The sequence below is a fragment of the Vibrio litoralis DSM 17657 genome, assembly GCF_000426765.1.
In the GTDB taxonomy this organism is placed as follows: domain Bacteria; phylum Pseudomonadota; class Gammaproteobacteria; order Enterobacterales; family Vibrionaceae; genus Vibrio; species Vibrio litoralis.
Map to the genome: position 1 here is coordinate 1 of NZ_AUFZ01000001.1, position 57,671 is coordinate 57,671.

The following is a 57,671-nucleotide window of genomic DNA, read 5'->3' on the forward strand; positions in this document are numbered from 1 at the left end:
TTGTATGGGAAATTAACTCTGCTTTTGGGTAATGTGAGACCCAGGCTTTAGCTGCAACTAAAGCTCTCTATGTAGTAGTTCGTTTGAACGCTGGCTCCTCTGTTGAGAGACCGATAACAAACATGAACGCTACATAGAACTCCAAGCATAAACCTCGAATAGTCGACTGGGTCTCGAACCCGCATTACGCAAGCATGAGTTAGCTTATTATGAATACAAATACACTTCAAAACATTAATGTCGGTGTTGATACTGGCAAATCACAATTAGACATATTCATTCGCCCTCTTGATATCTATTTCACTGTTACCAATGATGAAAAAGGTATTAAAGAAGCGATTAAAAAAATCAAAAAACATGCCCCACAACGTATCGTCATTGAAGCCACTGGGCGCTTAGAAATGCCATTTGTGCTTGAATGTGCTGAAGCAAAACTCCCTATAGTCCGAGCTAATCCCGTGCACATTAAACGCTTCGCCGGCGCCATTGGGCGTCGAGCAAAAAATGACAAACTGGATGCCGAGTTAATTGCTCACTTTGCTGAATCTATCAAGCCAGAAATTACTATTATAAAGGCTGAAAACATAAGATTAATGAGTGACTTAGTCGTCCGCAGAAATCAGTTATTATCGATGCAAACTATGGAAAAGAACCGGATACAAATCTTACCTAAATCACTGCATTCAACGATAAAACCGATGCTCATAGCGATGAAAAATCAAATCAAAAAAATCGAAGATAAACTGACTAAACTCATCGAAAATTGCCCCGAATATCAAGCTAAAAACATACTCTTACAAAGTGTCCCCGGTATAGGTAATATCGCAGCAGCATCAATCATCAGCAATATGCCTGAGTTAGGATACATCTCCAATAAACAAGCGGCTTCTCTTATCGGCGTTGCGCCGATAACCAAAGAAAGCGGGCGTTATAAAGGCAAGAGAACAATACAAGGTGGCAGGTCGCAAGTAAGGACCGTTCTTTACATGGCGATGATGTCAGCTATGCAATGTAACCCTATTTTCAAAGCCACTTACCAACGCCTTGTTGAAGCTGGAAAACCTAAAAAAGTAGCCATCATCGCTTGTGTTCGTAAGATGGTAGTCATATTAAATTCGATGATAAGAGATGGCTCCATGTGGGATGAAAATTTTGCTAAAAATTAGTTATTGACACCATAGTCGTTTGTTATGCTTTGTTTCCGATACAATTAAACAACTTTGATATACTCGTAAAGCTTAGACATAAACTCATCAGCATCTGCTTGGATACTCTCTAAGTTCCATGCATTGACTCTCTTATGAGTTGAGCTTAGTAACTCTGGAGAAACAAAGTAACCTTTAATATTCTTCGCTTCCGAAAATAGCCTAATAATACTAGGGTCATGCAACGATGCACCAACCACTACTACAACTTTGGAGTTCAAATCATCCAAAGCTGCACTCCACAAGTTTGGCCTTGTCTTATCAAACATAATTACTTCCGACTCTGAAAGTAAAAGAGAACTTGGAATATCAATTGTTCCATGAAGCTTTATTAATGCTCTATTTGAGATTTCACCATTTATTTCTTCAGCGTAAACATTTGAATTTAAGCCTAGAGATGATATTGCACTTTCAAACAGCATATCGTAATTGGTAGTAATAATATGATCGAATAATTCCACTGATTTGAGATGAGCTTCAGTAGGCTCGATTCCTTGTGGGAAGTTTATTACTGTTGAAATAGCTTCAACTAGATACTCACGCCCCATAACTGCAGATAAATCAGTAGCTATCCCAGCAAACGCAGAGCCAGTTGGATTTACAGAGTAATCTGGTTCAACGCTGTTCATCGACTTAATCAGACTTTGAGCAAATGCTGATGCTGATGGAAGGCCCGCGGCGAGTGATATACCCGCACCAGCAAAAAGGATTGCATTCCCAGACTTCACAGCTTCGACTAATTCAAATGGTAAACTTGTTAACTCAGATTTTACGTCATTGACTTCCCCTAGCCTCACTATTGACTTAGTTGCAAGAGGAACCCGTTCTTGTAATTTAACTTTTTGAAACTCATCCATAAGCAAACTTATAAATGCATCCGCAACTTTTGACGATAGGTCGTGAGCTAAATCAAATCCAGCCGTAAAATACCCGTATTTCCAGTCCTGCACCTCTTTTCTAAATGCATCTCTCCTTTTAGCATCTTCAGAATGACTATCAGCCCCATACTCAAGGTTTTTAAGAAATGATAGTACTGGTATGCCTAGTTCCTGAGCGTATTTTAGCTCTAAATGTGTAACAGATAATTCTAACTCTTTTTTTGGACCATCTTTAGGAACCCACCCATATGCGTTACCCAATATAAGGACGAAGATATCTGCCGAGTCTATCTTTGCTTCCAAAGTGTCCCATGAACCAAGGCCACTCGGGTTGATACCTTCAGCGTTGATAACATCAACGTTAAATGACTTAAGTCGTTCTACAACGGCAAAACGCTCATTTGGTAAATCCTTCATTGTACTACTAACGAAAACTCTTAATCGTCGGCTCATGTACTGCCTCTCATATTTGTAACTTATTTTTTTAGTACCGCTTAAAAGCCTAACGCCCGGCTCTGCGGCTAGAAATAGTGGAGGCGTAGACGGAGCTTTTGCCAGTCCGACAGCAGCCGTTTGTTAAGCGATTCATGTTGACTTCTTCAAAGCCCACTCGCTAGGGCCAGCAACAGCGAGCAGTGGAGCATGGGCCCTAATATCGATTCTTGATAGCAAACCGTACATTAAATCGTTCAAATTGTGATCATTTAGATAATGCGATACAAACATATCAAGGGTGTCTATTTTTCCACCAAGACTATATTTGGGTTTTATGTCCGGATGGCTTAAGAGTTTTTCAGTAAAAACATATTCTTTGAATACCGGCAAAATATTGTTTTCTTCAGATTCCCTTTTAGCCTCAGTTACCGCATTCTCTAACACAGCCTCATCAATTGATGCTTCCTTTTTCAGAATTACTACCGGGTCAATGCCTCTTAGCGCGTGACTAAGATAGTTGAAATACATGTCTTGCCACTGCATCCTGACGATGGCTTTTTGGATATCTTCACTCATGGCCTTAAACAATTCATCGAAATTTGTAGCCAGGTTAGAAAGAAGAGATATGGATTTATTGAGACTCTTTAAATCGGTTTTCTCACCAAGTTCCATTTCATTAATAACCGATATCATTTTTTCTAGTTGTGATGTTGCTTCTGTTGCAATAATCACCTGTCGCTGTTGGATCCTATTTTTTCGGAACTGAACATAAGCCAACACAAAAGCTGACGCAGTAGCTATTTGAGCAATGCCGTTAATTAAATCTAAAATTGTTATTTTTGAGCTAGAGCCATTTACATTCACAATTTCCGATATAACAATCGCGCCATATGTAATATACGCAGTGACTATCACAACGACACAAACCAGCCCCACTAGATCAAGTGATATAGGCCTTTTTAGATTTGGTTTTTCAAATAGCACGATGCTAGTTCCTTACTACCGCTTAACAGATAATTAGACTCCCTCTCCTCTGCTAAACTTAACTTGCTAAGAAGTTTTTATTGGGAGTCAAACAGTTATGAATAATTCTACTATTATTGGTATTGAGTTAGCAAAAGATCTGTTTCAAGTTTGTGTGTACACAAACAATAAAGTGCTTTCAAACAAAGTCGCTTAATACGCAAAAAATTTAATTATAACTGTATAAACACACAGAATGAGACAGAAAGGCGATTTACCTTTCAGAAGGATACTTAGTGTATTGAGAAAAATTCCAATCCTAACTAGGAATGAGCATAAATTAGTAACTCACATCAACCCTCCCCTCCCCCCCTCCCTTGGCTGTAAATCTTAATACCAAGTATTTTCCTCTGGTAAAGGGAGGGAGTTATTTGTGGGCGCTTGTTGTTTAGTGGTATCTGCGTAAAGAAAAAACATTCTAAATATTGAGCACGTGATTAGTAGATTCCTGCTCTCGCTTAGGCTCGGCTGGAATGACGCGCTAATAATGTGCGGTGAATCTTGGGTAGATACTGCAACTACAAGCGACAAAGACTAGCTCTTCCCCTTGGTAGATGAATCTACTTGGTGGTAGGTGTCAATATAAGGGGAAGCGGGGATGGGGTTGGTTACGCCCAACTACTTTAAGGCACAAATAAGTCATTAACATCAACCCTCCCCCGCCCTCCCTTGGCTATCAATCTTAATGCCAAGTGTTTTCCGTTGGTAAAGGGAGGGAGTTATTTGTGATCGCTTATTGTGTAATGGTATCTGCTTAAAGAAATACATTTCAAATATTCAGCGCGTGATAAGTAGACTCCTGCTCTTGCTTAGGCTCGGCTGGAATGACGCGCTAATAATGTGCGGTGAATCTTGGGTAGATACTGCAACTAAAATCGACAAAGACTAGCTCTTCCCCTTGGTAGATGATGTTACTTGGCAGCAGGAGTCGATATAAGGGGAAGCGGGGATGGGGTTGGTTACACCCAACTACTTTAAGGCATAAATATTTAAAAAAGGCAGCTGACCAATATGAATTGAACGCTGCCTTTTTGGTAGAAGAGCTTACTACTCTCCGTGATTTTTATTACGGTTTTTATTATAGGTAACGTGGCATTACTTATAGTAAACGATTTTGCAAACGTGTTTTCAATGCGCCATCAGCTAATCCTGCCGCATGCACTTCTAAATCATGCCAATCTTGATCAGTAAACGCTTGGTAGGCTTTATCAATCAAGTCTTGCTTCACATTATCCGACACAAACGCTGCTTCTAGTGCACATAGCGTGACATCTAATAGTTCGACACGATTAAATCCAAATACCGTTTCTGCAATGTGGTATTCCTTGGCGACATCGGTACCAAATAAGCCCGCATCATCAGTATTGACCGACAAACGCACGCCCTTTTCATATAAACGACGTAAAGGGTGATTATCGAGTTTTTGTTCAAACTCCGTGACCAGAATTCGATTACTGGTTGGAGCGACTTCTAAGGTAATGTTTTCTGCGATCAGTTGCTCAATCAAAGCGTCATCTTTAATGGCTGCAATACCATGACCAATGCGTTTTGCGCCAAATTTTAAAGCATCACGAATGCTTTCAGGGCCACGGATTTCCCCCGCATGATAAGACTTAGGCAATGGGATATTGTCCACCAGTTCATGAACGTAGATGAAATCTTCAAATTCACCCGCCATTTCGTTACCGGCAATGTTGAAACCTGTGACAACTTCACGCGGGTTTTTCGCGATAAAGTCTACACTCAAATCCAGATGCTCTAGGCTTAAATGGCGAACACCACAACCTTGCAGACGTGTTTCTGTACCGTACTCTTCTTTGACTTCATTAATCGCACGCTCAATGCCATTCATGAATTCGTGGTATTTATCTGCGTTCAACAACACTGTGCCATTTTCATCTTCTTCACAACATAAGTGGAAAGCAGATGTGATCATTTCACAGTAGATCATCCCTTGCTGCGCATTACGGCTCAGGTAGTCTTTCATGATCAAGTAATAGTCATCGGCATCACGAACGAGATCAGCAACAACATCATAAGCTTTTACGAACTCACCAAAGTCAGTTTCATCGTATTGATAACGGCCATTTGGGAATTCCGCTTTATCATAAGCGCCATCGGCATAGAGAAAATCATCAGGTAATGACACCCCATGTTTTTTAGCCAAGATCAAAGCCATTTCAGGCGTTACAGAACCTTCAATATGTTCATGTAAAATTACTTTAGGAAGCGTAGCAGTCATGATGTTATCTCTATTGATTAATCTATTTATCGCACCTTACCGTTCCATTTTATTAATGCAACGATAAAGTATGAAAATTTACGTACTGGTACACCGCAAACGTTTTCACTAGGTCACCTTATTAACCCGTCCTATTAACTGTACAGGTTAATCACTCGACGCTATACTTGTTCCGTTAACTGTACATGTGGAGGTTATTATGAAAATCGTGTCGTTTACTGAAGCTAGAAATAGTCTCAAAGCCGTTTTAGACGGTGTCGTTAATGATGCCGACACTACCATAATTACTCGCAGAGACTCTGAAGATGCCGTGGTTATGTCACTAGACTATTACAATAGCCTAATGGAAACCGTCCACTTACTTCGTTCCCCTAAAAACGCAGAGCATCTAGATCGCTCAATCGAACAATATCGTGCTGGAAAAACAACAGAACGAGAGTTAATTGATGAGTAGTCAGCAGCGTTTATTATCGTGGACTGACGATGCTTTGGGTGATTACGTGTACTGGCAATACCAAGACAAAAAAACACTAAAGCGCATAAATAAACTCATTAATGATGTAAAGCGCTCTCCATTTGAGGGCATAGGTAAACCTGAACCGTTGAAAGAGAACTTATCTGGTTTTTGGTCTCGCCGCATTGATGATACAAACAGACTTGTTTATGCCGTAGACGCTCAAGCTATTACGATAATTTCGTGTCGCTATCACTACTAGGTTTGGCTGTATCATAATTAAAAGTGTGGATTGCACTTTTCGTTGATATGTCCTTATAGTGTTTAAAATACTCTGCAATGTAATTTGTGCGTATATACCCAAGTGACTTCAAGATGCAGAATTCAGAGCTATCATCCAATCCTTTAGGCAAGGACGATTGGCGAAGGAATGTAAGCACCTTTCAAACCAATCTGACGCGGTATAAAGGGTTGGATGAAGCTCCCGAAGGGCAAGTTAAAACAAGCTTGATGCTGCGTTAAATTGAACAGAGATAGAATAACTATGATCATGTCCAATTTGCCTTGCCTCAAGCTTGTTTTATTCTTGCTGAATCTCGTATCTTGAAGTTACTTGGGTATAATTATATAAATGATAGATTTCACGTTGTATACGGAATTGAATGATGTTTGTAAAAAAAATGGAAGCCCCCAAAGATATGCAGATTGGTTCTATTTTTGAAACCAAAAAGCATGGCCCTGTTGTGGTGGTTGAATATTACAATACTCATACTGTCATTATAGCCTTTGAAAATACGGGCAATATTAGATCCACAACAGCAGCAAAACTTCGCAATGGGCAAATCATCGACCGCTCTGTGCCTGCACAATCCTCTATGGTCGGTAAGCAATATGAATCACAAAAGCATGGCCTATTAACGGTAAAGCAAGTTGATTCAGGTAATATTGTGGTGCTAGAAGATAAAAATGGCACTGAAATTAGACTAATACTTGCTGCGGTTCAAAAGTTGCGAGAACGAGCAGCAGAAGATGAAGACAGTAATACCAATGCAGAATTAGAATTCCCTACATCACTAAGTGCCTTAACAAAAAGAAATAAAAAGACTAAAGACGTAAACTCCCTTCTTAAGAAAATGCTGACCGACTATGGTAAGTAAATTCCTCTTTTTGCTTATGATTCCTCTCTAACCTATAACGTTGATCAATGTCACATTAAGTTGTTCATTTCGAAAGTCATACTAATTTAGCCTTAAATTGCGTGATCTGACTCACAAGGTCATTTTGACTTTGTGAAGTAGATCTATATTGATTCAGGGCAATTTCGCTAACATCCTCCCATCAAAACAATAAACCCTATAAGAGATAATAATTATGAAAAAGATTATGGTTGTATGCGGAAATGGTCTTGGTACTTCATTAATGATGGAGATGGCAGTAAAAGAAGTTGTTAAGAAAATTGGCTTTTCAGCAGAAGTAGAACACGAAGATTTATCCTCAGCGACATCCACTAAAGCCGATATTTGGGTAGCAGCAACAGATATTGCAACTCAATTAAAAGAAATGGGTAAAGAGAACGTTGTAAGCCTTTCAAATATCTTTGATAAAGAATCAATTGAAGAGCAATTAAAAGCATTCATCTGAGGTGTAATATAATGGAAAACTTTTTTGAATTTATGCTGGGCTTATTAAAAGAGCCAGCAATCATGGTCGGTTTAATTGCTTTTATTGGTTTGGTTGCTCAGAAGGCTGATGTTTCAACGGTTCTTAAGGGTACAATAAAAACCGTAATGGGCTTCCTGATTTTAGGGTTTGGTGCTGGAGCATTAGTTGGCGCTTTAAATAACTTTTCAGTCGTCTTTACGGAAGCATTTGGTGTTAGTGGTGTCATTCCAAATAACGAAGCTATTGTTGCTCTAGCACAAGAAGCTTTTGGATATGAGATGGCATTGATCATGTTTTTCTCTTTCATCGTCAACATTCTCCTCGCTAGATTTACGCCGTTAAAATATATTTTCTTAACGGGTCACCATACAATGTTTATGTCTATGCTAGTTGCGGTGATTTTATCTACCGCGGGTATCACTGGAACAATGTTGGTAGCTATAGGTTCAATTCTTGTTGGTTCGTTAATGGTGATCATGCCTGCACTTGCTCAAAAATACACAGAGAAAGTGATGGGAACTGACCAACTAGCAATGGGGCACTTCTCTACGTTCTCCTATTTAATATCTGGCTTCATTGGTAGCAAATTTGGTGATACTTCTAGAACGACTGAAGACATGAATGTACCAAAGAGCTTGATGTTCCTGCGTGACACTCCAGTAGCAGTAGCCGTAACAATGGCTATTTTCTTCTTGTTTGCTTCTCTTTTTGCCGGTGGCGATTTTGTTGAAACAGTATCTGGCGGTCAAAATTGGGTAGTATTTACTTTTATTCAGTCGCTTACTTTTGCAGGTGGTGTATACATTGTTCTGCAAGGTGTGAAGATGTTGATTGCTGAAATTGTTCCTGCATTTAAAGGGATATCTGACAAGTTAGTCCCTGGTGCAAAACCTGCACTAGACTGCCCAATGGTATTCCCAATGGCACCTAACGCAGTTCTAATTGGTTTCTTATCATCATTTGCAGCCGGCCTTGTCGCTATGGGTATCCAAGGCATGTTTGATTGGACAATTATTGTTGCGGGTGTCGTTCCTCACTTCTTTGTTGGTGGTGCTGCCGGAGTATATGGTAATGCGACAGGCGGTTTACGAGGCGCGATTTTAGGTTCCTTTACACAAGGATTATGTATTTCGTTCTTACCTATGCTTCTACTACCTGTATTAGGAAACATCGGTCTAGAAGCCACTACTTTTGCCGACTTTGACTTTGGTGTTGTTGGCTTAATTCTTGGATGGATTGTGTCATGAGCTTATTAAGTCTAATTAGCGATAACATCGTTATCTCAAATGAAGAAAACTTGAGCGTCAATGCTGCACTGGATATCACTTGTAGCAAACTTCTTGAGCAAGGAAGTATTGAAGCTACATACCTAGAGGCTATTAAACAAAAGCATCAGGAAATTGGCGCTTATTATGTATTGGCACCTAAAATTGCGATGCCACATGCTAGGCCGGAAGATGGTGTAAATGAAGCCTCTCTTCAAGTAACAGTATTTAAAAATGGTGCTGATTTTGAATCCGAGGACAATGGGCTGGTTTACTTTGCTGTAACACTTGCGGCAATGGACTCCGATAGCCACATACAAACAATAATGGCATTGTCTGAGTTATTCCAAAATGATGGTGATATTAACGCAATCATTTCAGCTAAGACGGTAGAGGAAGTTACTGAGATCTTGAAGAAATACTAATGCTTAGGTTGATAAAGTCTTTCCATATATTAAGAGTACTTTACTCCCCCAAAGAGCATAACTAAGCAGCAGTAGTAAAAAACTCAGGCCTAGAGATGAATTTTTCACTCTAAGCCTGAGTTTATTCGAACTATTTACATTGTAAAATCAGCGCTTAGATTGACGTTGTTCTGCTTTCTTCTGAAGCTTTAATTGACGCTTTTGCTCCATGAGCTTTACCGCATCGCCACCAACATGTTCTTCGCCACGTTGCTTTGCCAATTGAACTTGCTTCTCACGCTCGCGAAAGCGTTCAATTTGCTCATCAGAATGGGTACCAAAACATTTAGGGCAGCTTACGCCTTGCTCAAACTGCTCGCTTTGCTTGTCTTCATCCGTAATAGGTAAGCGACAGGCATTACAAAGCTCATATTCACTTTTTTCTAACTGATGGTTAACCGCTACTCGTCCGTCAAATACATAGCAATCGCCATTCCACAAGCTCTCTTCTTCTGGTACTTCTTCTAAATATTTTAGAATGCCACCTTCAAGGTGATACACCTCATCAAAGCCTTGTTCTTTTAGGTATGCTGTTGACTTTTCACAACGAATGCCACCAGTACAAAACATCGCCACTTTCTTATGCTTTTCCGGATCGAGATTGTCTTTTACATAATCAGGAAATTCTCGGAATGTCTCGGTATTAGGGTTAACCGCGCGCTCAAAGGTGCCTAACTCGATTTCATAATCATTACGCGTGTCTACGACAAACACTTCCGGATCAGCGATCAAATCATTCCAATCTTGCGGCTTCACGTAAGTTCCAACGACCTGTTTAGGATCGATCCCTTCAACGCCCATGGTGACAATTTCTTTCTTCAGCTTCACTTTAGAGCGATTGAAAGGCATTTCTTGGTGATAAGACTCTTTATAGTTAATGTCGGCTAAGCGATCATCTTGACCAAACCACGCCAGTAAAGCATCAATGCCCTCACGCGAGGCTGCCACCGTGCCATTAATCCCTTCATGAGCCAGTAATAACGTACCGCGAATGGCATGCTTTTCCATCAATTCTAATAATGGAGATTGCAGCGCTTGATGATCTTTGAGCTCGACAAATTTATACAGAGCACAGACAACAAATTGACTCATGGAATTCCTTACATAACAAAACAGATACAATTTGGCGCTATTGTACTTGAGAAAGATCACGACAAATACTTATAATTTATACGTCTATTGATTTAATTATGAGCAAAAACGGGAGAAATAGGGCTCAAAGGTAAATTCGTTGTCATGTGTTGTTATAAACGAGTTAATTTCATCAACTTAGCATCGTAATTATTTATAGATAGGCTAGAGTTAGTTGGTACACAACATTGAGAAAATAATTTTTTGAGATTTCCCCCTTTTATACTTAAAGTAATTGGAGTTGCAGTGAGGCGACAAGTGAGTGAAGCTCCATGAGCATAGCTCGTCTATGTGATTGAGGTGAATGAACGCCGTCAACAAAGCTGCAGCGTCAAGTATGATGGGTATAACATATCTCACACACTAAGGAGTGAATATGACTAAAACAAATTGGTTGAAACCATTCGCAGTAGCCTCTTTCTTTACACTTGCGCTTGCCGCTTGTGATAACAATACGGCAGATAAAGCTGAAGAAAAGGTCGATACTGCCGTCGAGCAGACTCAGCAAATGGCTGACGATGCAGGACAACAAATGGATGAAATGGCAACTGATGTACAAGAGTCAGCATCTGAAGCTTCTGATCAAATGGGTGAGCAACTAGACCAAGCAGGCGATGCAATGTCTGATCAAGCCGATGCGGCAGCCGCTAAAGTTGATGAAATGAGTAATGACATGTCAGATCATACCAATGATGCTCAAGATTCAATGGATGACATGGCAACTGACGCTGGTAACGCGATTGAAGATAAATGTGAAAACATTAAAGAAGGCGTTAACGCTGAAGATACGGATTGTTAATCACTATCAAGTGAATGTATCATTCTTATAAATAATCCCCTGGGATGAAAAAAGCCACTGTATGCTGTATTTAGCATCAGTGGCTTTTTAGTATATACCCTTCGTACTTGAAGCTGCAGCTTTGTTGTCGGCTTTCATTCGCCCCCCTATCTTTTTTATAAAGAAAGGCATAGACAAGCTACGCTCATGGGGCCTCATTCACTTGACGCCTCACTACAACTCCAATTACTTTGGGTAGAGTTAATCAGTATGTCTGTTATTGGAAAATTGTATCTTGATCGATTGCCACCAACATCAACCCTGCTCTTAAACCTGGCCTAACTTTAGGATTAGGAAACAGTACCCACTCTGTCGGCTGTTGCACTCGATAGGTGGTATCACCATCGACGGCTAATACTTCGCCTTGCTTGAAAGCAGTAAAATTTTTTACATCATCGCTAAATTTCATTATAAATGCGTCTGATAATTTGGTTAATTGTTGGCTGACTTGATACACCAGTATGTTGCGTCCTGATGACTCGGGGCAATCTTGAACGCCTTTGGTTATCAGATTGCGCAGCGCAGCATCAATTCTCGTGAACTGACTCAGGTCATTGGCTCCAAACGGTTTGGCTTTTCCTAGTTCTAAGGTGCAACTGTTTACGCCGCAATGGTGGCTAGAAAAGTAAGAAAACGTACCGCTTGGTGCTTGGTTAACTACTACAGCTTCGATATCGGCGCTTTCTAGCCAACTAAATAAAGCGCGACTAAACGTGTCTATTTTTTGAAAAGGCAACATGGCAAAACGCACATGATGAGATTCTCGAATGGCGGTATGTAAATCTAAATGCCATTTTTTACCCGTAGTCGGCGCGGCAAAAAACGCTTTAGTTAAAGATTCCAATTGTGCTGCTCGTTGCGTTTCTTCACAAGCATCATATTGATTATGCACTCCACTGAATAAGCGGTTCAAATCAATCTGCTGATAGCGTTCACCCTGGGCCATTGCACTAGGGTTACCAAGCAGCACCAACAAACGCACATTCAGAACTAAATCTCCGCTATTGAGATCGCTCAATATACTATCTAGCAACTCGATTGGCGCGGTTTCATTGCCATGTACGCCCGCTGAAATAACAATATGATCTTCACTTTCACGTTGATTGAGTGGCTCTAATAACAAAGCACCATGTGCTAACCATTTCCACGCAAAGCCGTTTGTTTCGCCTTCACATTGTTGTGGTATTTGTTGCGTTAATGTCAAAGCTAAGAAGTCTTGAATCATAACTAGCCTCTGGTTTGGAACGGATAAATACTACCAAGTGCGAGAATTTGCGTCAGTTCATCTAGTGCTTGACGGTTTTCATTCAACAATTGTGGGTCAGCTAGATCCGTTTCTAATAGTCGATCTCGATAAAAACGGTCTACCCAAGTATTTAAAGTATTGAACAGCTCATCATTCATTAGCACTTGTGGCGTCACCGCTTGCAGTTCTGCTTCGGTTAACACTACTCTTTGGCGCAAACATGCCGGCCCACCACCATTACGCATACTTTCGCGTAAATCGAACACTTTCACTTCATCAATCGGTCCGTTCGAACTCAGTAATTCCGTAAGGTAATTCCACACATTGGTGTTTTGGCGAGACTCTTCCGGCACCACCAGCATCATCTTACCGTTGGGTTTCGTTAATAACTGGCTATTAAAAAGATAGGTGTTGACAGCATCTTGTACCGACACTTGCTCGGTCGGCACTTCAATGGAAATAAAGTCGGTTTGTTGCAATGAGAGTTTTTGTCTAATTTCATCAAAAGCCGCTGTCTGATTCAAAAAAGCCTGATCATGATGAAATAGTACGTTGCCATTACTGACCGCGATAACATCATTATGAAAAACGCCTTGGTCGATAACTTCTGGGTTTTGTTGCACAAATACCGTTTGTTGTTCAGATAAACCATGTAGTCGAGCGACGGCTTGGCTGGCTTCTAAGGTTTGCCTTGCTGGGTAACGAGTCGGTTCAACTTGCCCACCGTAGGCTTGTCTGCCATAAACGAAAACTTCAACACCTTTCGCGCCGTATTCACTGCATAAGCGATTATGGTTAGCAGCGCCTTCATCGCCCATTACCGACTGTTGCGGTAGAGCTTCGTGATGAGCAAAGTATTGATCGTTATTAAACATGGCTCGAAGCGTGGCACTCGTCGTATCCGCTTCAATAGCACGGTGGAATTTATTATTGAGATTAGCGACGGTAAAATGTGCTCGACCATCCGATGTATCGGCAGACGGAGACATGGTAGCGGCATTGGCTGTCCACATCGAAGATGCAGAACTGACCGCAGATAACAATTTCGGCGCTTGTTTAGCAACACTGGCAAGCACTTGTTGATCGTTTCCGCTAAAACCAAGCTGTCTTAAAGTAGGAATATACGGACGCTCTTGCGGTGGTAACACGCCTTGCTTAAAGCCCATATCACTCAAAGCTTTCATTTTCAGCAAGCCTTGTTTGGCTGCCAACTTAGGGTTAGATACGGCATTTTGATTGTTGGTTGACGCCACATTACCAAATGACAAACCTGCATAATGGTGAGTTAGCCCCACTAAACCATCAAAATTGACTTCATACACTTTCATATCGACTCCCTTACCCAAACGTTAAACCGGGAGATAATTGCTCAGGTAACGCAATGTTGTCACTTTCAAGTGATGCCATTGGCCATGCACAATAATCCGCTGCGTAATAAGCACTAGGACGATGATTCCCCGATGCCCCCGTACCACCAAATGGCGCGGCACTTGAAGCGCCAGTTAACGGCTTGTTCCAGTTGACAATACCAGCCCGCGATTCAATTAATAATTGCTCATAATGATCTCGATTTGGCGAAATCAATCCCATCGATAAACCGTAACGAGTGTTATTGGCAATGTGCAGAGCTTGGTCGAAATCTTGATAGCGAATGATGGTCAGTAGCGGGCCGAAGTGTTCTTCATCGGCAATGCCCTCTACACCGGTAATTTCCATAATTCCCGGAGTCAACAGCGCCGCTTGGTCATCGACTTGAGTCATTTCTAGTAGTGAGGTGGCACCTTTCTCTAGTAGATCTTTTTGAGCCGCGAGTAATTGTTTCGCCGCGAGCAGAGAAATCACACTACCCATAAACGGCGCAGGTTCTGCATTCCACTCACCAACACCAATGTCTTTACTCACTTCAACTAAGCGCTTAATAAAGGCATCTCCTTGCGCACCTTCCTTCACCAATAAGCGACGTGCACAGGTACAACGTTGACCCGCGGAAATAAAGGCCGATTGAATCGTTAAATGCACCGCCGCATCCATATCTTCAATTTCTTCAACAATCAGCGCATTGTTGCCGCCCATTTCAAGGGCCAATACTTTCTCTGGCTGACCGGCCAATTGACGATGTAAGTGATAACCAGTATTCGCGCTACCAGTAAACAATAAACCGTCAGTACCGCTATGTGAGGCTAAGGCTTCACCAGTGGTTCTACCGCCTTGTACTAGGTTAATGACGCCATCAGGCAAGCCCGCTTTTACCCACAGTTTTAGGGTTTCTTCGGCGGTCCAAGGCGTCAGTTCACTTGGTTTAAACACAATGGTATTACCGGCTAATAAGGCTGGAACAATGTGTCCATTCGGCAAATGCCCCGGGAAGTTATAAGGACCAAATACAGCCAACACACCATGTGGACGATGGCGTAGTACCGCTTGTCCGTCTGGCATATCCGTCGATTTTTCACCAGTTCTTTCATGGTAGGCTTTCAGTGAAATGGCCACTTTGCCGACCATAGCGCCGACTTCGGTTAAGGTTTCCCAATGTGGCTTGCCGGTTTCTTGTGAGATCACTTCTGCCAGATGCTGTTTATTTTCAGCCAGTAATTGAGAAAAGGTTTCTAATAACTCAATACGTTTCTCAAGTGGTGTTCTCGCCCAACTAGGGAAAGCGGTTCGCGCGGCACTAATCGCCTGATCTACATCCTCGGCTGTTGCTTCTTGACCTTGCCAAATCACCGTATTATTCGCAGGATTGATTTTATCAAATGACTGACCTGTTGCGTTACACCACTGGCCGTTAATGAATAGATTTGGATGAGACATTACGAATTCTCCTTTGGAAATAAAGTAACAGCGCGGATCACATCACCCGCTTTTACGCCTAATGCTTCGGCGGCATGAGGGGGAATACAAATAGATTGGCCTTCAAATGACACTTGCCCCAGCACGGCTCGATAATTTAAGAAATCTTGATTGGCGAGTAAGTAAACGGGACTATCTTGCGATAGCGCCGGAGATTGAATAGAAACAGGCCACAGCTCACTGTCTCTGACCGCACGAATATCTTCAATTCTCGCCTCTAAGGTTGGGCCCGCATCGAAGATATCGACACACCCTTCATATTTCATCCCTTCACTATTTAATATAGCGGCTGCTGGTTCAGTTTGAGGGTGTACTTTGCCAACCACGTCTTGCGCTTCTTGAGTTAAGAACTCAACGTACATCGGGTGCTTCGGCATCAGTTCAGCAATAAAGGCTTTCTTGCCCATGCCAGATAGATGATCGGCTTCGGCAAAATCCATACTGAAAAAGTGTCGACCTAGGCTTTCCCAAAATGGTGAGCGTCCTTCCTCATCAGAATAGCCACGCATTTCAGCGATTAATTTGTCAGAAAATCGGTCTTGGAAACTCGCCATAAACAGAAAGCGAGCTTTAGATAATAGATAGCCATTTTGACTGTGACGGTAGTCAGGATCTAAGAAAAGTGTACACAGTTCGCTGTAACCGGTGTGATCATTACTTAGGAAAAGCGTTGGCATGCTACGATAAACACCCAACTTTTTGGAGGCATGTACTGTCGTGCCTACACGGTAGTTATACCAAGGTTCATCTAGGCCAATGGCCACTTCAATGCCACTCACCCCCACGACCTTGTTCAATTCGGTATCTTCTAAAACAAACAGGTAACCTTGCTCTTCAAGCTGAACATGTTGATGCCAGGTGTTAAGCATTCGTTCAATTCGTTGCTCAACTCGCTGTTCATTTTGTGGGAGTGACGTAAAACCGACTCCCGTTTTGCTGGCAAGCTCTACAATTGCGGCTCGGTCTTCCAATCTGACCGGTCGAATTATCATCATATCAATATCCTTTTACTGCCAAAATTCCATTTAAAAATACAATTATTTTATTGGTTGTAATTCCTACTTTTATTATCTCTGCGCTGGAACGCCTAATTAGTCACAAATGTCGCATAAAGAATCAAATTGCAAAATATACTATCTACAAAATCGTTATTTGCAGAATTTTAAACATATTTATAACATCTTTTATAAACAGAAGAACCAGCAAAACATGATCGAAAACACAGATCAAAACTTTATATTTTTAAGTATTAAAGAAAGAAGGAATGAATGCAGAAAGGAAAAGTAGATATTAATTTACAATAAATGAATAAGATTTCGTTTGATGGGATTTAAAGCCAAGCCTAGTAGAAAAACTTGCCTTATATTGAGAGTCACTCTGCGAAAAATAAAGCAAAGAAATCCCGATAAACAAGGCAAGTTACACGATGCTATGCACCAAAGCGTGTCGCTTCGAAACGATTTAAAAACTTATGCAGGAAAAAGCACACCATTAGAGTGATCACAATCGCTACACCGATACTACTCATTCGATATAAAGCGCTGAATATCAAATCACCATTGGGGCTTAAATACTGACCAAATAAGATCCCTAGTGTAGTCATTGCGCCAAAACCGGCACCAGATCCACTCGCCTCTTTGACATGAGCTTGGCTAAAAATCATCAGGCCAATCCAAAGAAGTGGCACCACGAAGATCAGCATATTTGACCAATCATATAAAATCACTTGCACTGCGATCCCAAAAGTCACACCAAGAATAGTGCCTATCGCCCGCTTACGCGCATAACCCAACATTCCATCCCAATTCATAGGGAATAACAGCAGTAAGCTGGTCGCTTGCGCTGACATTGAATCTTGTAAGTCGAGTACCTGGAAAACAATAAAAGACAAGGTTGCCATGATGGATCCTAGTAAGGCTTCATGACGCATGCGGTTAGTGTTTTTTTCGACCACAGGCCTTGCCGCTCGAGGTTCGACATCAGGCCACAAGTACATCATTAAATAAGCAATCATCAATGAGGTACAAGACGAAACAATATTATCTGAAATCAGCACTTCGATATTGGTGCTCGGAAAGCTAGCAAAGTGCAACATGATACTGAGGTTGATGACTCCGGTAGCACCAAATAAAAATAGGCTTCCCTTACTCATCGCCATAAAGCGGTAAAGAAACATCAAAAAGGCCATCAACGTCATCATAGCCGGATGATCGCCAAGCATGCCTGCGATCAATCCAACTTCAACGGCTGAAACACAAGCAGAAGCCAACACCTGACGCACCACATGCATATTGACCTGCGGAATCAAACCTAATAATAAAATCGGCGTAACGGTATAAAACACACCGTTTTGCCAACCGAATATTTTGCAGATCAAAAAGCCTAATGTTGCGCCCGTGGCGATACGTAAACACTGCCTAACATCATTGGCATTTAATGGATGGTGGCGAAGTAACAACATACTCACCCGCCCTTAGTAAACGTAGTGCAATAAACTAATGAATTTAATTTGCGCCTTAGCTAATAAAGCAAAGAAACCATTATTAGGAATCAATTGAACCGTAGAACGTGCCCCTGCTGCTGCGGGAAAGTCCAATGGATTTACCAGTTTCAAATGCAGACGTAAACGCTGCGCATCTCGCACCCAGCGGTCTGAAGACGTTGGAGAGGCTAATTGACCATTAGCATCAAACTGACCAGAACTTACCCCTGCATCAATGCTTTCTACTATGGCATCAAATAACTGCCCCGGACGACCATCAAAAGCCACCATCGCATGATCGCCTTGATGGGTGTAGGCAATGTTCTTTTCACGGAAATCGGCAATGACATCCACTTTCTGTGACACCAAAGCTAATGCAGGACTACCGGCACTTTTAAAACTGCCTTCCTGTAGGTGTAAGTTAGTGACTAGACCATCTTTCTCCGCTGTTACTTGGGTATAAGAAAGATTTAATTCCGCTTGCTTTAGGTGATTTTGAGCCTGCCGAATACTTAAATTATCTTCACCGCCAAGTCCACGACTGACTTTGATTTTTTGAAGCTCAGCTCTTGCTGCTAGCAAATCGGCGCGTGCCGAGCGTGCACTACTCACGGCTTGATCTCGTTCTTGCTGCGACACTCCGTAATTTTTCAATAAATTAACCATGCGGTTCGCTTCGCGGTTCCTCTGCTCACTGATGCTCTCTGCGGCATGAACATTCGCTTTCGCCGCCTCAAGTGCTGCATCTAATTCTTGGTTATTTTGTTTGGCTTGCTCTAGTGATAAGCGCGCTTCATCGACCGCTAACTGAAAAGGCGAAGCATCGATTTCAAATAGCACATCACCTTTGTTTACCGTCTGATTATTATGGACATGTACATTTTTTATGCGTCCACTGACTTGCGGGGCTACTTTGACAATCGACCTCGTCGCCATAGACTCCGTGGTCACTGGCATTTTTAAATCGGCAACTAAGAAATAAATGAATATGAAGGCAAAGCCAAACATGGCGATACGCACAAGGCGTGCAAATTGTTGATCTGGGGACATAACTCTCTCTAATTTATTAAATATTTTACTCTCGGGCTTTTAGCTGCTCTAACGCATTATGGCTAATATGCTCAACCACAAATTCAAATTCTTGCAATTGCTGCTCTGATAACCCTGATAATACTTTTTTACGGACATTGAAAATTCTGGTCTCCATCTGCTGCAAGATGGTTTCGCCTTCCTTAGTCAAACAGACTAAACGGGCTCGCTTATCATTTGGGCACGTCTTACGGACAATCAGTTGCTGTTGCTCTAGTTGGTTAAGCGTTCGCATCAATGAGGCCAGTTCTATTTCTAACCCTTCGGCTAAACATTTTTGACTAATGCAATCACCAAGTTGACGCAGCTTCCATAAAGCACTCCACCTAGGATGAGTCAGCCCTAGAGGACTTAGTTCAGCATCAGCAACCATTCGCCATAACCGAGTTAAACGACCTAATCGCTCTGCAAGAGGTAAGTTTTGAAGATGTTGTGTATCAGAAGAATTCATAGCGTCCATACCAAGTAAGGTAAAAGCAGTCAATTTAGTTAGCAGGCTAACCATTTAAGGATTGATATTATATATACTTAGCGGGCAAAGTAAATAGACACCAGAAATAAAGAACACAGATCATTAACAACCATTTAAATTATGATTATTAATTTATTGACATATCTCACATTTTGTTACACTTTGTATTGAGTTGTTTTTATATTGTGATCTTTATCTATACAGGGAGTTTCTATGAAGTTTTTCTCGCTGCTGTTCATCTTGATTGGCCTATGCCTTGCGATTGGTGGTGCATGGTTGGTGTCATTAGGTGGCAGTTTCTATTATTTATTCGCAGGACTTGCATTGCTTGCTTCTGGCCTGTGTGTTTGGCAACAAAAGCGCACGGCTTCTCACTATATTTACGCGATATTTCTACTGTTCACTACCTTATGGGCCCTATTAGAATCGGGGATTGATTGGTGGCCCTTAGCTACGCGCATGGGTTTACCATTATTACTGGCGATTCCATTATTAGTCACATTTAAGAAAGCAAACCGCCCTTCCACTCTTTCTCTTTTCGTTATTTGGGCTGTCAGTAGTGTGATTACCCTAGGCTCAATTTTTAATACCACACACGATATTGAAGGTAATTTATCCACTGAGATTGTAAGTTCAAACCCAGACATGGGCGGAATCAACGATGATGCGTGGACAAGCTATGGTCGAAGTAATTATGGCCAGCGTTACTCCCCCCTAGAGCAAATCACTCCCGAAAATGTTGCTCAACTTGAACCTGCATGGCAGATCCAAACCGGGGATGTAAAAGGACCAAATGACGTCGGTGAAACGACTTATCAAGCTACGCCTCTTAAAGTCGGCAATACCCTTTACCTCTGCACACCACATAACTGGCTTGTCGCATTAGATGCTGATACGGGTAAAAAACAATGGATTTTTGATGCCAAAGTGCCTGCTGAAAGTCAGCGTCAGCACCAAACGTGTCGTGGTGTATCTTACCTACCAGCGGAAGATCCATCGGCAAGTATGACGATAGCGACACAAGAACCAAATATGAGTACTCAGGATCTACCAAGTACTCAATGTGATGCCCAGTTATTCTTACCAACGTCAGATGCACGATTGATTGCCATCGATCCTAAAACTGGTGCTCGTTGTAATAACTTTGCGAAAGATGGCGTACTCGATCTCATGGCGAACATGCCATATAAACAAGATGGCTATTACTACTCGACCTCTCCTCCTATAGTGACTAACGGTGTGGTTGTGGTTGCAGGCGCAGTCAATGATAACTATGACATCAACTCACCATCTGGGGTGATCCGCGCATACGATGATAAAACCGGTAAGCTGATTTGGAATTGGGATTCCGCCAACCCGGATGACACAGCACCAATTGGTGAAGGTGAAACGTATTCAGTCAGCTCACCAAATAGTTGGTCGGTCGCCAGTTCCGATGAAAAGCTTGGCTTAATTTATTTCCCAATGGGGAACCGTACTCCGGATCAACTCGGTATGTATCGTAATGAGAGTGAAGAAAAATACTCAAGCTCTGTGGTTGCACTGGATGCCAAAACCGGACAAGCCAAATGGGTACAACAATTTGTTCACCATGACTTATGGGATATGGATACCCCTGCCCAACCAAGCTTAATCGACCTCAACACTAAAGATGGTGTACAACCTGGTTTGGTGGTTCCAACCAAGCAAGGTGATGTGTATGTATTAAACCGAGCCACTGGTGAACCGGTTCAACCAATCACAGAGAGACCTGCGCCACAAGGTGCAATGGAAGGTGATTTCACATCGAAGACTCAACCGGTTTCAGCGCTTAGTTTTAATCCACCCGCATTGACCGAATCAAACATGTGGGGCGCTACCTTAATTGACCAGATGATTTGTCGAATCCAATTCAAATCATTGCGTTATGAAGGTCGTTACACGCCACCATCAGAACAAGGTACCATTGTTTACCCGGGTAACTTTGGGGTATTCAATTGGGGCGGCATTGCGGTCGATCCTAAGCGTCAAGTAATGTTTGGTATGCCACTTAACCTCGCTTTCGTTTCTACCGTCGTCGATAAAAAAGCGTCTGGTTTCTCAGAAGAAGGCAGTAATACAGGTGAACATGGCGTCAACGCTAACCATGGCGCGCCGTATGCCGTAGAGCTAAAACCATTCTTATCTCCATTAGGTGTACCTTGTCAGCAACCACCTTGGGGCTATGTTGCCGGTGCAAATTTGGTAACAGGCAAAACGGCATGGCAGCACAAAAATGGAACCATCTATGATATGACCCCGCTACCACTTCCAATCAAAATGGGCGTACCGGGAATTGGCGGACCAATCATTACTGGTGGTGGCGTCGCGTTCTTAGGCGCATCGGTTGATAATTACCTTCGAGCTTACGATCTCACATCTGGTAAAGAACTGTGGAAAGGACGACTCCCTGCAGGCGGGCAAGCAACACCAATGACTTATCTAAATAGTAAAGGTGAGCAAATGGTTGTGATTGTTGCGGGTGGACACGGCTCAATCGGAACAAAACCGGGTGATTATGTGCTTGCCTATAAATTAGCAAATTAAGCTTGATTGCAACTCTTAGCAAACTAACTATTAAGCAACCTTCAGGTTGCTTAATTTTTATCCACACTTATCTCCATAATCATGAAACATGAATAAATTGATAGCTATTCTTCATTCGTTTCATATTTTTTGATTAATAGCCTAGAATTCACCAAAAAATCAGGTACCTTTGTAATATCGTCATGATTAAAGGATGTAATCAGCCGTGCAGGAACATTCATTTACACTGCTTCATAAGCCACTTGACCCCAAGCAAATTCCAAAAAAGATCTGGCGCCGATTTGCCTGGATGTGGCCCTGCGTACTTTTCATTTCGGCAATTGTCGGCTACTTCTTATATCAAAATTACACTCATAAGCTAGAAGTACGGATTCTACGTGGAGAGAGTAATTTCATTACAACTACCTCACAGCTGCTACAAAAAGAGATTCAGCAGCAGATGATGATCTTGCAAATGACATCAAAATCAAAAGCCCTTTCACGCTACTTTACGGCAACGACAGATGCAGAACGAGAGGCGTATCGACAACAAGTTGAAGCTTTATTTATCAACCTTGCGAATACGTTTCAAAGCCATGATCAGATCCGCCTAATAAGCCTAAATGGACAAGAGGTGGCAAAGGCTTTATATAATTCAAAATTTGAGCAAAGTATTGGTTCCAATGATTTACAAGACTTGTCGAATGCACATTACTTCAAAGCAATTCAAGCGATCCAACCAAATGAAGCCTACATCTCTAAAATGGAACTCAGCTTATACAAAGGCAAATTAGAAAAGCCTTATAAACCTATTTTAAGATTTGCTACCCCTGTACTAGATGATAATGGAAGTAAAGTTGGCATATTACTGATCAATTATCTCGCGCAAGACTTTCTCAACAGTTTTAGCAATAAATCTAAAAACGATATTACTAGCCATGCGATGCTCGCTGATAACCAAGGCTTTTGGTTAAACCATTACAACCCTCAATTAGAATGGGGACGCGATCTCAACCAATTAGAAAAAAACATAAAACAAAGTATCCCCAAGCATGGCAACAAATTCAAAACCAGAGTTCAGGTTCACTCCATACTGACGCGGGGTTATTTCGCTTTCAATCTATCGAACCATTTGATTTTGAAGATATCCATGTCTTCCCAGCAGTTAAGCGCTTAACAGTAACGCCAGAATCAATCAATAACTCCCACTGGAAACTCATACTATTTATCCCCAATGAATTAATACACAAATCATCGTTCTTTTATCAACCTTTAGGAATAGGATTAATCTTCAGTGGTTTGATTCTTATAGCGTTTATTTTATATTTATTAATTAACTTATATGAACAAAAACGTTATCAACGTGAGTACAACAAAAGAGCAAATTTAGAACTCACCGATCTCTATGAAAATGCCCCATGTGGGTATAATACGATTGATAAGCAAGGTTATATAAAGCGAGTTAACAACACCTTGGCTCAATGGCTTGGTTATAAAAAGTTAGAATTACTAAATCATCATTTTAGTGATTTTTTGACCGATAATAGCAAACTATTATTCAACAACTTAGTTGAGGATTTAGATACTAAAGAGCAAGTGGAAGGCATCACTTTAGAGTTAATCAGCAAAGATGGCCGTAGCTTTCACGTTTCTTTATCCGCGAGTGGTATTAAAGATCGCAATCGCTTAGTCGTCGCGAGAACGACGGTATTCAATATTTCTGACCGCGTGAAACTGGAAAAACGATTGGAGAAAATTGCCAACACAGATTCTCTTACCGGGATCCATAATCGCCGTTACTTTTTCGAACAAGCGGAAAAATTTTTTCCACCTCATACACCAGAATCTCACATGCTCTCTGCATTAATGTTTGATGTTGATTACTTTAAGAAGATTAATGACACGTATGGCCATAAAACAGGTGATCTTGTGCTGCAAAGTTTCACTCAAGCTATACAAGAACATACTGAGGAAGGTGACATTTTTGCAAGAATGGGAGGAGAAGAATTTGCCATTTTATGCCACTTAGATTCACCGCAAGCAACCATTGATAAAGCTGAGAAGCTACGTCAAGTTATTGAAGATCTCACTATCAAAATCAACGATAAAACGAGTCTTTCCATCACCGTTTCGATTGGCTGTTGCCATCAACGAGCCGATACAAGTGACATTGACCAACTTATGCATCAAGCCGATACCGCCCTGTATCAAGCGAAGATTGCGGGTAGAAATAGAGTTGCTTTACATTGATGAACTAAAAACCATTGTACCCACTCAGATATAAACAACCTGAATGGGTACAATGGTATGAAAGTATATTCGTTACCTACTTAAATTTTATTGAAAAAATAACGATCTGCATAAACAAACTTCACGCTATCTAACTGAGAAAGCGTCAGAGTTTCATGCTGTTTACGTTCCGCTTCCGTTAACTTTTCAAATGCTCGGTCATAGCTCTCTTTTGCTTTATCATATGCTGAACCCATACGATCTTGCCCTGCAAAGGTTAAATATAAGCTGAGATATTCTAAGCCTAACCTTTCATCAGTAAACTCATCATAACCTTCAGCAGAATGTCCTAATAATATATTTCCCATTGATGCCAAAGACAATAAATCACCTTGCTGCAATAACTGAACTCGCCATTGATAAGCGGTTTTATAATCATCATCTAGCTCATAATTTTGGATCAACTGTCTATAGGCAGGGATGTAGCCTTTATTCGCCGCTTTGATTAACCACTCATTCATCTCTTCAAAACGATTCGATTGAAAAAAATAAAAGCCTTCACCTTTTTGCAAGTTCAGCGCTTGTTCATACATAGCTAATGGTTGCTCAGCCTTTAAAGCTTGTTCAAAATACTTTTCGGCTTTTTCTTCATCACCACCATGCTCTTGGTTATAAAATTGATAAAGATAAAAATCAGCATCACTAGCTTCATTTTTTGCTAGCTCTAATAGCGATTCTAAATAACGTTGCTTCCATTTAGCTTGTTCACCACGACTCAATAACTCTTGATGGCTGTAAAGCGCAAACATTGCAGGTCTATAACCGCTTTTGGCCGCTCCTAGTAAATTTTGAACCGCCATAGGCTGATAACGTGATGATGGGTGGTAGGTTAATAAACTAATTGCATACAAATACTGGGCATTCACATTCCCCTCTTCTGCTGCATATAGAAGGTACTCTCTTGCTTCTTTATCTTTAAACTGAGCTCTCAGTAACTCACCTTTTTCAAAAGCCTCCTTTGGTGTCAGTTGATCAATATCGAATGGCTGCTGAGCGACCGCGCCGAAAGAACACAAGATTAAAAGTAGAATGCTGACACCTAATCTAACCGATATTAACACTTGAACCTCCAATAATAACGCCACCACAATCGACGGCATCCCCAATTCTCGCAGCAGGTTTGCCATCAATCATAACGGTCGAAGAACCGCCTTTTATCATCCTAGGATGGGTTGGATTTTTAGGTTTGTCGTGTGGTGCAAGTGGGTCACCTTGTCTCGCCACCGCTTTACCATCAATTTTGACGGTTGGTGATCCTGCAATAATTGGGGTCGCAGGAAAACCATCATGATCAGAGCCTAAATCTCCGATTAACGCTGCATTTGGCATATTATTTCCTTTTAATTTGATAGCTGATTTATCGAGAATCTCAGTAAAGAATTGCTTCAATGACTAAGAGTCTTCCGGATTAAGTTTTAGTTTTTTAATAATGGTTTAATCCAAATCAACTTTTAACCTGTAAAGTCAATTAATTAGAATTACTCTCCTACTATTTCGCCCAATTTTACACCTTTAAGCTGATAGCAAGAGTTATTATAAATCGTTAAATCATAAGCACTTTTTCCCCATACACAGAACACGTCACTATCTAACTCGAACTTAATATGGAAAGGATGGCTTTCAGATGCACCAATATAGTTATCAGGAAAATCAATAAATAGACTGCCTTCAGAACTATAAATAGATGAACATATAGCCCCGCCACCACAAGGATAACTAAAAATATAATCCTCATGATTAAAGTTCGGGCCTAATTTTTTAACCTCTAAGAAGTTTCTTTTAAATTCCACAGAGTAGCTATTATCATCAAGTTGCGGCGTAGCTCCAGCGCTAGCAAGACATAAGGTACTTATAGAAAAACCAAATAATGCTAATAACAGTTTCATTTTAAACTCTCTAATCTAGATTTTATTAATACCGACTTCATTTGGTCTGGAGATAAATGAGCTTTATTCAAACCATCTCCTGAATAATATGACTCCCCTCCTACAGCAATTCTATTTCTACTGATAACTTTACCTTTTTCTACTCCAGCAGATGCAAACTCTTTAGCCCAAGCGTACATGGCATCATCGACACTACCATTATCTTCTAAAAATCGAGCTATTTGAGGTCTTTTTATGCGAATTAAATAACGATTAAAAATATCATCTTGAATTTCTTTTTTGAAAAGAACATCGGTACTGATCTGTAAGTTATCCACTGCTTCTTTTAAAGTAGATGGGATCAATTGAAAGCGTCCAACAGCAAACATTTCTCTTGTAGATTGCTTAGATTGAACTTCTTTTATCGTTAAGTCCGTAATATTGGTATTAAAAAATGAACGTAATCCACCTTTGGTTCGATTATATGCCGAGTAATCGTTTTTAGATTCAACACTTCCTAATAATAGGCCGAAGTCACTATCAGCCCAGTTATAACTTTCCTTATTACTAATCCTCCACCCAGCAACAATAGCTTCATCTAGCCCCAAAATTGTTCCTTTACCTACTATGCCGTCAACTTGGCCCACTTGATAAGAACTATGTGTTTCGTGAGTTGCTTGATAGTTTTGTTGAAAAGCTTTCACTTGGCGTTCTGTTGTACTACCAAAATCTCCATCGGCTCCGTATTTCCCTAAATCAAAGCCCAGTTGTATTAACGCTTGTTGAATCAATTTAATTTCTGCGTCTTTATCGCCTTTTCGATAAGCGGTAGAAGAACCTGAAGCTAATTGATTTAACGTCGCTGAAGGTTTCAACAAGTCTGATTGTAAAATAGTTTCTACCTGTTCTTGGTTGTCAGTTTTCGCACTATCCGTCTTATTACTCAACACAGCAGAAGTACTAGAATTTGTCGCCAACGGACACGGCTTCACCGTACTCACACCTGCGGTTTCAGCGGCTATAAAAGATCTTGCTGCAATTGGTCGTGGTGGCTGCGGGGGAGCAACCGGTTCAATACCTTTAGGAAGCATTGCTGATTGAGCGCTGTATTTCGAAGCCGAACCTGCACTACCTCCCGAGTTGATATTCACACTCGCGCCAACTAAATGAACCCCTGCTGCATCAACTTTTACAAAGCTGCCACCGACTTTTAAAGTCACCTCTGATCCAGCCTCAACAACTAGCTTACCACCACTGGTTAAGCTCACTTCTTTTCCCGCTTCCATAACATGAATTGAGCCGACTTTTTGTTGTATTGAACCTACAATCTCTTGAGACAAATCACCTTTCACATAAGTTGCACTTTCACCCTCTACCGTCAAATTGTGATTGTTTTTGATTTGGGTGAATTGGTCATTTTCTACTGTTAGATGTTGGTCATTGTTTACGTCAGTGATGTGGTCATTGAGGGTTTCGGATTTAAAGTCTTTTTGCGCGTGAACATAGATTTGCTCTGATCCGGATTGATCTTCAAAACTGATTTCGTTAAACCCTTCACCTTGATGGCTTTCACTGCGCCATACAGTTTTGGTTTTGTTGTCAGGAAGTGTATAAGGCGGTAGGTTTTGGGCGTTAAAGGCACGACCTGTGACAATCGGTTGGTCTGGGTCGCCGTTTAAGAATGAGACAATGACTTCATGGCCGATTCTTGGAATGGCGATTTGTCCGTATTTACTACCCGCCCACCCTTGTGAGACTTGTACCCAGCATGAGCTGTGTTCATCACCGTTTGAATATCTATCCCATGGGAAATGCAGTTTCACGCGACCATATTCATCACAAAAGATTTCTTCACCCTCAGGGCCGACAACATAAGCTGTCATAGGGCCATCGACTTGTGGGAAAGTCATCTGTGGCATGCGCCAGGTTTTATCTGCGGGAATCGCTTCAAACTGATTGGCGTAAGTAGTCGGTTTACCGCCTGCGGACTCTTCAAGCGCTTGCGGTTGCTCGCCCTGATGAGTGCTCGCAATGACTAACCATTTTTTATTAAAGCCGTCATCAGTGTGTTCGCTTAATTCAAACTTAGCGCCAGTTTGCAGTTGTGGCTCATTACTTTTGCCTTTGGCGGTGTGAGCATAGCGACGCAAACTATCTAGGCGCAGTTGGTTGAACTCTTTGCCAATCGCATCATCTTTAAAACGCCCCGGCGCATCAAAGTGCTCATAGGTATCACGCTGGTAGTCTATATCACTGGCAACCGCTTGTTGGCTAAAGCTGTATTGTGGTTTTTTAAAGCTACTATCACCGCTGTGCGCTTCACTAACTTCAAACTGAGTGGTCTTGCTGAATTCTTTTATATATGGCGTTGAGCTGATACCGCTTGCCATGACGTTATAAGGCACCGGTGAGTCTAGTGAGGTAATGACTTGAGTATCATCGGTAAACAATACGTTGTGCTTACCCTTCGATTGTTCAATGTGATAAACCATGCCTTCTTCGGCGGCAAGACGGTTAATGAACTCAAGGTCAGTTTCTCGATATTGCATGCAGAACTCTCGTTGCTTTGGCGTGCGCGTTAATGCAAAAGCAAAGTCTTGAATGTCCATCTCTTTAAATAAGGTGGCGATAATGTCGGGCGCAGCAATCGATTGAAAAATGCGGCTGTTATGGCGCAAGGATAAACGCTCAATTTCAGGCACTAGGGTTAAAGAGTAAAAGGTATGGTGGTGACCGGTTTCACCTTGAGTAAAGTTACGCACAATGCCGTTGATACGCTGTACCACTTCACCATCGCGATGCATGACAAGCTCAGCGTTTTTATCCACCATGTCTAAGGCGGTTAAATCGGGACGGCGACTAGCAAGCTCAATCTGATAATGAAAGCCATGGCACCAAGTGCCATCAGCTTGCTGAATCGAAGAAAAGTTATCTTGCCCTTGATAGCTTCTCACTACTAACGATTCGTCACTGACGCCATCGACGCGAATACTAAATTGTAGCGTTGCCATGCCCTATCCTTTTAATGTTTAACGCTTTACCGGTTTGCTTTGTTCGCGAGAGAACAATCGAGTCACACCCAAAGCAAACAAGACGAAAAATAAACAGAAAAAGCTTGGCAGTTTTCTGCCAAGCTCGAGTACCTAATCTATAGCCAAAGTAATTGGAGTTGCAGTGAGGCGACAAGTGAATGAGGCCCCATGAGCATAGCTCGTCTATGACTTTCTTTATAAAAAGATAGGGGGGGTGAATGAACGCCGTCAACAAAGCTGCAACTTCAAGTACGAAGGATATATTAGGCTTCGATAGGCTTACGCCAATCATCACCACCTGAAGTACCCGCATTATTGTGGTCCCAAGTGATTTTGCGATAAGACATCGATACCGTGATGTTTTGTGTAAAGTCTTTCATTGCAGGATCTTGGCAATGTGGCATTTCACAGTTGATATCAATGATGGTTGCGCCTTCAAGTTTGCTGGTAAAGAAGTTCTCTTGTTTACCTTCGATAGACGTGCGGTACCATTTCAGTTCAACTTCATCCAACTTTTCGCCAGACGTTAATGCGTTGTACATCAGCGGAACGGCTTTGTTTAAAGCAACCGTGAATTTGAATGGTTTGTGAACACGTTGGCCTGAAGGTTGGCCAGATTGTGGATCGGTTGGAATAGTGACAGTGTGGTCAACATGTTGAACCAGCATCTCATCTTCATGACCTTCTACGTAAGAATCACCGATAGAATCAGCAGTACATGCGCCAGCAGTGATGTTGCCTTGAGTCGCGCCTTTGATTGATAAATAACATGGAGTTGGCATTACTAATATCCTTTTTCGTTGTTGTAAATGAATGAGGTCAAATATTTCCCTCGAATAACACCAACGGTATTAGCAATTAACATGCCAAATTAAAAGATAAGTAAAAACATGCAGTTAAAAACATACTCAGATAAATATCCGGCAAAAAACTGCCAACGACTCGGCAACTTCTTGCCTAGTTTACGGTTTCTTATTCACCTTTTTATTACCATTTTCCCACTCAAATATTGTTATTATTTCACCGTGTATCTAATTGCTAAATACATGGACTATTTTGCTACAAATTTTCTACGTGACTTGCCTCACTTCATAACATATTCATAAACCCTATGATTCTCCATGCTGTACCTACATAGAAAAATAATCATGCATAGGGAATTAACATGAAACTAAAAAAACTACTCTCCACCTGCTTATTTGCGAGCGCCGCTCTACTCAGTGTCAATGCGAATGCCTTCTGGGGAAGCGACGACGATGACACATTGAAACTTGGCTATCTAGTAAAGCAACCGGAAGAACCATGGTTCCAAACTGAATGGGCTTTTGCCGATAAAGCAGCCAAAGAATACAACTTTGAACTGATTAAAATGGCGGTTCCAGATGGCGAAAAAACACTGAACGCCATTGATACACTGGCGGCAAGTGGCGCAAAAGGTTTCGTAATTTGCACGCCCGATCCAAAACTTGGCTCTGCGATCATGGCCAAAGCCAAAAGCTATGGTCTTAAAGTCGTTACGGTTGATGACCAATTCCTAACAGCCAAAGGCCAACCAATGACTGATGTGCCGCTAGTGATGATGGCAGCGTCTCAAATTGGTCAACGTCAAGGTAACGAACTTTATAAAGAAATGGAAAAACGTGGCTGGAATGTAGATAGCACAGCAGTTATGGCTATCACAGCGGATGAACTAGATACTGCTCGCCGCCGTGTACATGGCGCAATGGATGCATTGAAAGCAGAAGGTTTCCCTGAAGCTCAAATCTACACCGTTCCAACCAAAACAAACGACATCCCTGGGGCACTTGATGCTGCGAACTCTCTTCTTGTTCAATACCCAGATGTTAAAAACTGGTTGATTGTCGGCATGAATGACAACACGGTACTCGGTGGCGTACGTGCAACAGAAGGCCAAGGCTTTACTGCTGATAACGTGATCGGTATTGGTATCAATGGTGTTGATGCGGTTAACGAACTTGCAAAAAGCACAGCAACCGGTTTCTACGGTTCACTACTACCTAGCCCTGATGTACACGGTTTCAAATCAACTGAAATGTTGTACGAATGGGTAACCAAAGACGTAGAACCACAAAAATTTGTTGAGGTTACTGACGCTGTCCTAATCACTCGCGATAACTTCAAAGAAGAACTGAAGAAAAAAGGTCTGTAATCGAGTGAGTTAATTACTGCGGTTCACTATGTAAAAACGTAGCAACCGTAACCAAAAGTAATTATCTAAAACGCAATGCACAAAACAACAAATGTGCTCAAGGCTTAGTCCTGTCCCAATAGGGCTAAGCCTTGCTAAGCGAGGTCATTATGTCGTCTCAACAAAATAATTTATCTCAACAAAGCCAGCCATCCCAACCGTATTTCGTCGAATTTGACAACATCTGCCAATACTTTCCGGGCGTTAAAGCACTGGATGGAATGAGCTTTGGTGTTAAAGAAGGTAGCGTACATGCGCTGATGGGCGAAAATGGCGCAGGCAAATCCACGCTATTAAAAGTTCTCAGTGGTATTAACCAACCAACCAAAGGTGAGCTAATCATCAATGGTGAAAAAGTAAAATTCGCTCACGAAACCGACTCATTAAATCACGGTATCGCCATTATTTATCAAGAACTTAACTTAATTCCAGAGTTAAGTGTGGCGGAAAACATTTTCCTAGGTCAACTGCCAACTAAGGGTGGCCGAGTTGATTATGCAAAACTCAATCAAATGGCAAAAGTGCAACTGGAACGCTTAGGGGAAAACATCGACCCTGCCGATGCAGTGAAGAACCTCTCTATCGGTCAATGGCAGATGGTTGAAATCGCCAAAGCACTAAGCCGTGATGCCAAGATCATCGCCTTTGATGAACCAACCAGTAGCCTTTCTCAACGTGAAATTGGCAACTTATTCAAAGTAATAGAAGAATTACGCGACCAAGGAAAGGTCATCTTTTATGTTTCACACCGCATGGAAGAAATATTCCGAATCTCAGATGCGTTAACCATTTTTAAAGATGGAACCCATGTCGAGACGTTTTACGATCTCAGCAAACTCACCAATGATCGCCTAGTCAGCTTGATGGTAGGCCGAGAATTGAAAGATATTTACAACTATCGTGAGCGTGAAATGGGTATCGAAGGACTCGCGGTCAAAGAAATGCTCGGCCCGGGCGTTTCTGAACCGATTTCATTTTCGATTCGTCGCGGCGAAATCTTAGGTTTATTTGGCCTTGTCGGTTCAGGTCGAACAGAACTCACTCGTTTAATGTTTGGCGCAGAGCCTAGACAGCAAGGTGATATCGCAGTTGATACCTACCCTGTCAAAGTAAACTCCCCTATTGATGCGATTAAAGCCGGCATTACTTACTGCCCTGAAGACCGCAAACTCAGCGGAATTCTGCCGATTTTATCGGTTCAAGAAAACATGAATGTAACGGCTCGACGTAACAACCTACACTTTGGCAGCTTAATCGACGAAAAGTGGGAACATAAAAACGCCGATGAAAAAGTCAAAAACTTAAAAGTGAAAACGCCCAATTTAGAGCAAAAAATTGGCAACTTATCGGGAGGAAACCAGCAAAAAATCATCCTAGGTCGCTGGCTTTCAACTCATATGAAAGTGCTGATTTTGGATGAACCGACTCGCGGAATCGACGTGGGTGCAAAATCTGAGATCTACGATCTTATCTTCACGTTAGCCGAATCTGGCGTCACGATCTTGATGATTTCAAGTGACTTACCAGAAGTACTTGGCGTAGCCGACCGATTAATAGTAATGAAAGATGGCAAGGTCAATGGCGAACTTAATCGTTCCGACTTCAATGAAGAAGCAGCCTTAAACCTTGCAATGCTCGAACAAAATACGCCTCAAGGCAAAAATGACGAGCCTACAGAATCACGATTAGTTCATGAGGGATAGACCATGACAACGATGAACCCAACAACCACCACTGACGATACAAAGAAAAAATCACGCTTCAAAATCAATCACTTCTGGGATCGATTTGGCATGCTGACCGTATTCGCCGGTCTATTTCTTCTTTGCGCACTCTTAGTGCCAAACTTTGCTTCAATGATCAACATGCGTGGTCTAGGGCTTGCCATTTCCATGAGCGGGATGATCGCGTGTGCGATGTTATTCTGTCTTGCCTGTGGTGATTTAGACCTTTCGGTCGCTTCAATTGTTGCTTGCTCTGGGGTAGTGACCGCGGTCGCCATTAATGCCACAGAAAGCGTGACACTCGGTATCGGCGCTGGCCTACTTTCAGGCGTAGCATTTGGTTTATTCAATGGTTTTATCATTGCTAAGCTAAAAGTAAATGCATTGATCACCACCCTCGCCACCATGCAGATAGCCCGTGGTCTTGGCTACATAATCTCCGATGGTAAAGCAGTCGGCATCACAGAAGAAGGCTTCTTTAGCCTAGGTAACGCGTCATTTTTAGGCCTGCCAGTACCAGTATGGCTAACCATTGCTACCTTCGCGGTATTCAGCTTCTTGTTGAACAAAACAGTCTATGGCCGTAACACATTGGCGATTGGTGGTAACGAAGAAGCGGCCCGTCTAGCCGGTGTTAACGTGACAAGAACCAAACTGATCATCTTCACCGTATCTGGCTTAATCAGTGCCCTTGCTGGTGTGATCCTTGCGGCGCGTATGACTAGTGGTCAACCGATGACATCAGTTGGCTTTGAGTTAACCGTAATCTCTGCCTGTGTTCTTGGTGGTGTATCACTGAAAGGTGGTATTGGTAAAATTTCTTATGTTATTGCCGGGGTATTAATCCTAGGTACAGTAGAAAATGCCATGAACCTACTCAACATCTCACCATTTGCTCAATACGTAGTACGCGGCAGCATCTTACTTGCCGCGGTTATCTTTGACCGTTATAAGCAAGCTAAATAGGCTTGCAATCCAAAGGTTATTTAGAAAAATAAGCCACAACAAAAAACCGCCAACATTTGATATTGGCGGTTTTTTTATAGCTTAAGTTCCAGCAATAATCATCGAATTAAAACTTCAATTTTTTATCTTCAATTTTAACACCTTGAGTCGGCATTCCTGTGTCGTAATCTCTCACAACTGGCGAATAACCATCATCGGGTCTTGGGCGGAAAGATCCCATCCAACGAGGCTGAGCACCTTTACGCCACGTGCGCATCGACCATTGATAAGTACGGAAAGGGTCTCGGATGAGATCCATATAATCCATTAGATCATCATGCATTTGATCGCGAATATCGACTAACTCTGGCGAATCAATTAAGTTATGCATTTCATTCATATCATTCACTCGGTCATAAAGCTCATCACTAGTAAACAAGTTAATCACCAATTTATACTGAGAGCTAATCCAACAACGGACAGGAATGAAACCACCAAAACTATCATGTTCAACTTCGTAGCGGTTAAATTCAACCATTACGCTACGTTGGCCGTTATCTGGTACATCCACGCTTAATAAATCACCACCGGGTAACATGTCAGGTTGTTCAATATCGGCCAGTTTCATCAACGTGGGCAAAATATCAATATGGCTCACAGGCGTATCAATTTGCGCAGTGAGTTCACTTGTTCGCTCTTTTGGAGGACGAATGATCAATGGAATATTAGTAATGTCATCATACATAGCCGCGCCTTTACTAATCAGTTTATGCGCACCCATCATTTCACCATGATCGGAAGTATAAACAATCCATGTATTTTCAATTTCACTTTGGTCCAGGTGCCGAATAACTCGACCAATTTCATCATCTACGAAATCATTACAAGCAAAATAAAGAGGATGGTAATAATGACCATCTTCTGTTATTGGAGCAGGCATTGCAGCAGACCAAAGCCTATGATGCTCTGGCTTATTCGTCAGATCGTCAAAAGCTTTCTCACCAAGATCATAGTAATAATTTTGATACTTTTTTAAATACTCAGGAGGACAAGTAAATGGATGATGAGGCTCATCATAAGACAGTACCATTAAAAATGGTTCCTTCTCATCCGGCTTTTTAGTACCCAGATAATCAATCGCACGATTACTAATTCGATGCGCCCAAGTAAAGGTCTCATCAATTTTATTATCTTCTAGATCCTCAATTGTATTAAGACCATTACGCCATAATGCAATTTGTCGGTCATCTAATTCAGCTAAATAATTAGCACCGTCATACCAATAGTCTTCATGCCATTCAGGTGGACAAAGCCCTGTTCCATAATAATCATGACCATCTAAATGCCATTTTCCTATATAGCATGTGTCATAACCTGCATCTTTAAAGTAACGCCCCATAGTGGATATATTTTTTCCAGGAGCAATATTATTAGTCCAAGGACCGGATTGATTAGAATAAATCCCAGTAAATAAACCCGCACGAGCGGGGGTGCAAACTGGTGAGCATGTATAAGCAGAGTTAAAGCGAACGCCATGTTCGGCTAACTTATCGATATTATTCGTATTTAATTCTTTGCCACTATAACAACCGACCATATTAGTAGCTTGAGTATCTGTCATTATTAAAATGATATTTGGTCTTTTCATTACAACACCTAAATTAATGATAAGAAAAAGGCCCATTTATATTTCAATAAATAGGCTTTTTGTTTCTAGCTTTCTTGTGATTTCAACTCAACGGAAGGGGTTGGTTCATCTGTCACTTTTTTATACATCGCATAAATTAAGTACATAACAGCAAGACCTGAAGCAGTTGCAGCTAAAACTTTAAGGACAGATCCTGTCGGTCCAGTTAAACCCAAAGGTGAAAAGACGGTGTAAAGCAATACAAATGCAACCACCAGTAACCAACCAGCCAACTTGCCATGTTTCCAAGTTGTAATATCTACTTCTTGTGCATTTACCTGTACATAAGGTTTTTCTAACGGCTTGATATAACGAACAATGGTCATAATAAGTAGCATTAACAATAAATTAATTCCAACTAAATTTAACCAGTGCAGCTTAATGAAACCAAGATCATCGCCTAATACAAAATGGGTAACATAAAAGAACACCATTCCAAATCCTAGGCCAATGTAGCCGGCCAAAGCAGGCGCTCGTTTTGATAAAATCCCCATCAATAACACAGCAAAAATTGGGACATTAATAACCGCCATAATAGTCCTCATCAGTGTGTACAAGCTATCAGAGGTGGCAATAAAAGGAGCAATAATGATACAAATAATAATGGTAGCAATACCAAAAATACGCCCTACTTTAACGGTCTGCATATCACTGGCATTTTTATTAATCAGTTGCTTATATATGTCGAGACTAATAATTGTAGATAAACTATTAACGCCACTATTAAATGAACTCAATACTGCGCCAAATAAGGCTGCACCGAAAAAACCAGTCAGCCAGGTCGGTAGTACTTCTCTCACTAAAATAGGGTAAGACATATCACGGTTTAATACGTCACTGGGAACACCATCAACCATTTTAAATGGAATATCGATCATTCCACGCTGGAACATATGCCAAGCGATAATACCGGGTAAAACCAACATTAAAATACCAATGATTTTTAAAGCAGCGGCGGCTAATACGCCCTTTTGCCCTTCTGCTAGATTTTTAGCAGCAAATGCTCTCTGCACAATGGCTTGATTTGTACACCAGAAAAATAAATTAATAATAATGACGCCTGAAATCATACCGTGCCACGGAATATTAGCATCAGCAGTTAAGCCTGCCGCTTGCATACGCTCAGGAGCCTCTGTAAGTAATACAGAAAAACCATCCGTCATACTACCTGAACCTAATTGATACAAACCGATAGCTGGAACCAACATTCCAGCTATCAGTAGCCCAATACCATTAATAGTATCGGATACAGCAACAGCTTTTAAACCACCGAATACTGCATATATACCACCAATGACACCGATAGCAATAACCATAATCCAAGTTGTCGTTGAATCTGTCGTTCCAAACAACTCACTGATATTAAATAATTTACCTAATGTGATCGCCCCTGCGTATAAAACAAAAGGCAAGAACCCGATCACAATGGCGTAAATAAAAATTACCGATGAAACAATGCGCATTCGCTTACCATATCTCAACTCTAAAAATTGAGGTACCGTCGCAATACCTGATTTTAAATATCGTGGTAAAAACACAAAAGCTAAAACGATAAGGGTCAATGCAGATGTTGTCTCCCACGCCATCACATTTGCACCATTGGCAAATGCATTCGCATTTAAGCCCGTAAGTTGTTCTGCTGAAATATTAGTAAGAAATAATGATCCGGCAATCACAATCCACGACAAACTACGTCCTGCTAAAAAATAGCCACTTTCACTATTCAGGTTATCCTTTTTGGTTTTAATGTATGCGATCACGGCTACTAGAGCGGTAAAAAATACAAAAGAAGCTAATGTAAACATTCGACCTCCGTTTCCTTTATTTATTGGTATAATTATTTGGCAAATATTTATTTTCGCCACTTAAGAGCAGTATTGTAGGAACATCAGAATATGTAATTTATAATCTACCTATCACTCTTACTTAATATTTATTCATAAAGGAATAAAAATGAATGGAACAAATGACAATTCACATGTAAAAAACGAAACCAAATTCAATATCCCCATAGTTATTGACAAAAGTGAGACATCAAGCGGTATTACTTTATTAGCTCTATGGAGCACAATGTCGGATAAAAGCTATAGAGTAGTTTGGCCAAAAGACCGCCTTCGACCTCTAATTGAGGAAAGTATTATTGCTCTATATACCAAACAAGGCCATGGTGAGGTCGTTCTAAACTCAGATAAAGTGATTCAATTAGAAGCAAGTACTGTCATGTTTTTACATCCTAAAGATATCAAAAGCTATCAATGCAAAGGTTTTATCTGGGAGGTATTTTTAATGGAATTTATTCCAAATGGCGCTATAAATCTTCCTTATCAACACTTAATAACACTATCCAACAATGAATTTTTTTATCAGGAAATGAATCAAATAATTGAATATTTCCAATCTAATCAGCCTGTTGAACGTCACTTTGCAACTGCAGCCTTAACCAAAACAATATACCATTGGCTAACCTTAGCAAAAGTAAGAGATCAAGATGAAAAACTCAATTTAGTACAAGAAGTTATCACTAAAATTCATTTAAATATCACTCAGAAATGGCAAGTAAAAGACATGGCAGAATCAGCTGGGTGCAGTGAGCAATATTTAAGGAAGCTTTTCCTTAAGTACACAAATCAAACGCCAAAGGAGTATTATTTAAATAGCCGTTTAAATACTTCAAGAGTGCTACTTAAGCATAAAGGCTATACCATCAATCAAACCGCCTCAGCACTTAATTTTTATGATGCTTTTCACTTTAGCAAAGCATTTAAAGAAAAGTTCGGATATCCACCATCAAAAATAATGAAAAAGTGAAACTCATAGAGCTCAGAAGATGACCGATTAATTGATCATAAAATACATATATCATTGATATAATAAGTATATATTTATAATACTAGATAGAGATAGCATTAGTGCAGCAATACACAATAAAGCAGATAAATAACGTTTCATCCATATCGATGAGTTATTAGTTAAATCAACATCCATTGATAGCTTAGGCGAACGAAAAACCGCAGAAAAATAGAAAGATATTGTTAAAATCACTAATATCATACCAGTATAAAGGACGATTTGATTTTGATTAGTATAACCCACTCTAATCACTAGTAAGCAATCAAGTAAGAGAACAAAAATCGTTCGATACCAAGATAAAGACGTCCGCTCAGCTTGTAAGCCTCCATCTAACTCTCTTTTTGCTGACATATTCATTTGACTAGATGGCATCAGAGGAACAAAATCAAATAAGCAACAAACACAACAACGATTATCATCACAACACTAATAACCGCCAATGTTCGAGTGTAGGCAAGTTCGGCATTAAGTCGCATTGCTTTTTCGTTATGAGACCAACGTTTATAAGCATAAAAAGCCAATAACGCGGAGAAGAGACTTAATAACAAAGCTAAGCTTTCACGATATATTTCTGGGGCAATATTAATAGCAAGTTGGTCAATCCCTATAGCGGCGGCAAGAAAAGCCAAAGCAGTTCTAATCCATGCTAAGAACGTCCGCTCGTTCGCTAAAGTAAAACGATAGTCCGGTGCTTGACCCGTTTTTCTCCACATAGTTTTCCCTCTCAGTATAATCATTCAATATAATGCTAAATTAAACATTCAAATTATTCCCATGATATTTGCCGGTGATTGGTGCTTATCAATAAAACTTTTCATTAACTTCATATAAGGCTCCGTGTGTTGAAAAAAATGCTTATAGCCTGAACACAAGTAATTATGGTGAGGGGAACCTAGAGGCGAGACTGAAAATCTATGCTTAGGGCAGCCTCCATGGCAAGCAAATTTATAGTCACATTGCTGGCAATCTACAGATAAAGCTTCGGATTTATCTTGGCCAAACCTTTTTGCGGCAGCAGAATTATTCATGTCTTTAATACTCATGTTATGAATATTTCCCAATTTATATTCAGGATACACAAAGTGGTCACACTGATACATGTCACCATTAGACTCCAAAGCAAAAGCATGACCACAAGTTGGAGCGGTAACACAGGAACCCGATGGGTACCCGCACCAAGTCGCCAACGTTGAATCAAACATATTGACGAAAATACGCCCGATGTCTTCCTTCACCCAAATATCAAAAATACGATTGAGAAATTCACCGTAGCGGCGACTAGGAACTGACCATGGTGTAATCACCGCTTGCGTCTCACCAGGATGAACTAATGTCAAAGTTTTAGATGCCATTTCTGTTACAGAGTTATTCCTCTCAACAAGAGGGATAAATTGTAGAAAGGTTGACCCTATTTGCTTCAGAAATTGATATACCCGCTCTGGATGTTGTGAATTAAGGTCATGAACAACGGTTAGTGTATTAAATTCAATTTTATGCTTTTTAAGGTAACCGATTCCCTTCATAACCTTTGTATGAGTAGCCTTATTTGAGCGAGTAACCCGATATACATCATGCAAGTCTTCTGGTCCGTCAATAGATATACCGACTAATACATTGTACTTTTTAAATAGCTCACACCATTGATCGTTAAGCAAAATACCATTGGTTTGAAAAGAATGAGTAACACTCCTACCTCTGGAATAATGTAAACAAAGCTCCATTGCTTGTTGAAAAAAATCAACCCCCATAAGAGTTGGTTCTCCTCCCTGCCAAGCAAATTGAATATCAAGACCAGATTGGGCATCGATGTATTGCTGAATATACAATTCAAGTGTTTTCCTGGTCATTTGCCAATGAGTATTATTTTCTGGATACAGTTTCTCTTTTTCTAGATAGAAACAATACTCACAATTTAAATTACAAATCGAACTTGTCGGTTTTGCCATCACATGGCAACCATAAACATTAGAAACAGACATGTGGACCTTAAAAGCAATGCGGCATTTAACCTTATAATTATTGTTAGTTTATATCTAAATAGACTTGATTACTGTGATCCCATCCCCACAATGTAAACGTTCCCACACCGGTGTAATTGAATAAATTAGGTAGTAGAAATAACCAACAAAACCTAGCTTCATACTTCCCTATTTAAACTGCTTTTAAATATCCGAATCATCATCTTGATACGCATCGACATTCGGTGCGACATCTTGCCCGCCTAGAGCCTGATACAAAGCGACTTGCGCGACAAATTGGTTATAACGATTTTCTAATAATGATGCTTTGGCATTGCGGGTGTTTTCTTGAGAATCGAGTAAATCCATGATGGTGATTGAACCGTATTTATAACGCGAAACGTAAATTTTCTCAGCTTGTTCCGCAGCATCGTATTGTTCTTGTAAGCGGTCTTGTTGATAGCTTAACTGCTCGCGAGCCGACAGTGCGTTTTCTACATCTTGAAACGCTGAATACAACACCTGGCGATAGCTGACTATTGACGCTTGATAATCTACATCGGCGATATCTTGGTTGTTTTGCATATCATTCCATTGCAAGAATGGCAGCGTTAAATCGGCACCTAGACTACCTATCGGGTTAGATAACAACTCTTTTAACTCTTGCGATGAGCCACCTAATGCGCCGGTAAGCGTTAAGGTAGGTAGATATTCCAAATCGGCAGAGTCTTTACTGGCGAGGCTAGATTTAATCTCATAAATCGCGGCTTTGACATCCGGCCTTCTGATCAATAAATCCGCAGGAACGCCCGATGATACTTGTGGCAGTGTAATATCTGGTAGCTGTTTGACGTTTTGTGTCATATCCATCGGCGGTTGGTTGAACAAAATCGCAAAGGCATTGTTTGCTTCCACCAGCTGTTGATTGAACTGGCTTTGCTGGGCTTGCAAACTGGCGAGACTACGCTTGGCTTCTAGCACATCAAGCTTAGTCACAGCGCCTAATTGATACTGACGAGTGATCAAATCTAAGGTTTTCTGCGCATCCGCCACATCGGTTTCACTCAATGCGATACGTTGCTTGAGATACCCGATTTGCCAATAAAGCGATGCGGTAGTGGCCACCAAACTTTGCGCGGTACTTTCGCGGTCTTCAAGGCTCGCCATAGCTGCCCACTTTGCTTGGTCGGTATCGGCAGAAATCTTGCCCCATAAATCCAGCTCATAACTGACCGATAAGTTGGTACTGTAGCTGTCGGTTGAATCGCCACCATCTAACGGTTTCGAAACACCAGCCGAAGTATTCGAGCTTAACTGCGGATACAAATCATCATCGGCTAAACCCATTTGTAGGCGCGCTTTTTTCAAAGTGAAGGTCGCAATCGCAAGATCGTTATTAGTAATCAACGCCTTATCAATAAACTGATTTAAGGTTTGATCATTAAACGCATACCACCACGGGTCGACTTTCACATCTTGCGCCAAATGCTTTTGCTGCCACGCTTCTGGTACTTGTACTGGCGGCGCTTGGTAGTCGGTTCGCGTTAAGGTTCCGCAACCACTTAATACCATTGAGCTTAACACTAGGCTAATTATTGTTTTATTCATCATCATTAATCTCGCGCTAATGCATCAACAGGGTCAAGCTTGGCAGCATTTCGAGCCGGTAAAAAGCCAAATACGATGCCAATTAAGGTAGAACATACAAAGGCTGAAACAATTGAGGTCACCGAATAAATCATCACGAAACTACCGCCAAATGAACTCAGTAATGCGCCCAATCCAAAGGCCAAACCAATGCCGGCAATACCACCGCACAAACACACCAACACCGCTTCAATTAAGAACTGACGCAAGATATCAATTTGCCTTGCACCAACTGCCATTCGTACACCAATTTCTTTAGTTCGCTCGGTCACTGAGACCAGCATAATATTCATTACCCCAATGCCGCCAACTACCAATGAAATCACTGCAATCGCAGAGATCAGTAGCGTCATCGTGGCAGTAGTTTTTTCAATATTTTGGCGAATGGTATCAGTATTAATGGTGAAGAAATCTTCGGTGCCGTGACGCATTTTGAGCAAGCTAATAATGCCCTGTTCAGCGGCGCTACTTGGGGCATTTTCATCAATTCGTACCGTGATACTATTGAGATAACGCTGTCCCATCATTCGTCCAGACATGGTGGTATAAGGCACCCACACATTAAGGCTATCGTTATTACCAAACGCGCTTTCTTTGGGAGCGGTTACACCCACAATACGCACCGGCAATCGACCTAAAAAGATCACCTGACCAATTGGGTTTTTATCGGCAAATAACGACTTACGCGTGTTGTCATCAATCACTGCATCTTGAGCTAACGCATCGACACTGTCTTGCTGCCAAAACTGTCCTTGAGCAATCTCATAACCTTTGACGCGAAAATAATCCGGCCCGACACCTTCTACCGAAGCACTGACCGCTTCATTGTCATAACGAACCGTTAAGCTGTTATTGAGTGATGGCGTCACGCTATCGACATAAGAAAGGTTTTTAATCGCTTTAGCATCTTCAGCAGTCAAAGTACGAACTCGCCCAGAGCGTCTGTCACCAAATCCTGTACCCGGTCGAATATCAATCGTATTGGTCCCCATCGAAGCAATATTAGCTAAAATTTGTTTTTGAGTACCATTACCAAGCGCTACCACCGACACCACAGAGGCAATACCAATAATAATGCCCAACATGGTCAAAAAGGTACGCATTCGATGGCTCGACATCGCCAATAACGCCATTTTGAGCGCATCTATAAAACTGTCCCAATGCCACCATTGCGAGGCAGAACTAGCTTGCGGGTTTGAGTGTAAACGCGTGCTGTGTTTTTCAGGGCTAACTTGCTTTTCAGGGATGGCTTGATGCTCACCATTCGATTGTTCAACGCTCAACTCTGAATGAACATTCACCGTATCGGCAATGATCTCGCCATCTTTAATTTCAATAATTCGATCGGCAAAGTGAGCCACATCCATATCATGCGTCACCAAAATAATGGTATGCCCCATTTGGTGTAACTCTTTCAGCAGCGCCATCATTTCTTTGCCGCTTTGGCTGTCTAAAGCGCCGGTTGGCTCATCGGCCAAAATCACATCGCCGCCATTCATCAAAGCGCGCGCCACACTGACACGCTGTTGCTGACCACCACTTAACTGATTCGGCTTATGGGTTAAACGCTCACCCAAACCTAAACGGCTCAATAACTGTTGTGCGCGTTCACTACGTTGGACATGCGGCACGCCAGCATACACCGCAGGTACTTCTACATTACCAACCGCCGTTAAATCACTAAGTAAATGGTAACGCTGAAAGATAAAGCCAAAATACTCACGACGTAGCTGCGCCAATTGGTCATTATTCATAGCAGATGTATCTTGACCATTAATCCAATACTGGCCAGAACTTGGCTGGTCAAGGCAACCTAAGATATTCATCAAAGTCGATTTACCCGAGCCCGACGCGCCAACAATCGCCACCATTTCACCTTGTTGAATCTCAAGGCTGACGTTATTCAATACGGTTAACGACTCGTCGCCACTGGCAAAACTACGAGTTAAATTTTCTATTTTCAGTAAAGGTTGTTTTGATAAAGATTGGCTCATACTAGAATCTCATTCGGCCGCGTTTGCTAGAAAACGAATCATCCGACGGCATACCGACCACCACTTGATCGCCTTCTTCTAAGCCTGAAAGAATTTCTGCATTAACTTTATTATTGATGCCAACTTTCACGGTTTTATAAACAATATCCTTACCTTGTAAAACTGGCACCTGGAATTGCCCTTCACCTTTCGCTGGCTGCAACACTTGAGCTGGCACTAATAACGCATCTTTCGATTGATTTAAGATGATCGACACTTGCGCTGTCATACCAATACGTAACGTGCCTTTGGGGTTTTTGACATCAAATAGCGCGTTGTAATAAATCGCATCGGTATCGGTGACCGCCAATTGACTATCATCACCAGTCATAATAGTTGGACCCGGTTCAATCGCGCGTAATGTGCCTTGGTATTTTTTATTGGGCTGACCCAAAATGCTGAAATAGGCCGTTTGACCCGGCTGAACATGAATTACATCGGCTTCGGAGATTTGTGCTTTCACTGTCATAGTATCAAGCTGAGCCAGTTCAATAATGGTCGGCGTGGTTTGATTGGCGTTGACCGTCTGACCGGTTTCAACCGAGGTATAAACAACCGTGCCATCCATTGGCGCACTAATGGTGGTGTAGCCTAGGTCTACTTCGGCGCTATCGACATTGATTTTGGCTTTTTCTATTTCGGCAGTTAACTGGGCTAAATCGGCTTGGTAGATCGCCAACGTCGCTTCGGCGCTTTCGTAATCGGCACGAGAACTGGCCTCTGCCGCCAACATGCCTTTTTGACGTTTGTATTCATACTGCGCTTGTTTGATTTGTGCCTGCTTCGCTCGATATTGCGCGTTCAAACTATCCAATGAGGCTTGCGATTCTTTAAGGTTGTTTTGCTGAGTCAGGCTATCAATCTGAGCAATCAAATCCCCTTGTTTAATCTCATCACCCAGCGACACCGCAAGTTTCTGAATTTGACCAGAAACCTGCGCACCGACATTCACCAACTTGGCTGCTTGCAACATGCCATTGGCTAAGACGGCGTTTTCAATATCGCCTCGTTGAACATTTTCCGTGGCATAGGTTGGCGCAGGCTCAGACTGGCCGTAATAAAACCAACTGGCTACGCCAATAACCGGAATCGCCGCGATAAGGATCCATTTTGCTTTAATTTTCATGAGACAAAGGAATATAGAGAAGTCATAACAAAGTTATACCGATTCTTGAGCAAATCGCATAGGGCAACCGGTGTAAATAAAGGTAAAAGTAGGTAAAGAGAAAGAATATAGCGGTGTTATTTCGATTGAATTTGGCATCGCCCCTACTCACTTTGGCAGTAACCGGAATGCCACTCAGCGCCACCATCCGAGCCGCCCTACCGTGGCTGATGATCTTGTTGGTATTCTTGATGATTATTACCTATATACCAGCAGTGTCGTTGTGGTTACCAGAGGCGTTGGGGATGCCTTAGGGGGGTTAGGTAAAGAAAATAAAAACGTGCCAAGGTGGCACGTTTTTGGGCAGAAAACACTTCGTAAAGTCATGTTAAGCGAGTTATAGAAGATTAATAAAAGTATCTTGAAACCTTAGTCGTTTGTTAGTTTTCTGCTTCGGCTCACGAAATTGGTTCAATATGAAATAGAACACACAGATAGAGCAGTATACTATAGTGTAAACGTTAATAATTGGAGAAAAGATGAGTAACGAACTTATTCCTAAAAACCAAGGCGAATTAGACTTAGTTCCTGTAAAGGAGGGTGAAGTTAACGGTATTAATATGGGGGTACTCTCGGACGGTACTCCTTTTTTGTCCTCTAGGGGTGTAGCTCGACTTGTCGGTCAAGCTCCCGGCAATATCATTACATTGGTGTCGAAGTGGGATGAAGAGAAAACAAAGCCAAGGGGGGCTAAGATAGCGCAAATATTACGTGAACAAGGAGTCGATGACTCGAAGATTCACGTGGAAGTTGTACTAAATGGCGTTAAAACGCACGCTGTGGATGATGCTACATGTTTGGCAATTCTTGAATACTATGCCTTTGATTCAACATCCAAAACTCAAGAAATTGCCCAGACAAACTATCGTTTACTTGCGAGACGCTCAATTCGAGAGTTTGTTTACACGAGCCTAGGGTATGATCCAGACAACTTGGTGCCTCTTGAATGGAAGCATTTCCATGACCGCATGCTTCTAAATGAAGTACCAAGAGGTTACTTCAGCGTTTTCAAGGAAATCGCAGATTTAATGGTGTCATCTGTACGTCAAGGGCTAGTGATAGATGACCATGTTGTACCAGATATAAGCGTTGGTGGCGCTTGGGCTAAGTACTGGAAAGAAAATCAATTTGATAATGTTTATGGTCCAGTAACTAAACACCCGCATGTATATCCTGATTACTTCCCTCAAGCGAAAGCCGGTCCTGTGCCAGTAAATATTTACCCACTTGCTGCTTTAGGTGAGTTCAGGACTTGGTTTGAAAACACTTATTTACCTGAGAAATTCCCGACATACATCAAAGGGCAAATACAGAAAAAGACCATTTCTGTATCTGGCGCAGAGTTACTATTGGAGACAGTTGTTCCAAAAACTCTAACAACGCACTAAACTAGCAAAAGAGGTCATATTTCTGTATGGCCTCTTTGAAAACTAACAGCGTATTAGCAAGAAACTCGGATAAAACCGAATTGATTTTATACACGATCGCTGCTAATCAACTCATTTATTGCCATAAGATACTCTAATAACGCTTTTTTAAAAGCATTTAGCCGATCTTATGTGATGGAGAAAGCGAGAATTGGGTTTAGCGAGCCAGTTGTGACAGGGATGCTATCGGGAGGGGGTTGTTTCATTGGTGTGGGTAAATATAAAGCAGATTCTAACTAGTGCGCACTAATCACAAAGCCCTGTAATCCCGTACATGAGCCTAGGCGAAGAAGATACAGGATCTCCTACCGCCTGTTGAGAAGTCAATCGCGGTAGGAGATCCTGAACTACGCTCCTTCGTCGCTATTTAGGATGACGCAGTGGTGGGGTCACGAGTCACGAGTCACGAGTCACGAGTCACGAGAAATTTTATTAAACCTCCCCCGCTCCATCCATCGCTTTACACACATAAATGGTTTCTTTTAAACCTGTTTTTTCTTGGTATTGCGCTTCTACGGCTTGCTTCACGGCATCAACGAGTGACGGTGGAACCAGTGAGACTACGCAGCCACCGAAGCCGCCGCCGGTCATGCGTACGCCGCCTTGAGTACCGATCACTTCTTTTACAATATCGACGATGGTATCGACTTCTGAGCAGGTGATTTCAAAATCATCACGCATTGAAATATGAGATTGCTCCATTAATACTGCAAGGCGCGCCATGTCGTGATTTTTTAGGGCGGTTGCCGCTTCTACCGTGCGGTCATTTTCCGTGATGATATGGCGGGCACGCTTAGCAACAACTGGATCAAGATCCGCTTGGCGCTCGATAAACTGCTCAATCGTCACATCACGTAGTGCTTTCACGCCAAAGAACTCGGCGGCGGCTTCACATTGCTGGCGACGCGTGTTGTATTCGCTATCCACCAAGCCACGTTTTTTATTCGAGTTGATGATCACAATCGCCATATCTTCTGGCATTGAAACTGCTTGAGTTTCCAATGAGCGGCAATCAATTAATAGTGAATGGTTACGTTGCCCTTCGGCAGAAATGAGCTGATCCATAATGCCGCAGTTACAGCCGACAAATTGGTTTTCTGCTTGCTGACCGTTGAGTGCAATCTCTTGTTGAGAAATCTCTAGGCCATAAAGCACTTTGAATGTTTGTCCGATCACCACTTCTAGCGCGGCAGATGAGCTCAGCCCAGCCCCTTGAGGCACGTTGCCGCTGACCGAAATATCGGCACCTTTAAATTGATAGCCACGCTTTTGTAGGCAATCAATCACACCACGAATGTAGTTAACCCACATGACGTCTTTATCAAACTCAAGCGGTTGTGAAATATCGAACTCATTCACTTCATTGTCATAATCAACCGCAATTACGCGCACGATGTTGTCATCACGTTTAGCGGCTGCAACAACAGTTTGATAATCAATCGCGCAAGGTAGTACAAAGCCATCGTTGTAGTCGGTATGTTCACCAATAAGGTTTACACGCCCCGGCGCTTGGATGATGTGTTTGGCGGCGTAGCCTAGTACGGTTTCAAACGCATTAGATACCGCTTGGATAAGTTGAGTGGTTCTTTCGGTCATAATAAAGCCCTAAATCGTTTCTTGTGGCTAGGAATCTCGTAACTCGGATCCAGCCTTTAAATATTGCGCTCAAACCTCGAGTAACGAGAGCCGAGCATCCTAAATTCGTTATTCTTTATAATGCTTATCGCTCAAGGCTCGTAGGCGCTCAGCGGCTTGCTCGGCGGTTAGATCGCGTTGGCTTTCGGCTAGCATTTCATAACCGACCATGAATTTTCTTACCGTAGCGGAGCGCAGCAACGGCGGATAAAACAGCGCATGCAGTTGCCAATGTTCGGTTGAGGGTTCGTGTTGATTGTCATCTTCAACTTTTTCATTTTCAACCTTGCTATTTTCAAAAAAAGGCGCGTAATGCCAGCCCATTGAATACGGGAATGAGCATTGGAATAAATTATCGTAACGGCTGGTGAGCTTTTTAATCGCTAGCGCTAAATCATCACGCTGTGCATCGGTTAATTCACTCATGCGGCGAATGTGGGTTTTCGGCAGTAACATGGTTTCAAATGGCCACGCCGCCCAATATGGCACTACGGCAATCCAGTGCTCGGTTTCGACGACGGTACGCGCGCCATCTTTTAATTCTGACTGCACGTAATCAACCAATAAATTCGAGCCGTATTGTTGATAGTAATCGCGTAGATGTTTGTCTTTACGCTCGATCTCATTGGGTAAGAAACTATTGGCCCAGATTTGCCCGTGCGGGTGCGGCTGAGAGCACCCCATCGCCTCGCCTTTATTTTCAAACGCTTGTACCCACAGGTACTCTTTACCGAGTTCCTCTATTTGCTCATTCCAGGTATCAATCACATTGCGAATTTGATTGAGTGGTAGCTCTGGCAACGTTTTGCTGTGATCAGGCGAGAAGCAAATCACTCGACTTAAACCGCGCACGCCTTGAGTTTTAAATAGCGGATTAGCCGATTGTGGCGCATCCGGTGAATCAGGCATTAACGCGGCAAAGTCATTTTGAAACACATAAGTGCCTTGATAATTCGGGTTCACATCACCGGATATACGCGTGTTAGTTGGGCATAAAAAGCAGCCCTCATCGTAAGGCTTAATGCTATCGATAACGGGCTTTTCATCTTGACCACTCCACGGACGTTTGGCGCGGTGTGGCGAGACTAAAATCCACTGTCCAGTCAGCGGGTTGTAACGGCGGTGTGGATGATCAACGGGGTTAAATTCTATCTTGGACATCTTCTTTCCTATTTCTCTAATTCGTCATAACCTTGCGGGTTGTTAGACTGCCAATGCCATGTATCGGCGCTCATTTGGGCGATATCACGGGTCGCTTTCCAACCTAAATCTTGTTCTGCTTTAGCGGTGCTTGCCCAGCATTCAGCAATATCTCCAGCTCGACGCGGATGAATTTCATAAGCCACCGGATGCCCACATGCTGCCGAAAATGCGTTAACCATATCGAGTACACTGCTGCCTTTTCCTGTGCCTAGGTTGTAAATATGTAAGCCTGATTTATTAGTTAAGGCATTAAGCGCGGCAAGGTGGCCATCGGCTAAGTCCATCACATGAATATAGTCCCGAACGCCGGTGCCGTCTGGTGTTGGGTAGTCATCACCAAACACCGCCAGTTTGTCACGACGACCGACTGCAACTTGTGCGATAAATGGCATTAGGTTATTCGGAATACCTTGTGGATCTTCACCCAGAGTGCCGGAAGGATGCGCACCAACAGGGTTGAAGTAACGCAATAGCGTAATGCTCCAATCGTCTTCTGCGGTAAACAAATCACTCAAGCATTGTTCAACAATATATTTGCTGCGGCCGTAAGGGTTTGTGGTAGCTCCGGTTGGAGAGTCTTCGGTAATGGGTACTTGTTGTGGGTCGCCATACACGGTAGCAGATGAGCTAAAAATGATGTTCTTCACGCCCGCTTTGCGCATGCTTCGCGCCAACACTAAAGATCCGTTGACGTTGTTATCGTAATATTCCAATGGCTTGGCAACTGACTCCCCGACCGCTTTTAAGCCCGCAAAGTGGATCACGGCATCGATTTGATGCTGAGCAAAAATAGAATCAAGAAACGCTTCATCACGCACATCGCCTAAATGAAAACTCGGACGCTGCCCGGTTAAGGCTTCAATACGGTTCAGAACCAGCGCTTTACTATTGGATAAGTTATCCATCACCACTGGTGTGTGGCCATTTTCGATTAACTGAACACAAGTATGGCTGCCGATATAGCCCAAACCACCTGTCACTAATACTTTCATTTATGCCTCCATGAGTGCTGCGTAATAGGTATCTCTTAAATAAAGAAAACGATTACAACAACGCTAGACCATTTTTGATTGACGTTATATTAGCAAGTGTCGAAGGTTCGATTCTGTGATCCAACACAAAAAGTGAAAACGTTTACACAAAATGCAGCAATTCAAGATAGAGAACATAAAAAAGTTATACCTATTCTTAAGCAAACCGCATAGGGCAACAGGTGTCATAAAAATAAAAGCAGGTAAAGGACAACATATCGCCCACCCATACCCTACTGTGGATCCACTTTTTTGAAATCTTGATTCGTATTCTGCGTGGCTTACAACTCGGGCTCGGCATTGCCGATGAAACCAAAGACGCCATGAAACACAATGGTCAAAATAAAAACGTGCCAAATATGTGGCACGTTTTTAGATATTTCTGAATATTCAACACTTAGCACCAACGGAGAAATTTTAGTAAGTTACGTGAATTATCGGCTGTTTATTTTTTATTATTTCAATTTTATTTTAAATGAGTGCTTTACAAAAGAGACAAAATGAACAAGAATGGCCTTGCTCTGTTGTTCAGAGTTATTAAATGAAATATACAGTTGTAAAAGCAAAGCCCTCAGAATTCCTTCGTTATTGTCGTTGTCCTCAGTGTTTCCCTTAGCTTCGTAAATACATTAAATAATTCCAGCTCTTAGCGCATCGCATTTCGCGATTAATTTTTTATTTTATATAAGGGACACAACATGTCTAACAAAACAAACGGCGTAGTAAAATGGTTTAACGAAGAGAAAGGTTTTGGTTTTCTAACTCAAAACGACGGCGGCGCTGACGTATTCGTTCACTTCCGTGCAATCGCTTCTGAAGGTTTCAAGACTCTTACTGAAGGCCAAGCTGTGTCTTTCGAAGTAGAGCAAGGCCAAAAAGGTCTTCAAGCTGCAAACGTTGTACCTGCATAAGATTTAAAGCTGGCGCAGGTGGTAATACCACTTGCGTCGCTTACTCCTCTTTAGAACACTTATTTATAACTCCCCACGAAAATATCCAACATTCCCCAGTACTTTTGTATTTGTCGTTACGTTTCTTATTTACTTCGTTTTATAAATAAAATTATTAATATCTATCAACAGTAGTATCTCTAAAATACTGCTCGCTTCGTTATATGTAACGAAAATAAATAAGGATTAACTATGTCTAGAACAACTGGTCGTAAACATTTTTGGTTTCAACAACAAAAGAAAAAAACAATGATAAAAAAGAAATAGGAATAGAATGAAAATAACGTTTAATCTCTTTAAAGATAATCTCTCTTGGAATGGTATTATTCACCAACTTAATTGTGATATTTTAATGCGCCACGTTTTAGTGAACGGAAATGTGGATGATATGAATATGACGTTTTCGTATTGCGAAACCACGCAAACAGGCAGCATTACTGATCAACATGATTGTGTCATCGGTGATTTTAGTGTTTTGGCTTAGCTAATCTCTTAAGGGTTGGACGTTTGTTATAACCGTCTTTCCATACGTAAAAGCCCCCAAACCTCACCATCGAAAGAACGAGAGCCATTTTCATGCGATGTCACGGTAAAACCAAGCGATTCATAGCAATTTCTCGCAACTATGTTTCGTTCAAACACAGCCAATGATAGTAAGCTAGCGCTATATTGTTCTTTTGCTAGATCGATTAACTGACTAAGCATTAGCTTTGAAATGCCCTTTCCACGAAAGCTGTCTGAAACAAATACGCGGCAAACTCTAAAGTGCGCCTCTGAAACTTTAAATAGTTCAACATAACCAGCACTCTGACCTGAAACAACGAAGATATAGGGAAACACTTGCGCTTGAGAACAGTGTTTAGAAATTTGCACTGAATCCAATGGAAACTCAAAGTTTGGACCACCCCATTGATAATTCAATTTATCCGAGTCAATCCAACCGATAAGCTGGTCATAGTCTTCCTTTTCAAATGCTATAAGTTCCATTTTCTCTCTAAGGTTATAACAATTTAATAAATAGAAACCTCGTATAGTTCATCAAAGCCAACTCATGATGAAGAACTGCAGATTTACTCCGAATCTAAAACTAACTGTAAACCAGAACTATATCTTGGATTCATATCTCACTTTCAAAGTGCGTAGAAATAAATTAGCCTCCCCTAGCGTCATGCTCTACATGAGCCTAGGCGAAGAAGATACGGAATCTCCTACCACGTGTTGATAAGTCAATCGCGGTAGGAGATCCTGAACTACGCTCCTTCGTCGCTATTCAGGATGACCCTGTGGTGAGAAATGAATCACCAAACATTTATCCACACACAACAAAAAGCTCGACACAAAATGCCGAGCTTCATTGTTATCACTCTACGATTTAAGTTTGATTATTACTTTTTCAGATCAATCTGATACACCGCAAAACCCACATCATCTTTGCCGACTTTTTTCATTGGATATTGCGCTTTATCTGCAATGAACTTCTCTGCAAGATCGCTTGGTGAGGTTTCAAACTGCACTTTTAAATCCACTTGAGTATTAATCGGTGCAAATGACCAGTTGTTATCCGCGCTTGGCGTCACTTCACCTTTCTCTTTACTGATGCGAGAGATGTAGTCTGCCAAGATAGTGCGGTTTTCATCTGGTGAATCAAAAGCTACGTGGTCTGCACCGGTACCGGCGAACGTGCCGCTGTAAGCGCGGTAGTTATTGGTTGCCACAATAAAGGTTTGCTTCGGCTTAATTGGTTCACCTTGGTAGGTTAACCCCACAATGCGGTGCGAATCTTTATTGATAAGCTTACAATTGGCATCGTATCGAGCGGGTTTGGTGATGTCGATTTGGTAGTTCACGCCATCGATCACATCAAAGTTATAAGTGCGGAATTCATCCCAGTTAATTAAAGACTGAACCTTATCGCTGTTTGGATCAATTTGATTGAACTGGCCTGCTGAGCATTCCAACCATTCTTGCACTTCTGCACCCGATACTTTCATCGCCACTAGTGTATTTGCGTAGAGGTATAAATCGGCCGCATTACGGAAAGTTAATTGGCCAGATTCCACTTCGGTAAAGTTTGAAGGATCGTTTTTACGACCGCCCGCTTTAAATGGTGCTGCGGCGGCAAGTACTGGTAAACCATCTAAATTTGGATCGCCTTGAATAAAGCGTTCGACGTAATCTTTCTGCGCGAGGTTAACAATTTGAACGGTAGGATCGTCTTGCACTAATGACAAGAAGCTATACATCACGTCATTTGCTTTACCGATAGGCTGATTGACAAACTTACGAGTCGCTTGGTGATCTTGGTCTATCGCATGCTTCACTTCAGGGTCTTCTGCTACCAACGATTTTTGCTTATTGGCATCATAAATTGGACGAGCGACAGCGGTTCCATCGGCAACCGCCCATTTACCGTCTTTTTGTTCTAACTCTAAATCAATCACACCAACGTGACTCCCCCAACGGCCTGGCATCACAGATGGAACGCCATTGATGGTACCTTTTTTGATATCCGCGCCATCGACATTCGAGAAGTCTTTGCTTGGGAAAACCGCGTGTGAGTGACCAAAAGTAATCGCATCAATCCCTTCAACTTGCGTTAGGTAGTAAACCGAGTTTTCCGCGCCTTGTTGGTATTTCTCAGTTGAGATACCGGAGTGCGGGATCGCAACAATGACATCAGCACCTTCAGCTCTCATCTTAGGAATGAAGGCTTCGGCGGTTTTTTTAATATCGTTAACTTGAACTTTGCCAGTTAGATTTTTCTTATCCCATACCATGATTTGTGGCGGTACAAAACCAATGTACCCCACTTTGATGTCATGTGATTGACCATCAGTATCTTTAAATTGGTAGCCCTTAATCACGTAAGGGTTGAAATAGTTTTTACCGGATTTTGCGTCGACAATATTGGCATTTACATAAGGAAATTTTGCGTCATTGGTCGCTTCGGCAAGAAAGTCTAAACCGTAGTTAAATTCATGGTTACCGAAGTTCGCCACATCATAATTAAGTAGATTCATCGCTTTATAAGCGGGATGGACCTCACCAGATTCTAACCCTTTGGCCGCGACATAATCGCCCATTGGACTACCTTGGATTAAGTCACCGTTATCGATCAATACGCTATTGCTTACTTCCCCACGCGCTTGCTTGACGACAGTGGCGGCACGCACTAAACCAATTTGGTTGGATGGCTTATCTTTGTAGTAGTCGTAGTCCATGATATTGGCGTGAATATCGGTGGTTTCGACTACGCGAAGTTTGATGGTATCGGCAAAGGCAGGGTTAGCTATGCTGATCATCCCGACCAGAACAGAAAGCGAAATAGGGTGACGAACAAAATTCATGAAACACTCCGGTGTGAATTTTTTAATAATAAGAGTTGTTAGTTAACAGTGTTGAGCGACTTATCAATCAGGCGCAATAATATGATCACTTCAATTAAAAATATGTGACAGAAAACAAGTTTATACCTGCAATTTAGCTCTTACTTGATTTATACCTTACGACTAGTTGTCTGAAACCAAATCACTAAATGTTTCACGCCAATCACGTAATTTTTCATGATAGTGTTCAAGTTGCTTCTCGGACATCGCTTGAATGACTTGGCTAACCATTTGGAAGGTAACTTGTCGGTTACGCTGCACTTTTTTGGTAAATTCTGCGCTATAGAGTTGCTCTGGGTTGAGCATCGTATTCAAGAACTTTTGCTTAAATTCAGGGGAAGGATTACGTTGCAAGAATAAAACCTGTAATTCGGATTTATTGGTTTGCTGTTGCCAAAACCAGTCTTTCGCCATATTCGGACGTTCGAGGCTCCACTGAAGTACCCATTGCTTTTGCTGTTCCGATAAATCCCCCAGCCAAGTCTCTAACGCTTCGGTCATTCGCTCGGCTGATTTTTCACGCATTTCAGATTCTGATAGGTCCTTATAGTCTGAAAATTCATCACGATATTTTTCATCTAGCGAGACAAACAATTCATCGGCCTGCTCTTGATCGAGCGTCATAAATAGCTCATACATCTCCGGCACTACTTTTTGGGCGACATCCGCGGAAAAGTCTTTTAAACGAAAGAACTCCGCCTCAACTTGCTGTGGGCCGATTTCTTTTGGCTGAAAAGTGAGCAGTCTATCAATATGTTCGATGTATTTAGGCAGTTCTTGCTCTCGATGCCACTGACGAACGTCAATCACTGATTGCTTTAACATGCTTTCTTGCGCATCATTAAGCGGTAAGTAGCGATCGACATATTGGGTAACTAGCCAATCTAATCGATTGTAAAAAAACTGAGTTGAGCAGCCTGTTAGCACAAGAAAAGTCACTACAATAATCAAACGCTTAAACATATTTTGCCTATAAACAATGAAGGTCACTTGATTAGTGTATACCCTCAATTCAGTAAGGTGCAGTTTTACCTAGATATTTAAAGCAAATTTAACCAAAGGACATATCATGAACGCGACCAATGCATTTCCAATTGGCACTCCGGGCCAACCGTGGGGCGACATAGAAAAACGTCAATGGCTTGAACAAACCACCATCAAGCGTTCTTATTCAGAAGAAGTTGTGCCCAAGATACAGGCTCTAAGTAGTGATTTTGAAGTGGCTCAATACGGTCAATTGCAATACGACAATAATCCTGTCGGTGAATCTCGCTACCCTCTTTTTGTTTTGAAATCGAAAACTTGGAATGATGCCAAGCCAACGATTTTAATTACCGGTGGCGTACACGGTTATGAAACCAGTGGCGTGCATGGCGCGTTGTTGTTTGCTCAAACCGAAGCGGCGCGTTATCAAGATAAATTCAATATTGTGATTGCGCCATGTGTCAGCCCTTGGGGTTATGAAACGATTAACCGCTGGAACCCAGATGCGCTTGATCCAAACCGTAACTTTGTGGCCAATAGCCCGGCGCAAGAATCTGCTGCGGTTATGAAAATGGTCGCCGATCTTGGCGTATCAATTTTGGCTCATATCGATCTACATGAAACTACCGATACCGATGAATTAGAATTCCGCCCTGCACTGGCGGCGCGTGATGGTATTGAATACGTAAAAGGCTCAATTCCAGATGGTTTCTACACGGTCGGCGATACAGAAAAACAAGATGATGAATTGCAAAAAGCCATCATTGATTCAGTACGTAAAGTGACGCACATTGCGCCAGCAGATGAGAACAATCAGATCATCGGTTCAAATGTTACTCAAGATGGCGTGATTAACTACCCACTTGTCGCTTTAGGGTTATGTGCCGGTTTCACTGACTGCCAATATTGCACGACCACAGAAGTGTATCCAGATAGCCCGAAAGTCACTGATGATGAATGTAACCGTGCTCAAGTAGCGGCGATTACCGGCGCTTTAGACTACATACTGGCGCGCTGATCGACATTCAAAGCCTATAATTAACTAAGTAATATTTAATAGGAAACCGGCTATGGCTGACATTCATTTTGAAGAAAAACTCGACCGCATCGACTACGCTACCGTGGCGGTGTATCGCTCGTGCTTTTTATTGTCAGCCATTGCGATTGCTTTGTTAGGATTCGGGCTTGAACAATATGGCGTACCACTACTCATTGTTAGTGCATTAATTGCCAGTGCTTGTGTGCATCTTTATGACAAAACCATCCGCTGGTTTATCCAAAGTAGCGCCCTATTTGCGGTTTGTTTATTAATTGCGAATTTGTTTACGCCGATTGCGGTTGGAGCAAGCCTCGCCGTGTGGTGCGGCCTTT

Annotated in this window: 50 protein-coding genes and 1 pseudogene (1 of these 51 running past the window's edge); 21 read left to right on the plus strand and 30 right to left on the minus strand. The window is 41.8% G+C overall.

Annotated features, from left to right (window positions below; all coding sequences use genetic code 11):
• Positions 1–209 precede the first annotated feature (209 nt).
• Positions 210–1,166, plus strand: a complete 957-nt coding sequence (locus tag K358_RS0100005; protein WP_027694917.1) for an IS110 family RNA-guided transposase — start codon at positions 210–212, stop codon at positions 1,164–1,166.
• 44 nt (positions 1,167–1,210) lie between these two features.
• Here the strand turns inward: K358_RS0100005 and K358_RS0100010 are convergent, their stop codons facing one another.
• The 3 genes from K358_RS0100010 to add form a co-directional block, all read right to left on the minus strand.
• Positions 1,211–2,536 carry a DUF4062 domain-containing protein gene (locus K358_RS0100010; protein WP_083962705.1) on the minus strand — a complete coding sequence of 442 codons (1,326 nt, stop codon included), beginning with the start codon at positions 2,534–2,536 and terminating at the stop codon, positions 1,211–1,213.
• Positions 2,537–2,668: 132 nt separating this feature from the next.
• Positions 2,669–3,502 (minus strand): hypothetical protein, encoded by an 834-nt coding sequence (locus K358_RS0100015; RefSeq protein WP_027694919.1) that lies wholly within the window; start codon positions 3,500–3,502, stop codon positions 2,669–2,671.
• A 1,138-nt stretch (positions 3,503–4,640) separates the two neighbouring features.
• Complete coding sequence (gene add, locus K358_RS0100025) at positions 4,641–5,783, minus strand: adenosine deaminase (protein ID WP_027694920.1); 1,143 nt, start codon at positions 5,781–5,783, stop codon at positions 4,641–4,643.
• Positions 5,784–5,982: 199 nt separating this feature from the next.
• Here add and K358_RS0100030 point away from each other — a divergent pair, with 199 nt between their 5' ends.
• The 6 genes from K358_RS0100030 to K358_RS0100055 all read left to right on the plus strand — a co-directional run bounded on the left by K358_RS0100030 (position 5,983) and on the right by K358_RS0100055 (position 9,589).
• A complete protein-coding gene (locus tag K358_RS0100030) occupies positions 5,983–6,237 on the plus strand; it encodes a type II toxin-antitoxin system Phd/YefM family antitoxin (RefSeq protein WP_027694921.1) in 255 nt (84 codons plus the stop codon).
• On the plus strand, positions 6,230–6,499 hold the full coding sequence (locus K358_RS0100035) for a Txe/YoeB family addiction module toxin (RefSeq protein ID WP_027694922.1): 270 nt from the start codon (positions 6,230–6,232) through the stop codon (positions 6,497–6,499). The genes K358_RS0100030 and K358_RS0100035 overlap by 8 nt, the downstream gene beginning before the upstream one ends.
• Positions 6,500–6,917: 418 nt before the next feature.
• Entirely contained in the window at positions 6,918–7,394 is a 477-nt protein-coding gene (locus K358_RS0100040; protein ID WP_027694923.1) for a hypothetical protein, read from the plus strand.
• Positions 7,395–7,608: 214 nt separating this feature from the next.
• Positions 7,609–7,878 carry a PTS sugar transporter subunit IIB gene (locus K358_RS0100045; protein WP_027694924.1) on the plus strand — a complete coding sequence of 90 codons (270 nt, stop codon included), beginning with the start codon at positions 7,609–7,611 and terminating at the stop codon, positions 7,876–7,878.
• Between the two features lie 11 nt (positions 7,879–7,889).
• Complete coding sequence (locus K358_RS0100050) at positions 7,890–9,146, plus strand: PTS ascorbate transporter subunit IIC (RefSeq protein WP_027694925.1); 1,257 nt, start codon at positions 7,890–7,892, stop codon at positions 9,144–9,146.
• Positions 9,143–9,589 (plus strand): PTS sugar transporter subunit IIA, encoded by a 447-nt coding sequence (locus tag K358_RS0100055; RefSeq protein ID WP_027694926.1) that lies wholly within the window; start codon positions 9,143–9,145, stop codon positions 9,587–9,589. Before K358_RS0100050 ends, K358_RS0100055 begins: the two co-directional genes overlap by 4 nt.
• 147 nt (positions 9,590–9,736) lie before the next feature.
• On the opposite strand, the gene trhO is transcribed toward K358_RS0100055, so the two are convergent.
• Positions 9,737–10,720, minus strand: a complete 984-nt coding sequence (gene trhO / locus K358_RS0100060) for an oxygen-dependent tRNA uridine(34) hydroxylase TrhO (protein WP_027694927.1) — start codon at positions 10,718–10,720, stop codon at positions 9,737–9,739.
• A gap of 415 nt (positions 10,721–11,135) precedes the next feature.
• Between trhO and K358_RS18725 the strand changes: the two genes are divergently transcribed.
• The gene (locus tag K358_RS18725; RefSeq protein ID WP_051241095.1) at positions 11,136–11,558 is read left to right on the plus strand and encodes a hypothetical protein; all 423 of its coding nucleotides are present in this window, start codon (positions 11,136–11,138) and stop codon (positions 11,556–11,558) included.
• A gap of 256 nt (positions 11,559–11,814) precedes the next feature.
• On the opposite strand, the gene astE is transcribed toward K358_RS18725, so the two are convergent.
• From astE to slyA, 7 genes are all read right to left on the minus strand, one after another.
• On the minus strand, positions 11,815–12,822 hold the full coding sequence (gene astE / locus K358_RS0100070; RefSeq protein ID WP_051241096.1) for a succinylglutamate desuccinylase: 1,008 nt from the start codon (positions 12,820–12,822) through the stop codon (positions 11,815–11,817).
• Between the two features lie 2 nt (positions 12,823–12,824).
• Positions 12,825–14,171, minus strand: coding sequence for an N-succinylarginine dihydrolase (gene astB, locus K358_RS0100075; RefSeq protein ID WP_027694930.1), 1,347 nt, complete (start codon positions 14,169–14,171; stop codon positions 12,825–12,827).
• A 10-nt stretch (positions 14,172–14,181) separates the two neighbouring features.
• Positions 14,182–15,654 (minus strand): succinylglutamate-semialdehyde dehydrogenase, encoded by a 1,473-nt coding sequence (gene astD, locus K358_RS0100080; RefSeq protein WP_027694931.1) that lies wholly within the window; start codon positions 15,652–15,654, stop codon positions 14,182–14,184.
• Entirely contained in the window at positions 15,654–16,688 is a 1,035-nt protein-coding gene (gene astA / locus K358_RS0100085; RefSeq protein ID WP_027694932.1) for an arginine N-succinyltransferase, read from the minus strand. The genes astD and astA overlap by 1 nt, the downstream gene beginning before the upstream one ends.
• A gap of 434 nt (positions 16,689–17,122) precedes the next feature.
• Positions 17,123–18,151 carry a DUF2955 domain-containing protein gene (locus K358_RS0100090; protein ID WP_027694933.1) on the minus strand — a complete coding sequence of 343 codons (1,029 nt, stop codon included), beginning with the start codon at positions 18,149–18,151 and terminating at the stop codon, positions 17,123–17,125.
• 15 nt (positions 18,152–18,166) lie between these two features.
• Positions 18,167–19,225, minus strand: a complete 1,059-nt coding sequence (locus tag K358_RS0100095) for an HlyD family secretion protein (RefSeq protein WP_027694934.1) — start codon at positions 19,223–19,225, stop codon at positions 18,167–18,169.
• 25 nt (positions 19,226–19,250) lie between these two features.
• Positions 19,251–19,715, minus strand: a complete 465-nt coding sequence (gene slyA, locus K358_RS0100100) for a transcriptional regulator SlyA (protein ID WP_027694935.1) — start codon at positions 19,713–19,715, stop codon at positions 19,251–19,253.
• A 234-nt stretch (positions 19,716–19,949) separates the two neighbouring features.
• On the opposite strand from slyA, the gene K358_RS0100105 reads away from it, so the two are divergent.
• From K358_RS0100105 to K358_RS0100115, 3 genes are all read left to right on the plus strand, one after another.
• A complete protein-coding gene (locus tag K358_RS0100105) occupies positions 19,950–22,301 on the plus strand; it encodes a membrane-bound PQQ-dependent dehydrogenase, glucose/quinate/shikimate family (protein ID WP_027694936.1) in 2,352 nt (783 codons plus the stop codon).
• A gap of 205 nt (positions 22,302–22,506) precedes the next feature.
• Positions 22,507–23,457 (plus strand): cache domain-containing protein, encoded by a 951-nt coding sequence (locus tag K358_RS0100110; protein WP_027694937.1) that lies wholly within the window; start codon positions 22,507–22,509, stop codon positions 23,455–23,457.
• Positions 23,458–23,579: 122 nt separating this feature from the next.
• A complete protein-coding gene (locus K358_RS0100115) occupies positions 23,580–24,530 on the plus strand; it encodes a sensor domain-containing diguanylate cyclase (RefSeq protein WP_027694938.1) in 951 nt (316 codons plus the stop codon).
• A gap of 80 nt (positions 24,531–24,610) precedes the next feature.
• On the opposite strand, the gene K358_RS0100120 is transcribed toward K358_RS0100115, so the two are convergent.
• The 5 genes from K358_RS0100120 to K358_RS0100140 form a co-directional block, all read right to left on the minus strand.
• Positions 24,611–25,669 carry a sel1 repeat family protein gene (locus tag K358_RS0100120; RefSeq protein WP_169716279.1) on the minus strand — a complete coding sequence of 353 codons (1,059 nt, stop codon included), beginning with the start codon at positions 25,667–25,669 and terminating at the stop codon, positions 24,611–24,613.
• A complete protein-coding gene (locus K358_RS0100125) occupies positions 25,614–25,898 on the minus strand; it encodes a type VI secretion system PAAR protein (RefSeq protein WP_027694940.1) in 285 nt (94 codons plus the stop codon). The genes K358_RS0100120 and K358_RS0100125 overlap by 56 nt, the downstream gene beginning before the upstream one ends.
• A 149-nt stretch (positions 25,899–26,047) precedes the next feature.
• Positions 26,048–26,455 carry a hypothetical protein gene (locus K358_RS0100130; RefSeq protein WP_027694941.1) on the minus strand — a complete coding sequence of 136 codons (408 nt, stop codon included), beginning with the start codon at positions 26,453–26,455 and terminating at the stop codon, positions 26,048–26,050.
• Complete coding sequence (gene tssI / locus K358_RS0100135) at positions 26,452–29,445, minus strand: type VI secretion system tip protein TssI/VgrG (RefSeq protein ID WP_027694942.1); 2,994 nt, start codon at positions 29,443–29,445, stop codon at positions 26,452–26,454. Before tssI ends, K358_RS0100130 begins: the two co-directional genes overlap by 4 nt.
• A gap of 284 nt (positions 29,446–29,729) precedes the next feature.
• Positions 29,730–30,248, minus strand: coding sequence for an Hcp family type VI secretion system effector (locus K358_RS0100140; RefSeq protein WP_027694943.1), 519 nt, complete (start codon positions 30,246–30,248; stop codon positions 29,730–29,732).
• 383 nt (positions 30,249–30,631) lie between these two features.
• On the opposite strand from K358_RS0100140, the gene K358_RS0100145 reads away from it, so the two are divergent.
• The 3 genes from K358_RS0100145 to araH all read left to right on the plus strand — a co-directional run bounded on the left by K358_RS0100145 (position 30,632) and on the right by araH (position 34,365).
• On the plus strand, positions 30,632–31,636 hold the full coding sequence (locus K358_RS0100145) for an arabinose ABC transporter substrate-binding protein (RefSeq protein ID WP_027694944.1): 1,005 nt from the start codon (positions 30,632–30,634) through the stop codon (positions 31,634–31,636).
• 149 nt (positions 31,637–31,785) lie between these two features.
• Positions 31,786–33,378, plus strand: a complete 1,593-nt coding sequence (gene araG / locus K358_RS17705) for an L-arabinose ABC transporter ATP-binding protein AraG (RefSeq protein WP_051241097.1) — start codon at positions 31,786–31,788, stop codon at positions 33,376–33,378.
• A gap of 12 nt (positions 33,379–33,390) precedes the next feature.
• The gene (gene araH, locus K358_RS0100155; RefSeq protein ID WP_027694945.1) at positions 33,391–34,365 is read left to right on the plus strand and encodes an L-arabinose ABC transporter permease AraH; all 975 of its coding nucleotides are present in this window, start codon (positions 33,391–33,393) and stop codon (positions 34,363–34,365) included.
• 106 nt (positions 34,366–34,471) lie between these two features.
• Here the strand turns inward: araH and K358_RS0100160 are convergent, their stop codons facing one another.
• Both K358_RS0100160 and K358_RS0100165 read right to left on the minus strand, forming a co-directional pair.
• Positions 34,472–35,992 (minus strand): sulfatase-like hydrolase/transferase, encoded by a 1,521-nt coding sequence (locus K358_RS0100160; RefSeq protein WP_027694946.1) that lies wholly within the window; start codon positions 35,990–35,992, stop codon positions 34,472–34,474.
• A gap of 65 nt (positions 35,993–36,057) precedes the next feature.
• Entirely contained in the window at positions 36,058–37,836 is a 1,779-nt protein-coding gene (locus K358_RS0100165) for a solute:sodium symporter family transporter (protein WP_027694947.1), read from the minus strand.
• Between the two features lie 148 nt (positions 37,837–37,984).
• Between K358_RS0100165 and K358_RS0100170 the strand changes: the two genes are divergently transcribed.
• Positions 37,985–38,839, plus strand: a complete 855-nt coding sequence (locus K358_RS0100170; protein WP_027694948.1) for a helix-turn-helix transcriptional regulator — start codon at positions 37,985–37,987, stop codon at positions 38,837–38,839.
• A gap of 51 nt (positions 38,840–38,890) precedes the next feature.
• On the opposite strand, the gene K358_RS19530 is transcribed toward K358_RS0100170, so the two are convergent.
• The 6 genes from K358_RS19530 to K358_RS0100200 all read right to left on the minus strand — a co-directional run bounded on the left by K358_RS19530 (position 38,891) and on the right by K358_RS0100200 (position 45,645).
• Positions 38,891–39,253 carry a DUF202 domain-containing protein gene (locus tag K358_RS19530; RefSeq protein WP_051241098.1) on the minus strand — a complete coding sequence of 121 codons (363 nt, stop codon included), beginning with the start codon at positions 39,251–39,253 and terminating at the stop codon, positions 38,891–38,893.
• Positions 39,253–39,594 carry a YidH family protein gene (locus K358_RS0100180; RefSeq protein WP_038149353.1) on the minus strand — a complete coding sequence of 114 codons (342 nt, stop codon included), beginning with the start codon at positions 39,592–39,594 and terminating at the stop codon, positions 39,253–39,255. Before K358_RS0100180 ends, K358_RS19530 begins: the two co-directional genes overlap by 1 nt.
• 48 nt (positions 39,595–39,642) lie before the next feature.
• Positions 39,643–40,860, minus strand: coding sequence for an anaerobic sulfatase maturase (locus K358_RS17715; RefSeq protein WP_083962709.1), 1,218 nt, complete (start codon positions 40,858–40,860; stop codon positions 39,643–39,645).
• Between the two features lie 183 nt (positions 40,861–41,043).
• Positions 41,044–42,453 (minus strand): efflux transporter outer membrane subunit, encoded by a 1,410-nt coding sequence (locus K358_RS0100190; RefSeq protein WP_027694950.1) that lies wholly within the window; start codon positions 42,451–42,453, stop codon positions 41,044–41,046.
• Positions 42,453–44,480, minus strand: a complete 2,028-nt coding sequence (locus tag K358_RS0100195) for a MacB family efflux pump subunit (RefSeq protein WP_027694951.1) — start codon at positions 44,478–44,480, stop codon at positions 42,453–42,455. Before K358_RS0100195 ends, K358_RS0100190 begins: the two co-directional genes overlap by 1 nt.
• Position 44,481: 1 nt before the next feature.
• Positions 44,482–45,645, minus strand: coding sequence for an efflux RND transporter periplasmic adaptor subunit (locus K358_RS0100200; protein WP_027694952.1), 1,164 nt, complete (start codon positions 45,643–45,645; stop codon positions 44,482–44,484).
• A gap of 146 nt (positions 45,646–45,791) precedes the next feature.
• Between K358_RS0100200 and K358_RS18890 the strand changes: the two are divergent.
• Together K358_RS18890 and K358_RS0100210 are read left to right on the plus strand one after the other, a co-directional pair.
• Positions 45,792–45,938, plus strand: a pseudogene (locus tag K358_RS18890) (C4-dicarboxylate ABC transporter permease); the annotation flags it as partial.
• A gap of 225 nt (positions 45,939–46,163) precedes the next feature.
• Positions 46,164–47,072: a BstA C-terminal domain-containing protein gene (locus tag K358_RS0100210; RefSeq protein ID WP_027694954.1), complete on the plus strand. Its 909-nt coding sequence runs from the start codon at positions 46,164–46,166 to the stop codon at positions 47,070–47,072.
• A gap of 471 nt (positions 47,073–47,543) precedes the next feature.
• On the opposite strand, the gene galK is transcribed toward K358_RS0100210, so the two are convergent.
• From galK to galE, 3 genes are all read right to left on the minus strand, one after another.
• The gene (gene galK / locus K358_RS0100215; protein WP_027694955.1) at positions 47,544–48,707 is read right to left on the minus strand and encodes a galactokinase; all 1,164 of its coding nucleotides are present in this window, start codon (positions 48,705–48,707) and stop codon (positions 47,544–47,546) included.
• 108 nt (positions 48,708–48,815) lie between these two features.
• The gene (locus K358_RS0100220) at positions 48,816–49,907 is read right to left on the minus strand and encodes a UDP-glucose--hexose-1-phosphate uridylyltransferase (protein WP_027694956.1); all 1,092 of its coding nucleotides are present in this window, start codon (positions 49,905–49,907) and stop codon (positions 48,816–48,818) included.
• 8 nt (positions 49,908–49,915) lie between these two features.
• The gene (gene galE, locus K358_RS0100225; RefSeq protein WP_027694957.1) at positions 49,916–50,941 is read right to left on the minus strand and encodes a UDP-glucose 4-epimerase GalE; all 1,026 of its coding nucleotides are present in this window, start codon (positions 50,939–50,941) and stop codon (positions 49,916–49,918) included.
• Positions 50,942–51,678: 737 nt separating this feature from the next.
• On the opposite strand from galE, the gene cspE reads away from it, so the two are divergent.
• Together cspE and K358_RS0100235 are read left to right on the plus strand one after the other, a co-directional pair.
• Positions 51,679–51,891 carry a transcription antiterminator/RNA stability regulator CspE gene (gene cspE / locus K358_RS0100230; RefSeq protein ID WP_027694958.1) on the plus strand — a complete coding sequence of 71 codons (213 nt, stop codon included), beginning with the start codon at positions 51,679–51,681 and terminating at the stop codon, positions 51,889–51,891.
• Between the two features lie 313 nt (positions 51,892–52,204).
• Entirely contained in the window at positions 52,205–52,414 is a 210-nt protein-coding gene (locus K358_RS0100235; RefSeq protein ID WP_027694959.1) for a hypothetical protein, read from the plus strand.
• Between the two features lie 26 nt (positions 52,415–52,440).
• Here K358_RS0100235 and K358_RS0100240 read toward each other — a convergent pair whose 3' ends face one another.
• The 3 genes from K358_RS0100240 to K358_RS0100250 all read right to left on the minus strand — a co-directional run bounded on the left by K358_RS0100240 (position 52,441) and on the right by K358_RS0100250 (position 56,279).
• Positions 52,441–52,917, minus strand: a complete 477-nt coding sequence (locus K358_RS0100240) for a GNAT family N-acetyltransferase (RefSeq protein ID WP_027694960.1) — start codon at positions 52,915–52,917, stop codon at positions 52,441–52,443.
• Positions 52,918–53,315: 398 nt separating this feature from the next.
• Complete coding sequence (gene cpdB, locus K358_RS0100245; protein WP_027694961.1) at positions 53,316–55,277, minus strand: 2',3'-cyclic-nucleotide 2'-phosphodiesterase; 1,962 nt, start codon at positions 55,275–55,277, stop codon at positions 53,316–53,318.
• Between the two features lie 162 nt (positions 55,278–55,439).
• The gene (locus K358_RS0100250; RefSeq protein WP_027694962.1) at positions 55,440–56,279 is read right to left on the minus strand and encodes a DUF6279 family lipoprotein; all 840 of its coding nucleotides are present in this window, start codon (positions 56,277–56,279) and stop codon (positions 55,440–55,442) included.
• Positions 56,280–56,385: 106 nt separating this feature from the next.
• On the opposite strand from K358_RS0100250, the gene K358_RS0100255 reads away from it, so the two are divergent.
• Both K358_RS0100255 and K358_RS0100260 read left to right on the plus strand, forming a co-directional pair.
• Positions 56,386–57,318 carry a M14 family metallopeptidase gene (locus tag K358_RS0100255; RefSeq protein WP_027694963.1) on the plus strand — a complete coding sequence of 311 codons (933 nt, stop codon included), beginning with the start codon at positions 56,386–56,388 and terminating at the stop codon, positions 57,316–57,318.
• Between the two features lie 52 nt (positions 57,319–57,370).
• On the plus strand, positions 57,371–57,671 hold the 5' portion of the coding sequence (locus tag K358_RS0100260) for a DUF2301 domain-containing membrane protein (protein ID WP_027694964.1). It continues 215 nt past the right edge of the window; 301 of the gene's 516 nt are visible here — the first part of the coding sequence; the start codon lies at positions 57,371–57,373; its stop codon lies off the right edge, out of view.

Coding starts and splice junctions, on each gene's coding strand:
- K358_RS0100030 (WP_027694921.1), top strand. CDS start 5,983: ATGAAAATCGTGTCGTTTACTGAAGCTAGAAATAGTCTCAAAGCCGTT.
- astE (WP_051241096.1), bottom strand. CDS start 12,822: ATGATTCAAGACTTCTTAGCTTTGACATTAACGCAACAAATACCACAA.
- K358_RS0100240 (WP_027694960.1), bottom strand. CDS start 52,917: ATGGAACTTATAGCATTTGAAAAGGAAGACTATGACCAGCTTATCGGT.
- K358_RS0100120 (WP_169716279.1), bottom strand. CDS start 25,669: ATGCCGTCGATTGTGGTGGCGTTATTATTGGAGGTTCAAGTGTTAATA.
- K358_RS0100170 (WP_027694948.1), top strand. CDS start 37,985: ATGAATGGAACAAATGACAATTCACATGTAAAAAACGAAACCAAATTC.
- K358_RS0100010 (WP_083962705.1), bottom strand. CDS start 2,536: ATGAGCCGACGATTAAGAGTTTTCGTTAGTAGTACAATGAAGGATTTA.
- araG (WP_051241097.1), top strand. CDS start 31,786: ATGTCGTCTCAACAAAATAATTTATCTCAACAAAGCCAGCCATCCCAA.
- cspE (WP_027694958.1), top strand. CDS start 51,679: ATGTCTAACAAAACAAACGGCGTAGTAAAATGGTTTAACGAAGAGAAA.
- K358_RS0100055 (WP_027694926.1), top strand. CDS start 9,143: ATGAGCTTATTAAGTCTAATTAGCGATAACATCGTTATCTCAAATGAA.
- astD (WP_027694931.1), bottom strand. CDS start 15,654: ATGTCTCATCCAAATCTATTCATTAACGGCCAGTGGTGTAACGCAACA.
- K358_RS0100130 (WP_027694941.1), bottom strand. CDS start 26,455: ATGAAACTGTTATTAGCATTATTTGGTTTTTCTATAAGTACCTTATGT.
- K358_RS0100210 (WP_027694954.1), top strand. CDS start 46,164: ATGAGTAACGAACTTATTCCTAAAAACCAAGGCGAATTAGACTTAGTT.
- cpdB (WP_027694961.1), bottom strand. CDS start 55,277: ATGAATTTTGTTCGTCACCCTATTTCGCTTTCTGTTCTGGTCGGGATG.
- tssI (WP_027694942.1), bottom strand. CDS start 29,445: ATGGCAACGCTACAATTTAGTATTCGCGTCGATGGCGTCAGTGACGAA.
- K358_RS0100035 (WP_027694922.1), top strand. CDS start 6,230: ATGAGTAGTCAGCAGCGTTTATTATCGTGGACTGACGATGCTTTGGGT.
- K358_RS0100160 (WP_027694946.1), bottom strand. CDS start 35,992: ATGAAAAGACCAAATATCATTTTAATAATGACAGATACTCAAGCTACT.
- K358_RS0100045 (WP_027694924.1), top strand. CDS start 7,609: ATGAAAAAGATTATGGTTGTATGCGGAAATGGTCTTGGTACTTCATTA.
- K358_RS0100165 (WP_027694947.1), bottom strand. CDS start 37,836: ATGTTTACATTAGCTTCTTTTGTATTTTTTACCGCTCTAGTAGCCGTG.
- K358_RS17715 (WP_083962709.1), bottom strand. CDS start 40,860: ATGTCTGTTTCTAATGTTTATGGTTGCCATGTGATGGCAAAACCGACA.
- K358_RS0100255 (WP_027694963.1), top strand. CDS start 56,386: ATGAACGCGACCAATGCATTTCCAATTGGCACTCCGGGCCAACCGTGG.
- astB (WP_027694930.1), bottom strand. CDS start 14,171: ATGAAAGTGTATGAAGTCAATTTTGATGGTTTAGTGGGGCTAACTCAC.
- K358_RS0100220 (WP_027694956.1), bottom strand. CDS start 49,907: ATGTCCAAGATAGAATTTAACCCCGTTGATCATCCACACCGCCGTTAC.
- galE (WP_027694957.1), bottom strand. CDS start 50,941: ATGAAAGTATTAGTGACAGGTGGTTTGGGCTATATCGGCAGCCATACT.
- K358_RS18725 (WP_051241095.1), top strand. CDS start 11,136: ATGACTAAAACAAATTGGTTGAAACCATTCGCAGTAGCCTCTTTCTTT.
- K358_RS0100050 (WP_027694925.1), top strand. CDS start 7,890: ATGGAAAACTTTTTTGAATTTATGCTGGGCTTATTAAAAGAGCCAGCA.
- K358_RS0100125 (WP_027694940.1), bottom strand. CDS start 25,898: ATGCCAAATGCAGCGTTAATCGGAGATTTAGGCTCTGATCATGATGGT.
- K358_RS19530 (WP_051241098.1), bottom strand. CDS start 39,253: ATGCCATCTAGTCAAATGAATATGTCAGCAAAAAGAGAGTTAGATGGA.
- K358_RS0100235 (WP_027694959.1), top strand. CDS start 52,205: ATGAAAATAACGTTTAATCTCTTTAAAGATAATCTCTCTTGGAATGGT.
- K358_RS0100095 (WP_027694934.1), bottom strand. CDS start 19,225: ATGTCCCCAGATCAACAATTTGCACGCCTTGTGCGTATCGCCATGTTT.
- araH (WP_027694945.1), top strand. CDS start 33,391: ATGAACCCAACAACCACCACTGACGATACAAAGAAAAAATCACGCTTC.
- K358_RS0100140 (WP_027694943.1), bottom strand. CDS start 30,248: ATGCCAACTCCATGTTATTTATCAATCAAAGGCGCGACTCAAGGCAAC.
- K358_RS0100195 (WP_027694951.1), bottom strand. CDS start 44,480: ATGAGCCAATCTTTATCAAAACAACCTTTACTGAAAATAGAAAATTTA.
- K358_RS0100190 (WP_027694950.1), bottom strand. CDS start 42,453: ATGATGATGAATAAAACAATAATTAGCCTAGTGTTAAGCTCAATGGTA.
- K358_RS0100040 (WP_027694923.1), top strand. CDS start 6,918: ATGGAAGCCCCCAAAGATATGCAGATTGGTTCTATTTTTGAAACCAAA.
- add (WP_027694920.1), bottom strand. CDS start 5,783: ATGACTGCTACGCTTCCTAAAGTAATTTTACATGAACATATTGAAGGT.
- K358_RS0100250 (WP_027694962.1), bottom strand. CDS start 56,279: ATGTTTAAGCGTTTGATTATTGTAGTGACTTTTCTTGTGCTAACAGGC.
- K358_RS0100005 (WP_027694917.1), top strand. CDS start 210: ATGAATACAAATACACTTCAAAACATTAATGTCGGTGTTGATACTGGC.
- K358_RS0100145 (WP_027694944.1), top strand. CDS start 30,632: ATGAAACTAAAAAAACTACTCTCCACCTGCTTATTTGCGAGCGCCGCT.
- K358_RS0100200 (WP_027694952.1), bottom strand. CDS start 45,645: ATGAAAATTAAAGCAAAATGGATCCTTATCGCGGCGATTCCGGTTATT.
- trhO (WP_027694927.1), bottom strand. CDS start 10,720: ATGAGTCAATTTGTTGTCTGTGCTCTGTATAAATTTGTCGAGCTCAAA.
- K358_RS0100105 (WP_027694936.1), top strand. CDS start 19,950: ATGAAGTTTTTCTCGCTGCTGTTCATCTTGATTGGCCTATGCCTTGCG.
- galK (WP_027694955.1), bottom strand. CDS start 48,707: ATGACCGAAAGAACCACTCAACTTATCCAAGCGGTATCTAATGCGTTT.
- K358_RS0100180 (WP_038149353.1), bottom strand. CDS start 39,594: ATGTGGAGAAAAACGGGTCAAGCACCGGACTATCGTTTTACTTTAGCG.
- slyA (WP_027694935.1), bottom strand. CDS start 19,715: ATGAATTCTTCTGATACACAACATCTTCAAAACTTACCTCTTGCAGAG.
- astA (WP_027694932.1), bottom strand. CDS start 16,688: ATGATGATAATTCGACCGGTCAGATTGGAAGACCGAGCCGCAATTGTA.